Raw genomic sequence first — 57204 nt, 5'->3', positions numbered from 1 at the left:
ACAGATCGTTGATGCCAAGGCCCAGCCAAATCCCGCGCAATATCAGTGACGTAACGCCGTGCGTCACCACGATTGCGGATTCGTCTTGCTCGTCTAAGAACGATTGTACCCTCTCATAGATCTCGTCAAAGCTTTCGCCATCCGGGCTGCGAAAATACCAATGATAGGACTCGTATGGGCAATCGATTTGAGTCCGAATGAATTCCCGCGTCGCGCCTTCCCATTGGCCAAATGCGATTTCCGTTAACCGGTCATCGTTTGCGAAATCAAACTGGGGTGCAATCGCCAGCCTTGCGGTGTGTTGCGCCCGCTCCTGCGGGCTGACGAACACGCGTTTGGGGTGGTTGGGGATACGGCCAAGTATCTCCCGCTGCTGCCGCGCCTGATAGATACCGGTTTCCGTTAGCGGAGAGTTCTTGCGGCCTTGAAACTTGCCCAAGGTATTCCACTCGGTTTCGCCATGTCTTAGGACAAACAGATCGGGGTACTTGGTCAATGCGGTTTCCTGAATTACCCACAAGCTAATTTCTAGTGTAGATTGACAGTGCATGCCGAACACACTTTGTCAGATTTCCTTCCTCGCCCGCAAAGCCGCCGTAATCGTCCCATCATCCAGATAGTCCAACTCGCCCCCAATCGGCACACCTTGTGCCAGGGATGTCAGACGAACCTGCCCCTCCAACTGATCCGCGATGTAGTGGGCGGTGGTCTGACCATCGACGGTGGCGTTCAGGGCGAGGATGATCTCGGTGATACTCTCGGCCACAACCCGGTCCTTCAACCGGGGGATACGCAATTCATCCGGGCCGACCCCGTCCAAAGCCGACAAAGTGCCGCCCAGAACGTGATAGCGACCCTTGAAGACCCCGGCACGCTCCATCGCCCAAAGGTCGGCGACGTCCTCGACCACACACAGCTCTCCGGTTGCGCGAGCCTCGTTGTTACAGATGTCGCAGATATCAGTGGTGCCCACATTGCCGCAGTTCAGACATTCACGGGCAGTTACGGCTACCTGCTGCATCGCGTCTGAAAGCGGCGTCAGCAGCAGGGCGCGTTTGCGGATCAGGTGCAGGACCGCGCGGCGGGCCGAGCGGGGGCCGAGACCGGGCAGCTTGGCCATCAGGTCGATCAGATTGTCGATGTCACTGTTCGAACTCACCGTGAGACCCTCGCAATTGGGCCAGGGAAACACGCCCCGGCCATAGATCCGTCAGGAGGGTGTATCAGAACGGCAGCTTGATGTCTGCGGGCAGGCCCATGCTTTCGGTCAGCTTGGCCATTTCTGCCTGCGAACGTTCCTGCGCCTTGGTTTGGGCGTCCTTGATCGCGGCGAGGATGAGGTCTTCGACTACTTCCTTATCGTCACCGTTAAAGATCGACGGGTCGATGTCCAGACCCTTCAACTCGCCCTTGGCAGTTGCGGTGGCCTTGACCAGCCCGGCACCGGATTCGCCGACAACCATGATGGTGTTCAGCTCTTCCTGCATGTCAGTCATCTTGGTTTGCAGATCCTGCGCGGATTTCATCATCTTGGCCATGTCACCCAGGCCGCCTAAACCTTTTAGCATCGGTAATCTCCTGTCACTCGATTTGTGGCCTAGATACGAAGCGTAACCGTGCGGCACAAGAGGTCAGGATACTCCCGCCCGTCGTCAAGGTCTTTGGCAAGACCTTTCCTCCCGTTAGGCCCGGCAGTGCGCAAGGCGCGCTGCCGGGCCCAAAGCCGCTCAGGGGTATCGGCGCCAGCCGATGGCCCGTGGCGGGTGCGGGAGCATTTGGTTGAGGTGCGCTTATGCTCGAAAGTCAGTCCTCTTCAAACGGGTCCCATTCGTCTTCGACCTCGGGCAGGGCTTCGGTTTCGACTTGAGCGGCGCGTTGTTCTGCGGTTTCGATGCTCTTGATCCGCGCTTTCGGGAAATGAGTCAGCACTGCTTGCACCAGAGGATGCTGTTCAGCCTCGGCCTTCAGTGCCAAGTCTGCAGCGTCCCGTACCTCGGCAATCGTCGGTGCGTTGCCCTCAGCGACAATAGAAACGGCCCACCGGTTGCCTGTCCAACGCTGCAGCGACGCGCCCAATCGTTGTGACAGGTCGGTCGGGGCGTTGTCGGTTGGGGCGAACTCGATCCTGCCCGGTTGGTAGGATACCAGACGCACGCCGTTTTCGACCTCGACCAACAACTTCACGTCCCGGTTGGCTCGGATCAGTTCAACCACATGTTCAAATGTAGGATAGCGTGCCAGCGCTGCCTGCACATCTTGGGCCAGCGCGGCTGTTGGCCCGCCTGCGTTGCCGCCGATTCCCGATGCGGCATAGGCCGGTCGGGCCACAGCCTGTGGCGCGGAAATAGCATGTCCAGGCGCACCGATTCCCTTGCCGGGGCCACCATTGGGCGGCGGAGGCGTATCTTGCAGACGCTTGATCAGCTCCTCCGGGCTAGGCAAGTCGGCCACATGGGTCAGGCGGATCACGGCCATTTCCGCAGCCATCATTGCGTTGGGTGCGGCGGAAACTTCCTCAAGCGCTTTCAGCAGCATTTGCCACATGCGTGTAAGGACTCGCATGGGCAGAGCCTCGGCCATTTGTTGACCTCGGGCGCGTTCGTCGGGGGAAACGGTGGGATCTTCGGCGGCATCCGGGGTGATCTTGACCACCGAAACCCAATGCGTGATTTCAGCCAGATCGCGTAAGACGGCGAGTGGATCAGCCCCTTCGGCATATTGCCCGCTCAGCTCGGTCAACGCGCCTGCAGCATCGCCGCGCAGGATCATATCCATCAGATCCAGCACCCGGCCCCGATCGGCCAGCCCCAGCATCGCGCGCACCTGATCCGCGCTGGTTTCACCGGCCCCGTGCGAGATCGCCTGATCCAGCAGTGAGGTCGCATCGCGCGCCGATCCCTCGGCGGCCCGGGTGATCAACGATAACGCATCCTCGGCAATCTGTGCCCCTTCGGCACCTGCAATTTTGCGCAGCAGTCCGATCATATCCTCCGGCTCGATCCGGCGCAGATCAAAGCGCTGGCAACGGGACAGGACGGTCACCGGGACCTTGCGAATCTCGGTGGTGGCAAAGATGAACTTCACGTGTTCGGGGGGTTCTTCCAGCGTCTTGAGCAGCGCGTTGAAAGCGCTGGTCGACAGCATGTGAACCTCGTCGATGATATAGATCTTGTAGCGCGCGGACGCAGCGCGATAGCGGACGCTGTCGATGATCTCGCGGATGTCATTAACACCGGTGCGGCTGGCGGCGTCCATCTCCATCACATCGACATGGCGGCCCTCCATGATGGCTACGCAGTGTTCACATTGACCGCAGGGTTCGGTGGTAGGGCCGCCGCTGCCATCGGGACCGATGCAGTTCATACCCTTGGCTATGATCCGAGCGGTCGTCGTCTTGCCGGTACCGCGGATGCCGGTCATGATGAAGGCCTGCGCGATCCGGTCCGCCTCGAAGGCGTTTTTCAGAGTGCGCACCATGGCGTCCTGACCGACCAGATCGGCAAAGGTTTCGGGGCGGTATTTGCGGGCAAGAACCTGGTAGGCGGGGCTGGGCGTCTCGGTCATGTCTGCTCTGTCGGATTCGCGTTACGCCGCAGCGTAGAGGCCCTCGCCGCCCGCGTCCACAGCCAGCCGGGACGATTTTCATTTTGGAATGCGTGGGTATGCGGCTAAAATCCACTCTATTCTATTTACTGGACCAGTATGATGTTGGGTGAAGTTTGTTTGGGGGGAGATAATGTCGCAACTGGTGGTTTATGCGTTGCAGGTTGGCGGAGGCACCTTGGCCTTGTCCTCGATGCCTGGGCGTGGAGGAACGTATACAGAAGACCTTGATCTTATCGCAGACTGGAAGCCCGGGCTTGTGATCTCGATGACGACTGAGGTTGAGATGATTCAAGATGGCTCGCGGAATTTTGGCGCTGATATTCAGGGGCGTGCCAGCAGATGGGTGCATTTGCCGATCGAAGATTTTGGCACGCCACCCAAGGAGATTGTGGAGCGCTGGCCCCGCGTTGGCGCGACCGCACGTCAGGCGTTGTCAGGTGGTGGCCGTGTGCTAGTGCATTGCCGTGGTGGCTGTGGCCGATCCGGGATGGTGGTTCTGCGTCTGATGGTTGAATGCGGTGAACGGCCTGAGACGGCATTGAAGCGATTGCGTACGGTGCGTCCTTGCGCAGTCGAGACAAATGCCCAGATGCTTTGGGCCGTTGAACCGGCCCGTGTTCAAGCCGTTTGACGGCTTAGACACCAAAATGTGGCGAGATTTCGCCACCGTTGTGCTGCACCAGAAGCGAAGCCTCAAGCATGGCGCAAGGAGGATTCCTTAGCAGGTCTGCGGGTAGGCTGCTGTACTCGGTTCCGAACATCATGTCTGCGTAGTCATCCAGCCGGCCGGTATCGATTTCAGGATCGGTTCCGCAGAATACGCGTATCTGGTCGCATTGGGCGCGAAAGCGGGCGGTGCATCCTTCCGGGCAGTGCGACAGATCTATGGTGCCTTCAATCTCAAACTCAGTTTTCGTGACCGGTTTTGTGGCGGACATGGCCTGCGTCAGAGCCCGCGCCATCTGTGCCAATGCGGGGCAAGGTGCGCCAGTACGTTGGCACACGGTCGCCGCGAATTCGTGTGTTTTGGTCTTCCAGATCATCAATGCGCCCTCCGCGCGCAAGGCAAGGGCGTGGCACAGGTTGGTCGTTGCGGAGCACGATCAAACCCGTCCCGGACACCCCGCCCGAGTTTCGGTTCTACATCCGATGGCAGGTCTCCTGACTTGCGGGTCATCGCTTTGCCGACCTTCCCAACCTTCAAGGCCAGTGGTATCTCGGCATTGCTCTCCGCTTACAGTTGCGGGGGCAGTCTCGGACTAGGTTCTTTCCGGATTTATCCGGGCAGAACCGCACCGTGTTCCCTTTTCATCCCGGCCCGATTGGGCGCGAGAACCATCGCGACATGGCTATCGGCTGCGCCGTGCCCGAGTCAAGAAGATTGCGTCAGGCAAGTGACGTACGGTCCAGCCACGTCAACCTTGACTTGAGGCGCTTCGGGTGAACTGATCAGTTCAGTCGGTATTGGAGGGCACCATGTTGGACACGCAGCAGGCGGTTGTGACCGAGGATTTTCAGATCCCGTCCGACCCGGCAATGTTGTCGGCGCGGCTTTACCGTCCGGTTGCCGACCCCGAAAAGGTGGTCGTCATAAACGGTGCGACTGGGGTGCCAAGGGATTACTATCAGCACTTCGCCCGGTGGCTCGCCGAAGAACAGGGCATGGCCTGCCTGACTTACGATTACCGGGATTTTGGTCACTCTTTGGTGGGTTCACAAAAGCGGTCAAATGTCACCATGGCCGATTGGGCGTTGATCGACATTCCAGCCGCCCGGGCCGAGATGCGCCGACGGTTTCCGCAGGCCAAGCTATGGAGCATAGGTCATTCCTTGGGCGGAATGTTTGGCCCGATCCAACCCGATATCGATCAGATTGACAGGATGATCTGTGTCTGTTCGGGTCTGGTAACGCTGGCGGATCACCCTTGGCCTTATCGCGCTTTGGCGGCGTTGTTCTGGTTTGGTCACGCGCCGCTGGTGGTCAAGGCGCTTGGCTACCTGCCCGGACGGTTGGTCGGGTTTGGATCGGACCTGCCTGCCCAAGTCTATTGGCAATGGCGCAAATGGTGCACCGCCCCCAAAAGCTATGTGCCAGAGATCGGCACGACACTGCCCGCCGCCCGCTGGGAAGACTTGGGCAAACGTGTCGATCTGTTTACCTTCGCAGATGATGAAATGGTGCCGCCGGATGCTGTCTGGCGTCTTGCCGATCTCTATGGACCCAAAGCCGGGCGCCATCTGCTTGCACCAAGCGAATTCGGAGTATCCAAGATCGGCCATATCGGTGCATTCGCAAGACGGAATGCGGCAGTCTGGCCTAGGCTGATCGCCTGATAGCGCTGGGCACCGGTAGGCCGGTGCCCAGCTTCGTTATAGCCCTTTACGGGATTTTTTCTCGTGCATCACGCTGCGCACCATCTTGCCGAACGCCTTGTCGCGGGCGCGGGCCTGCGCCACCGAAGCGGAATTGTGTTGGTCTTCGCGCCGCAGCTTGCGCCAGCGGTCCAGCCGCGCGGGATCAAGTGTGCCGGCGTCAATTGCAGCCTGTACCGCACATCCGGGCTCAGTCTCGTGCTGACAATCCGAGAAGCGGCAATTCAGGCTGAGGTCTGAGATGTCCGAGAACACCTCATCCAACCCCTCTTGTGCATCTAGCAGACGTAACGCGCGCATGCCGGGCGTATCGATCAGCCAGCCGCCATTGCGCATGCGATGCAAGGCGCGTGCCGTTGTTGTGTGCCTGCCGCGCGCATCGTCTTCGCGAATACCTGCGGTGGCCTGATCCTGCCCCGTCATCCCGTTGGCGAGCGTCGTTTTCCCAACGCCGGATGATCCAAGCAAGGCGCTGGTTTGTCCTTTCGGACACCACGACAGAACTTGTTCGAGACCGCCGTGATCCAGCGCGTTGACCGCAAGTACCGTCAGAAACGGGGCGAGCGATTGGGCCTGATCTACATAAAGGCTCGGATCATCGCACATGTCCGACTTGGTCAGAACGACCACCGGATAGCAGCCTGCCTGATGCGCCAGCGCAAGATACCGCTCCAAACGTGGCAGATTGAAATCGGCGTTGCAGGAACTGACGATGAACAGCACATCAACATTTGCAGCGATCAGCTGCGCTGCTGCCCCTGTACCTGCGGCCCGGCGCTGCAGCAGGCTGCGCCGGGCCAGCACGCGGCGTATGCGTTTGTTTTCATCCGCCAGAACCCAATCCCCAACGGCATATGCGCCGGTTGATTTATCCAGAGATAACAAAGGCGATTCACCTTCAGGGCTCAGCCCGATCAGTCGATCCCGGTGTACGGCCGAGATGCGATACGGAAGAAGTGACGGATCAGCCGTATGCTGAGCCGCGAAATGAGAGGACCATCCGAGGTCCGATAAGGAAAGTAACATTGGTCTGCCTGTGATCAGAAACAGCAATCCCGTCGAATGGCAATCGCGCATCCGCCGGTGACGTGTTCAGGCAGTCAATTGATCGGAAAGGATCAGAACCGGTCTGCCCGAAGGGTTTTTGTTACAATCATAAACGCCCTCCTGCGGCTGATAGGTTCTAAGTGAGAGGTTGGACATCGACCCAAGCGGGGCTCGTTGTGGCTGCTTCCTTCCGGACCTGACCAGGTTGGCGAGGCGCTCGCCCGCGCCAACCTCTCAAAGCCGATATAGGTGCATCCCCTGAAAATGGCAACCCGTCAGAAGGTCAGATGAATACGCATGAAACCATCCGCATCGTCGGGCAGAATGCGTGGATGATACTCAGCAAGCTCTGCAACATGGTGTAGCGCGCGCGGCCCCGTTGTCAGGATCGCGCCCTGCCTTTGGTTTGGTACAAAAGAAAAGGGGCGCGGTGCATGCGCGAGTGGGTCGGCGGGCAATGTGCCCGCGACGTATTTGCATAGAATATCCTGTATGCTGATCTGAGGCAGGTCAATCATACGGGCTTGTCGCGCAATTGGAAAATGACCACCGCCATTGGCGCGGTAGTTATTGGTGGCGACAAGGAAACTCTGGTCAGGCGCAATCGGCTGCCCATCGAATTTCAGGTTGCGAATGCGGGAAAATGCCGGATCAATCACTCGACCGAGCGTATCGAACCGCGCCGGTTGCGAAAGATCGATCTGGTAGGTAACGCCGTGCAGGACATCGAAATTGAAGCCCGTGCGCTGAGGATCGGCAAGATCGATCGGGGCGTCTGAGCCAAGTTGATGGAACAGCCCGGCTGACATCTCAAGCCAGTCCCGAATCTGAGAACCTGAGGCCAGCACCGCGCGCAATTCATTAGGAAAGACACTGAGATCGGCGATATGTCGAACTGAAATCTCGCCTGAGGGGATATCCGTGTAGTACTTGCTTCCTGCGCGCCCGCCGAACTTTGCCGGGGCGGCTGACGATATGATAGGCAAATCTGCCCAGTCGGTATCGACCAAATGCGGGCGTAGGGCAGCGGCCTGAGCCGCCGCAACCAAGGCCAGACCGCGATCCGGTACGCAATATGAGAAGTAGCTATGCAGCGTGTGTGGGATTGCGCCCACTGGCCTGGTCACCCTTTTGCGCGTCGCAGCGTGGCCGGTCGCAAACAGCTCTGTGATCCTTTGGCATTCGGGTATTTCTGTGCCCGATTGAGCGATTGCCCGCGCTTCGACATGGCTGCCTGTAATGCGCCAATCGCCGGTGGTATCTTTTTGCAGTGTCAGATCAATGATCCCAAGATGAGACCCGGCCCAACCCTGCATGACAACCGGCGTTCCATGCACAAGCCCCCGCGTACTGTCGACGAATGGATAACCATCATGCGCCTTTCCGGGCAGTGTCAGATGGGTGTGGCCTGCGACGACGGCATCAATCAGCGGCATCTCGGCCAGCGGGATGATCGCGTTTTCCATATCCGGCTCGGCCATTGCCGATCCCAGTCCGGTATGCGCAAGGGCGACAATCAGGTCGCAACCTTGCACGCTGAGATCTTCAGCAGCGCGCCACGCAGCGGCCAGAATGTCTGTTACCACGACCCGGTCCGTTAGCAGATGTGCTTCCCACTGTGCGGTTTGAGAGGGCAAAACAGAAAGAACCCCGATGCGGATTGCGGTGTCCTGTCCATTTAGTCTGACTACCCGATGCAGAATCGTGTGTGCATCCCAACCTTGTTCGGTCTGAGTGGTTTGCATATTGCTGCAAATCATTGGGCAGGCGGTTTGGCGAGCGATGCGATTGACGAGTTCCAGCCCAAATCCGAAATCGTGATTACCCAATCCGATCGCGTCATAGTTCAACGTGTTGAACGCGCGTGGCAGGGGATGGGCGTCTGGCACGTTTTCAGCTGCCCAGTTGCCAAATGGCGTTCCCTGCAGGCTATCACCATTGTCAAACAACAGCACAAGGGCGTCGTCGCGTTCAGCCTGTCTGCGCGCCTCGTGAATCAGGCTGGCGGTACGGGTCAAACCAATCGCAGGTTCGGGGCGATCCGAATAGTAATCATATGACGTCAGGTGCATGTGTAGATCGGATGTAGCAAGGATTCGAATCCGTGCGCCATCATCTGCATCTCTTGGTTTTCGCATTAAATGCTTTGATTTCAATATCTTCAACTTCTAGCTGTCAGTGTGCCAACGTTTTCACCATGGGGTCGATTTAATGCAATTTCCGGGGCGATGCTGCGGTCATTCCGCGGCAGGGTCGAAAATGTTTGGTCGATACCCGTTGCACGATCAGGTAAGACGTGGCAGCCCTTTGCGCGGCAGTCAGGAACGGCAGGCATGAAACGCGCAGAACAGGTGACATTTGGCGGCTCGGCACTGGATCGGGCGGGTTTGCTGCGCGGCGACGCGGACAAACTGGCACAGGTTTATCGTGACCCTTTGGCAACATGTGTGTTGCTGTGGCGCGGCAAACTGTTGGTTGAGGGTGAGGCACTGGACCGGCTCGTCCGGCTTCCGATGACGCACAAGATTCTCGAACAGGGCCCGGGCGGTGTGATCGAGCAACCGATTTTCCTTGGAAAATCCGAGGATGGATCGCCGCTTTTTGCCATGGACATCTCGGGCTGGGCGGCTGAAGGGCTGGATTTATCCGGTGTCGGAGATTTTGTCGACCGCAGCGAACAGCAGCACCCTGATCTGCCCGAGGGGTGTGTCTTTGCCGAGCTGCGCCGCATCATGACACGCCTCAACCCACGAGACGCAGAGATTGCGGCAACCGCCAAGGCGGTGATCGGCTGGCACGAAACGCATCAATTCTGTGCCCGATGTGGTGCCCGCAGCGAGATGTCTCAGGGTGGATGGCAGCGCAGTTGCCCGGCCTGCGGCGGCCAGCATTTCCCGCGCACCGATCCTGTGGTCATCATGTTGATTACCCATGGCAATTCGGTGCTGATGGGGCGCTCTCCGGGCTGGCCTGAAGGCATGTATTCGCTTTTGGCTGGTTTTGTTGAGCCCGGTGAAACGCTGGAAGCCGCTGTGCGGCGCGAAGTGATGGAAGAGGCGGGCGTGCCCGTGGGTGCGGTGAGCTATCTCGCAAGCCAACCCTGGCCCTTTCCCGCATCCCTGATGTTTGGATGCGCAGGCGAGGCGTTATCGCGCGATATCCAGATCGATCCGGTCGAGATCGAGGATGCGATCTGGGTCACACGGACCGAGATGATGCAGGCCTTCGCTGGGGATCACCCTAAGCTGTTGCCTGCCCGAAAAGGTGCGATTGCGCACTTTTTGTTGCAACACTGGCTTGCAGACACGTTGGACTGACGAGAAACTGAACCCAATCTAGGGCAGAGAAAAGCAATCATGCAGTTTTCAGCGCAGGAAGATATCGATGTCCCAATCGAGACGGTCTTCAACATGGTCTCGGATTTTGAACGCTTCGAACGCAAAGCCTTGCGGCGCGGGGTCGATGTGCGTCGGGTCACGGGGTCGGTTGTGCCGCAGGCCGGAATAACCTGGGAGACCGAATTCAAGATACGTGGCAAGCCACGTCATATCATTATCGAGATGACTGAATGCGACCGCCCGTCCTTGATGCGGTTCCAGTCCAGCAGCAAGGGAATGAACGGCGACACGGTGATCGAGCTTTTGGCGCTTTCCCAACGTCGGACACGGCTGCGCGTTGAAACATCGCTGGGTGCGAAAACGCTGCCCGCCCGCCTATTGCTTCAATCCCTGAAGTTAGGGCAATCCCGATTCAGGCGGCAGTTCCAGACCCGTCTCAGCGAATTCGCGCGCGATATGGAGGAACGACACCTCCATGGTGTCTGACAACCGAGAAGTAGATGAGCACTTTAACGAGACCGATCATACGCGACGCTGTCGAAGCCGATGCGGATGGCTTGTCCGGTGTGCTAACAGCGCTTGTAGCGGCTGGAAAGCGGACCAAGCCCGCCGACAGCGCCTTTGCACTGACGCATTACATCTGCGACCCTGAGCGGATTCAGTGTAGCCTTGCCGTTGCGCCGGACGGACAGATACTGGGTTTCCAGTCGTTGAAGCTTGCCAACCGAAACAACCCGTATGGCGTTGCGGTCGGGTGGGGCATCATTGGGACGCATATCAAACCGTCCGCTGCGCGATGTGGTATCGGTCGGGCGCTGTTCAAACGTTCTCTTCAAGCCGCTCGGCAGCAGGGATTGCCCGCTATCGATGCTACGATCGGGGCCAATAATTCCGACGGCCTTGGCTATTATGAGGCGATGGGATTCAGAGAGTACCGGCAGATGGATGGCGCGATATGCAAGGTCTTTCGCATGGGGACCGGAGTGACCAACCCGTAGTCCGCCGCACTTTCAGTATGTCGCACCGAAGGACTCTAATTACTGTTCTAAGGTGCAAGCGTAGCTGCCCCGCCTATCCAGGCCGTTCCTTTGAAGGGGCGAGCCAATTACCTGCACTATCCACGAGGTTGCGCAGCCGGATAAACGCCGAGGACCTCTACGTTGGTGGTAAAATGCTCAAGCTCATCCATCGCCAGTTGCACATTTCGATCGCCTGGATGACCCACGATATCGGCATAGAACTGGGTCGCGGTGAAGGACCCGTCGACCATATAGCTTTCCAGCTTGGTCATGTTGATTCCGTTGGTTGCAAATCCGCCCATCGCTTTGTACAGCGCCGCCGGGATGTTACGCACCTGAAAGACAAAACTTGTGATCATGCCGTGATCACCACGGCGCGATTCGTCGGCCTCACGAGACATCACCAGAAAACGGGTCGTGTTGTCGCCCTGATCTTCAATGTGACGGGCCAAAACGTTGAGGCCGTAAATCTCACCTGCCAGCTCACTGGCTAACGCTGCGGAGTGTTTGTCGCCGATCTCGGCGACCTCGCGTGCGGCACGAGCATTATCCGGGCTGACCCTGCCACGAATTCCGTGTTGCCTCAGGAAACCTGCGCATTGTGGTAGCAAGACGAGGTGGGAATGCGCCTCAGTGATATCCTCCAGAGTCGCGCCCGGTACGCCCAACAGGTTGATGTGCACGCGCACAAATGCTTCGTCGATGATGTGCAGCCCGCTATGCGGAAGCAGGCGGTGAATATCGGCCACACGACCATAGGTGGTATTTTCCACCGGTAGCATGGCCAGATCAGCCTCACCTGAGCGCACTGATTCGATCACATCTTCGAAAGTGCGGCAGGGCAGGGCGTCCATATCCGGTCGCGCGTTCCGGCAGGCTTCGTGACTGTATGCGCCGGGTTCTCCCTGAAATGCTATGCGATTGGTCATTTGGTCGTTTCCGTGCAACAAGTTCTTGAATTGGGCGTTTAGTCGCGGTGTCTATACCTTGCGTCTTCTCAGGGGAAGCCTTAGACACCCCGCAGACAGCTGAAATGGACACGCGATCAAAATGTTCGACACGATGACAGTTACCAAAGCCGCAGCCGGCTTGTTTGGCACCTTCCTGGTGTTGCTTCTGGCAAAATGGGGGGCGGATGTCCTCTATAGCTCTGACAGCCATCTTGCCGAAGCTGCTTACATTATCGAAACCGAAAGCTCGGGCGAAAGCGCGGACGGCGAAGAAGTAGTCTTTGAAGATATGTTGGCTGCAGCCGATCCGGAAAAAGGCGCGCGCGTATTCCGCAAGTGCACCGCTTGCCACAAACTGGAAGACGGCGCCAATGGTACAGGTCCTTACCTTTACGGTGTCGTAGATCGCCCGGTTGCCTCAGCAAAAGGCTTCACCGGTTATTCGGCCTCGATGCAGGCGCATGGCGGCAACTGGACACCCGAAGCCCTGGACGCGTTCCTGGAACGCCCAAGCGCCTATATCTCGGGCACTTCGATGAGCTTTGCTGGCCTGAAAAAACCACAAGAACGCGCCGATCTGATTGCGTATCTGCAGACCATCGGCAACTGATCTGTTGATCAGATTTGCAGGATTTAAAGCCGCTGCCTTGCGCAGCGGCTTTATTTTTTGTCTGAGAAGAACTTCACAAAGCGTTCACGCATTCTAAACTTGCAACTGACAGTGCTGGACCTTTAGCTGGCGGGCACGACAATGAAGACGACAGAAATTCAGAGGACGAGCCTGATGAAACCCCTTCTGCCCCAGATGCGCTTTACCGGAATTCACGCTTGGGCTGCGGCTTTGGGGATTTCGGCGACACTGGTTCTGGGCAGCAGCGATCCTGCCCGTGCCAATGAAGAGGGCGTCACGCGCAGCCACGGGTATTCCTATTTCGGAAATCTGGATTATCCGGCCGACTATCCGTACTTGAACTACGTCAACCCAGACGCACCAAAGGGCGGAGAGCTGTCTTTGGCGGGCTCAGGTACGTTTGATTCCCTGAACCCTTATTCGCGCAAGGGGCGGGCAGGCGCTTTGACTACGCTTCAATATGACCCGCTGATCGAAAGCACCGCGGATAGTGTCGGGCAGTATTATGGGGTTGTTGCGGAAAGTATGGAATATGACGAAGGGCGCAATTATGTGATCTTCAATCTGCGCCCCGAAGCTATGTTCTGGGATGGCACCCCGGTGACTGCCGAAGACGTCGTCTATAGTCATCGTTTGTTCATTGAGCAGGGTTTGCCGTCTTATGCGCAAGCCGTCGGGCGCATGGTTACAGGGGCTGAAGCTCTGGATGACCACACTGTAAAATTTACTTTTAGTCCGGATGTCACCCGGCGCGGGTTGATCGAAACCGTCGGGTCGACCCCGGTATTTTCAAAAGCCTGGTTCGAGGCCGATGAAAGCCGTCGTCTGGACGAACCGCGGCTGGAGGTCGCCGTTGGTTCAGGTCCTTACAAACTGGACAGCTATGACATCAACCGCCGTATTGTCTACAAGCGTCGCGACGATTATTGGGGCAAGGATCTGCCGATCAACATAGGCCGCAACAATTACGACACTATCCGGATCGAGTATTTCGCGGATCAAACCGCCGCCTTCGAAGGGTTCAAGGCGGGCGAATACACGATGCGTATCGAAAGTGACCCCAAGCTCTGGGCCTCTAGTTACGATTTCCCGAAACTCAGCGAAGGGTTTGTCGTGCAGGACGAGATCGTGGATGGTAGCCCGCCGACGCCGTCGGGTTTCGTTTTCAATCTGGGCAAGCCTCAATTTGCCGACAAGAATGTGCGTAAAGCGCTGGCGCTGGCGTTCAATTTCGAATGGGCAAATGAATCGCTGATGTTCGGTCTGAACGCACCGCGCAGTTCATTCGTGCAGGGGACACATCTTGAAGCGACAGGCGTGCCGGAGGGTGCCGAACTGGCGTTTCTGGAAACGCTGGGTGACGTGGTTCCGGCCGAGGTGTTCAGCGAGCCTGCGCTTGTCGTCCACGAATCCAATCCAGCTCGGTTGAACGACCGTCGCAATTTGCGGCAAGCCTCGAAACTGCTGGACGAGGCTGGTTGGCCCGTCGGCGACGGCAATCTGCGCCGCAATGCCGATGGGCAGACGCTGAAGGTCAATATTCCGTATGCGTCGAGCATTCCAACCTCGACCGCCACCATGATCGAGACCTATGTGCAGAACCTGCAGTCGATCGGTGTGGATGCTTCGGCCGAGAAGGTAGATCCTTCTCAATTCACCCTGCGGCGGCGTGAGCGTGATTATGATATGGTATATTCGAACCGCTATGGCTCGTTCCTGTCGACCGGCGGGGGTCTCAGTCAGATGTACGGATCGGAAGAAGCCGCGTTTAGCTTGTTCAACCCTGCCGGTCTTGCCAGCCCACTTGTTGACGCTGTGATCGAAGCGTCATTCGACACGACAAATCAGGCGGAACAGGATGCTGCGCTGATGGCGTTGGATCGTGTCTTGCGTTATGAGTTCTTCGTCATTCCCGATGGGTATGTGGCGGATTACTGGACGGCTTATTACGACATGTACGAATACCCTGAAAACCTGCCTCCATTCTCGCTTGGGTATCTCGATCTGTGGTGGATCAACCCCGAGAAAGAGGCTGACCTGAAAGCCAAAGGCGCGCTGCGATAACATGGGCGCCTATATCCTAAGACGCCTGTTGCTGGTCATTCCGACCCTTCTGGGCATCATGATCGTCAACTTCACGCTGGTGCAGTTCGTGCCCGGTGGTCCCATTGAACAGATCATCGCGCAGATCGAAGGGCAGGGCGACGTCTTTGCTGGGTTCGCTGGTGGTGGCGATGCCGGAGCCGGGGCCGAGCCCGCAGGTGGTGCCTTTGATGACAAATACGTCGGTGCGCGTGGCCTTCCGCCCGAATTCATTGCTGAACTGGAAAAAGAGTTTGGCTTCGACAAACCGCCACTGGAACGCTTTCTAGGCATGATGGGCAACTACCTGACGCTGGATTTTGGCGAGAGCTATTTCCGCTCGATCAGTGTGATTGATCTGGTGCTGGAAAAGATGCCGGTGTCTATTTCGCTGGGTCTGTGGTCGACGCTGATCGCCTATCTGGTCTCGATCCCGCTAGGTATCCGCAAGGCGATCAAGGACGGGTCGAGCTTTGATACTTGGACCAGCGGTGCGATCATCGTGGCCTATGCGATCCCCGGTTTCCTGTTTGCCATTCTGCTGCTGGTGTTGTTCGCCGGTGGCTCTTACTGGCAGATTTTCCCGCTACGGGGTTTGACCTCGGACAACTGGGACAGCCTCAGCCTGTTTGGGAAGATTACTGACTATTTCTGGCACATCGCTTTGCCGATAATCGCGCTGACCATCTCGGCCTTTGCAACGCTGACGCTGCTGACCAAGAACTCGTTTCTGGATGAGATCAAGAAGCAGTACGTGATGACCGCTCGCGCCAAGGGTTTGAGTGAAAGTAAGGTGCTGTATGGTCATGTCTTCCGCAACGCGATGCTGATCGTGATTGCAGGTTTCCCTGCTGTATTCATTGGTGTGTTCTTCGGTGGATCGATCATCATTGAAACCATTTTCTCGCTCGATGGTCTTGGGCGTCTGGGCTTTGAGGCCGCAGTGGCGCGCGACTATCCGGTAATTTTTGGTACGCTTTTCATATTTGGCCTGATGGGGCTGGTCGTCGGCATTATCAGCGATCTGATGTATGTGCTCGTTGACCCGCGTATCGATTTCGAAAAGCGGGAGGGGTAAATGGCACTCTCCCCTCTCAATCAGCGCCGTTGGCGCAACTTCCGGCGCAATGGCAGGGCGTTCTGGTCGCTGATCATCTTCTCGGTGTTGTTCGGCCTATCGCTGTTTGCCGAGTTCATCGCCAACGACAAACCGATCCTGGTAAAGTACCGGGGTGAAATCTACACGCCTGTCTTCAACTTTTACGCCGAGACTGAGTTCGGCGGTGATTTCCAGACCGAGGCGATCTATCGCGACCCCGAGGTCATGTGCCTGATCGATAGCGGCGGATTGGATCAGTGCTTCGACGACCCCGAAGGTATTATCGACGAAATCAAGGCGGGCACGTTCGAAGCGGATGGGTTTGAGCGAGGCTGGGCCATCTGGCCTCCAATCCCGTATTCCTTCAACACCAGCGTGGACCGCCCGGGCGCTGCACCGCTGCCGCCCAATGGTCAGAATCTGCTCGGCACTGACGACACCAAGCGAGATGTGCTAGCTCGTGTCATCTATGGCTTCCGCCTGTCGATCCTGTTCACTTTACTCGTCACCGGTGTGGCCAGTTTGATCGGCATTTTTGCTGGGGCCATTCAGGGGTTCTTTGGCGGTTGGCTGGATCTGATCTTCCAACGTATTATCGAGATCTGGTCGGCGACACCCTCGCTTTATGTCATTATCATCATGTTCGCGATTCTTGGGCGAAGTTTCTGGCTCTTGGTGATTCTGATGATCCTGTTCAGTTGGACCGGACTGGTGGGCGTCGTGCGCGCTGAATTCCTGCGGGCACGAAATTTGGAGTATGTCCGTGCCGCGCGGGCGCTGGGCGTGGGTAACATGACGATCATGTTTCGCCACATGCTGCCTAATGCGATGGTCGCCACGCTGACCTTCATGCCGTTCATCGTGACTGGAACCATCGGTGGGCTGGCTTCGCTGGATTTCCTTGGCTTCGGTTTGCCGTCTTCAGCACCGTCGCTTGGAGAGTTGACTTTGCAGGCGAAACAGAACCTTCAGGCACCGTGGCTGGCCTTCACTGCCTTCTTCACCTTTGCCATCATGCTGTCGCTGTTGGTCTTCATTTTTGAAGGCGTCCGCGATGCGTTTGATCCCAGAAAGACCTTCTCATGAGCCTTTTGGATGTGAACAACCTCAAGGTCTCGTTTCGGCAGGACGGGCAGGTGAGTGCGGCAGTCAAAGGCGTGTCCTTTACCGTCGACCGGGGTGAAACGGTGGCTTTGGTGGGCGAATCCGGCTCGGGCAAATCCGTGACGGCGTTGAGCACTGTGTCGCTGCTGGGTGATAGCGCAATTGTCGAAGGCTCGGTCACTTATGAAGGGCAAGAGATGATCGGCGCGTCCGAAGACAGGTTGATGGACGTGCGCGGCAACGACATTAGTTTCATCTTTCAGGAGCCGATGACCTCGCTCAACCCGCTGCACACGATCCAGAAACAGATGGCGGAATCGCTGGCTCTGCATCAGGGCGTTACCGGCGATGAGGCGCGGGAACGGATTGTAGAACTGCTGACCAAGGTCGGCATCCGAGACCCCGAGGAACGGCTCGACAGCTATCCGCACCAGTTGTCCGGCGGGCAGCGTCAACGCGTGATGATCGCGATGGCGTTGGCGAACAAGCCGGACATTTTAATCGCGGATGAGCCGACAACGGCGCTGGACGTCACCATCCAGGCGCAGATTCTGGAGTTGCTGGCCGAACTGCAAAAGTCCGAGAACATGGGGATGTTGTTCATCACCCATGACCTTGGCATCGTCCGCCGCATCGCCGACCGGGTTTGCGTGATGAAGGACGGTGAAATCGTCGAAGCCGGAGTGACAACGGAGATTTTCGACAACCCGCAACACCCCTATACTCGCAAGCTTCTGGAGGCCGAGCCGTCCGGGCACCCCGACCCGGTGGCCCCGGATGCCGAAGAGGTAGCCCGCACCGATCACCTGAAAGTCTGGTTCCCGATCCAGCGCGGTTTCCTGAAACGGACCGTAGGCTATGTGAAGGCCGTCAACGACGCGACCCTCAGCGTCCGTGCCGGGGAAACGCTTGGGATCGTGGGGGAGAGCGGCTCGGGCAAGACGACGCTGGCGCTGGCGATCATGCGTCTGATCGCGTCCGAGGGCGGGATCACTTTCCGCGACCAGAATGTGCGCCGCTGGTCAACGCGCGAGTTGCGGCGATTGCGCAAGGACATGCAGATCGTATTTCAGGATCCGTTCGGCAGCCTCAGCCCACGGATGACCTGCATGCAGATCATCGCCGAGGGGCTGGCCATCCATAAGGTCGATCCTCATCGCGCCCCGCGCGATCTGGTGGCCGAAGTGATGAACGAGGTCGGATTGGACCCCTCTGCGATGGACCGTTATCCGCATGAGTTTTCCGGCGGGCAACGCCAGCGGATCGCCATCGCCCGCGCCATGGTGTTGCGGCCCAAGCTGCTGGTTCTGGACGAGCCTACAAGCGCGCTGGATATGACCGTGCAGGTGCAGATCGTTGACCTGCTGCGTGAGCTGCAAAGGAAGTACGGGCTGGCCTACCTGTTTATCAGCCACGACCTGAAGGTCGTGCGCGCGATGTCACATAACGTAATCGTCATGCGAAACGGTGATGTGGTCGAAATGGGCGCTGCTGAAGATTTGTTCGAACACGCTCAGACCGACTATACCCGCGAGCTGATTGCGGCGGCGGGCTGACACGCAGCCCGCGCCTTTGATGTCAGGCTATTTCCTTGTTTTTGGCTGACGCGGGAACGGGGCCGCGTAGCTCTTCATAGTGATCGAATTGTAGTTTGACCCAACCGGTGCCTCGGGTGGCGCTGGCGAGGGTTCGGTGCAGTTCATCCTCGGCAACGGCGGGGAGTGTCGCATTGAAGATTTCCCAGCCTGAAACGTTGGGATTGCCTTCGAAACCTAGCACCTGACCCTGCAAGGAACTGATCGTGGGGACCAGGTCACCGACGAAGGTTGAAGGCAGATGGATCTCGGCATTCAGGATCGGTTGCAAGACGACGGGTTTCGCCTCGGGCAGCGCTTCACGTACTGCGTTCTTGCCAGCGGTGCGGAAGGCATAATCCGAACTGTCCACGTTATGGTGCTTGCCGTCGCTGAGCGTCACCTTGACGTCCACCACAGGGAAACCTTCAGGCCCCTCAACCAGTGCGTCCTTGGCCCCATGTTCAACCGAAGGAATGTAGTTCCGGGGTACGGCCCCGCCTTTGACCACTTCTTCGAACTGAAACCCCGAGCCGCGCGGCAGCGGCGCGATTGAGATCACCACATCAGCGAATTGACCTGCACCGCCGGATTGCTTGCGGTGGCGGTGGCGATGATCGACCTTCGTGCGGATGGTCTCGCGATAGGCGGTTCCGGCGGCTTCGGCCTCAATCTCGATGCCGAAATCTTCGGCGAGTTTGGCGGTCACGCGGCGCATGTGCTGCGGGCCTTGTGAGCCCAGAATAGAATGACCGCTCAGCTCGTCTTGCTCCAGATGCAGGCCGGGGTCGATTTCAACCAGTCGGGTCAACGCATTCGACAGGCGCACGTCGTCTCGCTCATGCGCAGGCGATACGACCTGACGATGCGCGGCAGGATGGGATGAGGCCCATTCCGGCAACGGCGTTGCCGCCGCGCTGTCATAGATGAAGCCAGGATTAAGGTGGTCGGATTTGACAGCAAGGCCAATATGTCCGGCTTCAAGCGCGCTGATCTGGGTCTTGGCGTCCAGGGTTGTCAGATTTCCAACAGTTTCGCCACCAAGGGGTTCATGAGCTTTCACACCGTCGCCCAGACCACGCAATACGGTGATCTTACCGATATGCTTCTTCACATCTGCAAAGCCTGCGATGGCACGTGCGTTTTCTTCGGCCTCATCCCGATCAGCTGCAATGTTGAATTCCGGTGCCTCATGGCGCAGCGCCTTCATCAAGCGGGTCAGACCGTTGCCATGGCTCGCGGCACCCAGACAAGCCGGGATCAGCTGATGGTTCTGCAAGACCTGTGCAGCCAGCTCGTAGACCTCCTCGCTGGGGGGCTGTTTGTCCTCGATCAGTTGCTCCAGCAGATTGTCATCGAAATCCGATAGGGTCTCCAACAACTCAGTGCGTGCTTCCTGTTCGCGGTCTTCCGCTGATTGCGGTAGCTCGATCAGGGCCGAGGGCTGCCCCTCCTGATACTTCCAGGCGCGCTCCGAGATCAGATCGACTGCGCCGATAATGGTGTCTCCGTCGCGGATCGGCACCTGCCGCAGAGCGATGTGGTGGGCGCAATAGGTCTGCAGTGCAGCAACGATGTCGCGGATGCGACCGTTGGGGCTGTCCATGCGGTTGATGAATAAAAAACAGGGAATGCCCGCCTCTTCGACCAACCTCAGATACGGGGCACACAGAACGGCAGCATCGGGGTCAGGTGGAACAACCACAACTGCTGCGTCCGAGATCGCCATGGCCGGGCCGACATAGGCCAGCGCATCGCCGCCTCCGTCTACGTCCACCGCGCACCACGGTTCGTTTAAATAAGAAAAACCGTGCAGATGCACGGTTCCGGCAACATCGAATGTGGTGGGCCGCCCGTCGAGGCGGCTGATCGCTTCGACCAAGGTGGATTTGCCCGATTGGCTGGGGCCGAGGACGGTGAAAACGCGCATGAGTGCTGTCCCTCTTTCAGGTTGCAGTATGGCTGCACGAAAAGGGCTGTCGAACGCATGCGCGTCGGCAAGAACTGTCTGCGTTTGCCTGCCTCAGGCTGTGAAGAGGTGGGTCTCTCCACCCCTTGAGTGTGGAGAAAACCGAAGGCATGCGTCAAGCCCCCGTGCCGGTTTGTAAGGGAAGGTCGCGAAAAACGACCTGCCGAAGAGTGTTCAGATCGCGGAACTATGCCCAGCCTTACTCAGATCATACGTGTCAAAGCTGCGCGCGATCATGCGGGTCAGCGCACGTGCTTCGGGCGGTATGAACAATCCGTTTTCATCCACGCGTAGCAACCCGTCGAAGGCCGCGTTTGCCGTTGCGTACATTTGCTGCAGTTCCGCAGTTGAAATGTCATAATCGCGCAGAATCTCGGCCGAGTTGATCTGAAAATCGCACATCAATGCTTCGATCAGACGAGACCGTAGAACATCCTGATCTTTGAACAAATGCCCGCGCGACGTCGAGAACCGCCCTTCGCGTATGGCCTTCGTATGAGCCGAGGTTGCCGGTGCGTTTTGCGCATATCCTTCCGGAAAGCGTGAGATCGAGCTGGCACCCAAGCCAATCAGAATAGGAGCTTGATCGTCTGTATAACCCTGGAAATTCCGTTTCAATCGACCAGCGCGCAGCGCATGGGTCAGCCCATCGTCCTGCGTTGCAAAGTGGTCGATCCCGATCTCGGCATAATTGTCCCATAGGAACAGTCGCCGGGCGGTTTCAAAAAGTTCCAGTCGCTGTTCCGGTGTGGGCAGGGCATCTGATGGAATCAACTGCTGGCGCTTGGCCATCCACGGCACATGCGCGTAGCCATAGAGTGCGACCCGGTCAGGGTTCAGCGACAACAGCTTTTGCACACTTTCGGTCATGCGTGCCTTGGTCTGGTGGGGCAGGCCATAAAGGATGTCCGCATTCAGGCTGAATATACCACGCGCGCGGATCATCTCGGCAGCTTCGCGGGTGGTGTCATAGCTTTGAATGCGACCGATGGTTTTCTGGATTTCGTCGTCAAAATCCTGAACGCCGATCGATGCGCGGTTCATCCCGGCTTCGGCCAGTGCATCCAGCCGGGCTTCGTCGATCTCATTCGGATCGATCTCGACGGAAAACTCGGCGTCTGGGCCTAGAGGCACAATCTCAAGGATTCGCGCGGCCAGATCCCGCATCAGGTCTGCATTCAACAGCGTCGGCGTGCCGCCGCCCCAGTGCAGCCGCGACAATGTAACACCCTCTGGCAGGCGTGCCGCCAGCAAATCCAGCTCGGCCTTTAGCACGTCGACATAGGCGATGACCGGGTTATCCGTCTGGGTGCCTTGTGTCCGGCAGGCGCAAAACCAGCACAGCCGACGGCAAAAGGGTACGTGGATGTAAAGCGAGATTGAACTGCCCGGAGCAATCCCGGAAATCCAGTCGCTAAACAGATCAGCCCCGACGTCATTGCTGAAGTGGGGTGCGGTGGGATAGCTTGTGTAACGCGGTACTTTCGCGTCAAAAAGTCCAAGCCGTGCCAGTTGAGGTTTCAGTGTCATAAAGATATGACTATAGCTGGAGGGCCCAGGGTACTTTGACCGAAATCAAATGGAAGCGCGAATGACACTCAAGGCCCAATTCGACCACACCAATTGCGCAGAATGCCCGATCCGGCATCGTGCGGTGTGCGCGCATTGCGAAAAGGACGAGCTGGAAGAGCTTGAGAACATCAAGTACTACCGCAGCTTTGAGGCGGGGCAGACGATCATCTGGTCCGGCGATCCGATGAATTTTGTCGGCTCGGTCGTGTCGGGAATCGCGTCTTTGACACAGACGATGGAGGATGGGCGCAGGCAAATGGTCGGCCTGCTGCTGCCCAGCGATTTCGTGGGTCGCCCCGGACGGGACAACGCGCCCTATGACGTGGTTGCAACCACCGATCTGATGATGTGCTGTTTCCGCAAAAAGCCGTTCGAAGACATGATGATCACAACGCCGCACATCTCGCAGCGTCTGCTGGAAATGACGCTGGACGAATTGGATGCGGCCCGTGAGTGGATGCTGGTGCTTGGGCGCAAGACGGCGCGGGAAAAGATTGCCAGCCTGCTTTCGATCATCGCGCGCCGGGACGCATCGATTCATCAAGCCGGAATGGTAGCTCCGATTGTCTTTGACCTGCCACTGACGCGCGAGGCGATGGCCGACTATCTTGGGCTGACCCTGGAAACTGTCAGCCGGCAGATTTCCGCCTTGAAGAAAGATCAGGTCATTACTCTGGAAGGTAAACGCCATGTAACAATCCCCGATATGGGGCGCCTAATGGAAGAGGCGGGCGACGATACCGATGGCGGGTTTCTGGTCTGATGCCTCAGCCTGCCGCCCTCGAACAATTGGGAGTCCCTTATGGAATTTAGCGGTTTACTCGCCATGCTGTTCATCGGCGCGATAGCTGGCTGGCTGTCGGGAAAAATCATGGAAGGGCGTGGGTTCGGCCTGATCGGGAATATTATAGTCGGGATTGTCGGTGCGTTTCTGGCGGGCACGATCTTTCCCGCCCTGGGCTTTGCGGTTGGCGGAGGGCTCATCTCTTCGATCTTCTTTGCCACTATCGGCGCGGTGATCCTGCTGTTCCTGATCGGCCTGATCCGCAAGACATAAAGCCGCACCAGAGTCGGACGGCTTTTGCGTTTGTTGGCGTCGTCAGTGGGCCAGAAACACGGGGATTTCTGATTGCTCCAGCATATTGCGGGTCGCACCGCCCAAAATGGCCTCGCGAAAGCGCGAATGGCCATAGGCCCCCATAACGATCATATCGGCCTCGGTATCGGCAGCGTGGCGATTGAGGATGTCCGAGACGCGCGTCATGGTCTTGCTGAGCACGTCGATTTCGCACTTCACCCCATGTCGCGCCAGCATCTGAGATAGCAGACCGCCCGGGTCCGATCGATCCGGCCCATGACGCGGTGGATCAATCACAACAATCCGTGTGAGTTCGGCCTGCTTCAAGAATGGCAACGCGCGACGGATGGCGCGCATCGCTTCGACGCTTTCGTTCCAGCCCACCATGACGGTTTTAGGGGCCGAAATCGGTTTGTTATCATCGGGCACCAATAGCACCGGCGAATGGCCTTCGAACATGGCGGCCTCGACGATGGGTTCCGCTTCTGCGTCGCGGTCTTTTCCATAAGGTCGGGGCAATACCACGAGATCCGAAAAGCGTGCGCGGCGTGCGACATGTCGCCCGAGATCAGCGATCTGAGCTACCCCGTTTTCAGCGGACCAGCGCACGCCCGACTTACCCAGATAATCCTGAGCGTAGGCGAGTATCTCGTCCGCCTCGGCATTGGCGCGGCTCAGGGTCTCCTGCAGGATCAAAGCGTTTGCACCGGCATAATAATAACCGGTCTGACTGCGATCGACGCCAAGACACAACGCTTCGACATGGGCGTCCTGCCCTTCTGCCAATGCCACCATTTGTGCCAGTGCGTTCTGAGAAAGCTTGGTTTCCGTCATGACCGTAAGAAGAGATTTAAATGCCATGTCGACCTCATGTTTCCGGCGCTGTCCGTTGCCAGCGCGTGTCTGTTTCTGCAAAATACCTCTCACAGAAAACAGGGGCTTGTCTTGATGCAGATCAAAGCGTCAAAGGCGACCTCGCTGCATTACAGCATGCAGTCAAAAAGGTTTCGCGTGACACGAAGAATCGCGCGAGGCATGGCAAAGGGACGCAATATGTCAAATTACATCAAGCTGATCGTGCTTGGGCTGGTGGTGCTGTTCGCAGCCATCGGCTCTAACTACGCACGGGATTTGGCGTATCAGGTGCACGCGATTCTGGTGATGTTGATCGCCGGCGGTCTGTTCATCTGGACGCTTAGAAACACGGAAGAGCCAGATATCCTCGTCGACCGCTCTGGTGAGTATATGGATGACGTGATCCGCTACGGTGTGATCGCAACCGCATTCTGGGGGGTAGTCGGGTTCCTGGCGGGGACTTTTATTGCGTTCCAGCTAGCCTTTCCGGCGCTGAACTTCGAATGGGCGCAGGGCTATCTTAATTTCGGGCGTCTGCGGCCGTTACATACATCGGCGGTTATCTTTGCCTTTGGCGGTAACGCGTTGATCGCAACTTCGTTCTATGTCGTACAGCGCACCAGCGCTGCGCGACTTTGGGGTGGAAACCTGGCATGGTTCGTGTTCTGGGGCTATCAGCTGTTCATCGTGCTTGCGGCAACCGGTTATATACTTGGTGGAACGCAATCGAAAGAATATGCCGAACCTGAATGGTACGTTGACCTGTGGCTGACCGTTGTCTGGGTTGCCTACCTGGCTGTTTATCTGGGCACGATCATCAAGCGGAAAGAGCCGCACATCTACGTGGCAAACTGGTTCTATCTGGCCTTTATCGTGACTGTCGCCATGCTGCACCTGGTCAACAACATGACCATCCCGGTCAGCATCTGGGGATCGAAATCGGTCATCGTCTGGTCTGGTGTTCAGGATGCCATGATCCAGTGGTGGTATGGCCACAACGCCGTGGGCTTCTTCCTGACTGCCGGTTTCCTGGGTATGATGTACTACTTCATCCCGAAACAGGCTGAGCGTCCAGTATTCAGCTACAAGCTGTCGATCATCCACTTCTGGGCGCTGATCTTCCTGTATATCTGGGCCGGTCCGCACCACCTGCACTATACCGCGCTGCCTGATTGGGCCTCGACCCTTGGCATGGTATTCTCGGTGATCCTATGGATGCCTTCGTGGGGTGGTATGATAAACGGTCTGATGACCCTGTCGGGTGCATGGGACAAACTACGCACTGACCCAGTGATCCGGATGATGGTGATTTCGGTCGGCTTCTACGGCATGTCCACGTTCGAGGGTCCGATGATGTCGATCCGCGCTGTGAACAGCCTCAGCCACTATACCGACTGGACTATCGGTCACGTACATTCGGGCGCGCTGGGCTGGAACGGAATGATCACCTTTGGTGCTCTTTACTTCCTGGTCCCTGTTCTGTGGAAGCGTGAGCGTCTTTACTCGCTGCAGCTGGTCAGCTGGCACTTCTGGCTCGCCACCATTGGCATCGTTCTCTACGCGGCGTCGATGTGGGTCACCGGTATCATGGAAGGCCTGATGTGGCGTGAAGTGGATGCCAATGGCTTCCTGGTGAATTCGTTCGCTGACACCGTTGCCGCGAAGTTCCCGATGTATGTGGTGCGTGCGCTAGGTGGCGTGATGTTCGTCGCTGGCTCGCTGATCATGTGCTACAACCTGTGGATGACTGTACGGAAAGCGCCGGCCAAAGAGGCCAGCCTGACCGTCGCGGTCCCGGCTGAATAAGGAGGGCCGGAGCAATGGCAATTCTCGACAAACACAAGATCCTCGAGACTAACGCGACCCTCCTGCTGATCTTCAGCTTTCTGGTCGTGACCATCGGTGGCATCGTACAGATCGCGCCCCTGTTCTATCTTGAGAACACCATCGAGAAGGTGGAGGGCATGCGCCCTTACACCCCTCTCGAACTGGCGGGGCGTGAGGTTTATCTGCGCGAAGGCTGCTATGTTTGCCACAGCCAGATGATCCGCCCGATGCGGGATGAGGTTGAACGCTATGGCCACTACTCGCTGGCGGCTGAATCCATGTATGATCATCCGTTCCAATGGGGGTCCAAACGCACCGGGCCGGATATTGCGCGCGTCGGTGGCCGGTATTCGGATCAATGGCAGGTGGACCACCTGCGCGATCCACAATCGGTGGTGCCGGAATCGGTGATGCCGAAATACGGCTTCCTTGAGGATCGTAAGCTAGACGGCAAGTATATCGGTGACATCATGGCGGCAAATGCCGTGGTCGGCACCCCGTATACCGACGAGATGCTTGAACAGGCGCAGGCCGATTTTCGGGCGCAGGCCGATCCGGACAGCGATTATGATGGATTGTTGGAACGCTATGGCGACAAGGTCAATGTGCGTAACTTTGACGGTCAGCCCGAGCTGACTGAAATGGATGCGTTGGTTGCTTACCTCCAGATGCTGGGCACGCTGGTCGATTTCTCGACCTTCACCCCGGACGCAAGCCGTTAAAGGAGGGTGTGATGGAACTATACACAATTCTAAGGCAGTTCGCGGATAGCTGGATGTTGCTGCTCCTGTTCTCGTTTTTTATTGGCATCATCATCTGGGTTTTCCGCCCTGGTGCCAGCAAGGAATACAAGGACACCGCCAACATCCCGTTCCGGCACGCTGATGCCCCAGCGCCCCGTCGGGGCGACGACAAACCCGCCACATCCAAGGAGGCGCGGCAATGAGTAAGACACCTGAAAAACAGCCGGGCGATCCTAACACCACGGGTCACAGCTGGGACGGAATCGAGGAATTCGATAATCCGATGCCACGCTGGTGGCTTTGGACCTTTTACGCGACCATAATTTGGGGCGTGATCTACACGATCATGTACCCCGCATGGCCCTTGGTTCAATCGGCAACCGCCGGTGTGCTGGGTTGGTCTTCGCGCGAGCTGGTGCAGCAGGAAATGGTCGCGTTCGAAGAAGCGAATGCGCCGTGGAATGCCAAGTTGGTGGAAACACCGCTGGAAGAAATCTCGGCCGACGCGGAGCTGCAACAATACGCAGTTAACTCTGGTGGCGCTGTGTTCCGAACCTGGTGCGCGCAGTGCCACGGATCGGGCGCGCAGGGTGCGCCGGGTTTCCCGAACCTGCTGGATGATGCCTGGCTGTGGGGCGGCTCGCTTGAGGATATCGAGTACACCATCGCCTATGGCATCCGGAACGAGGAAAGCGACGACGCGCGCTATTCCGAGATGCCGGCCTTTGGTGAGATCCTCGAAAAGGATGAGATCACTCAAGTGGTTCAATACGTCATGTCCCTGACCAACGCCCAGACCGATGACGCGGCGGCGCAGGCAGGCAAGGTTGTGTTCGAAGACAACTGCGCGGCTTGCCACGGTGATGACGGCAAAGGCGACGTTTCCCAGGGTGCGCCGAATCTGACCGATGCGATCTGGCTTTACGGCGGCAGCCAAGAGGCCCTGACCGAGACGGTCACCTACAGCCGCTTTGGTGTGATGCCCCCGTGGGAGAATCGCCTGACCGACGCGCAGATTCGCGCTGTCACGGCCTATGTCCACCAGTTGGGTGGCGGTCAGTAAGGGTTAAAAGAACACCTCCGGGCGGTCTCCCGCCCGAAGGTCGAGGCACCGGCTGTTCCATCTGTTCGCGCGTTTCCAGAACAGCCGGTGCCGATTTTCAAACAATAGGGCTGCAATCTCTGCCGGTCCAGATACGGCATTCAACCCAGTATCAAAGATCGTTCAGATTTACATCGCGCGGGTTTTCTCTCCACCAATGATGTTCGGGCAGCCAGCGCCGCTTGCGACGGCCCGGCTTTGGCGCATCGTAGATGTGAGGCGTATTGATGCGTGTCGCGTTCAAAAAAGATCTGGCGAATACGGTCAGCATGGTTTCCCTCCTGTGCAGAGTTGTTTCTGAGCTTTAAGATTGACCTTTCGCACGCCGAATGCGACTCAATTACCATTTCAATGTGTAAGTAGGGTTTACATATGGACTGGCTATCACTGCCACCGTTGGCCTCTCTCAGGGCCTTTGCCGCCTTCGCTGAGAAGCGAAGTGTTGTCGAGGCCGGTGCTGCGCTCAATGTTAGCCACGCTGCAATCAGCCAGCAGCTTCGCGCGCTCGAGAAACATCTGGGCGCGGCTCTGCTGGACCGAACAGGCAAAGCGCTGACACTTACCGCGGAAGGTGAGCATCTGGCCCGTGCCCTGCAGCTTGGATTTGGTGCGATCGAGGCTGCTGTGGGTGATCTGGCTCGCTCGGCTCGGGACCGCCCGGTTCATGTGTCGCTGACGTCTTCCTTCGCTGCATCTTGGCTGATGCCGCGACTGCCGAGTTTCCGCGCGACGCATCCCGACGTAAACCTGATCCTAGATCCAACCTTTGAGGTGGTCGAGCTGCAACCGGGTGGCGTGGATGTAGCGATCCGTTATGGCGCCGGCGGTTGGTCGGGGGTGGAGTGTGAGATGTTGTTGCAGACGCCGATGGTCATCGTCGCCTCACCCACACTATTGGGTAACAAGACCGATTGGTCCCCGGCAGAACTTGCGCAGTTGCCGTGGCTTGAAGAAATTGGCACGACTGAGGGGACAAAATGGCTGACTGAGAGAGGTGTCGGACCCGAACGCGGCGCGGGGCGTACGCAGCTTCCCGGTAACCTGCTGCTGGATGGTTTGCGGTCTGGACAAGGGGTCACCGTCACTGTGCGACAATTCGTCGAAGCGGACATCAAAGCGGGCCGCATCGTCGAACTGTTCGCCGAGCCGGATACACGCGGGTATCATATAGTTACGCAAAAACAAGCTCTTAGGCGATCCGTGAAAATCTTCATCAACTGGCTGAGGCGCGAAGCGCGAAGCCAGCAGTAATTCACGCGTCTAAAGGTGTCTGCACGATGCGCGTTTTGACCCATGTCAAAGTCCCTTGCCTCGTGATCTGGAAGAACACACACTCAGAATAGCCAGTTGCGGAGCCAGCCTGTGAGCGATTCCAATCCCACCCCCAGTCTCTACGCCGCCAGAGAGCCGATTTTCCCGAGACGTGTGTCCGGCCCGTTTCGCAATCTGAAATGGATCATCATGGCGGTGACGCTGGGCATTTACTATGTGACGCCTTGGATCAGGTGGGATCGCGGTCCAAGCCTTCCGGATCAGGCCGTTCTTCTGGATCTGGCGAACCGTCGCTTCTATTTCTTCTGGATCGAGATTTGGCCGCACGAGTTCTATTTTGTCGCTGGGTTGCTGATCATGGCAGGATTGGGTCTGTTCCTGTTCACCTCGGCGCTTGGGCGGGTCTGGTGCGGGTATGCCTGCCCGCAGACGGTTTGGACGGACCTGTATATCCTTGTCGAGCGCTGGATCGAGGGCGACCGTAATGCGCGCCTGCGTCTGCACAGGCAGAAAAAGCTGGATTTCCGCAAGGCGCGGCTGCGCCTGACCAAGTGGGTCGCTTGGTTCTTCATCGGGCTCGCAACCGGTGGCGCCTGGGTTTTCTATTTTGCGGATGCACCAACTCTGGCGCGTGATCTGGTCACCGGAAACGCGCATCCAGTGGCCTATACGACGATGCTGATTCTGACCGGCACCACATTTTTCTTCGGTGGCTTTGCACGCGAACAAATCTGCATCTATGCCTGCCCATGGCCGCGCATACAGGCCGCGATGATGGACGAGGATACCCTGGTCGTCGGATATCGCGAATGGCGGGGTGAACCACGCGGCAAAGGCAAACGTACGGCTGACAGCGAGCTGGGCGATTGCATCGATTGTATGGCTTGCGTCAATGTCTGCCCGGTAGGGATCGACATCCGAGACGGTCAGCAACTGGAATGCATTACCTGTGCACTTTGCATCGACGCCTGCGATGACATGATGGCCAAGATAGGCAAGCCCCGTGGTCTGATCGATTACATGGCGCTGAGTGATGAGGCCCGCGAACGCGAAGGTCAGCCACCCAAAAACGTTTGGAAACACATCCTGCGTCCGCGCACGATCCTGTACACGGCGCTATGGTCACTGGTCGGATTTGCACTGCTCTTTGCGTTGTTCATTCGTTCGGATATCGATTTGACGGTTGCGCCGGTGCGGAATCCGACTTTCGTTACCCTTTCAGATGGCACGATCCGTAACACCTATGATGTACGCCTGCGCAACAAACATGGCGTGGATCGGCCATTCAAACTGACGATTGCGGGCGATCCTTCGCTGCAGATTGAAATCGAAGGTGTTGAAGGCGAGACTGTTAATGTCACTGCAGATACGGCACAATTGACCCGCGTCTATATCACCGCTCCGCAGGGTACTGCCCCTGCGGCGGCTGACAGCACCTCGGTTCGCATCTGGGTCGAAGATCTGGAAAGTGGTGAGCGGGCCTACAAGGATACCAGTTTCAACGGACGAGGAAGCTGAGAATGGCAGAACGTCAATTCACAGGCAAACACGCATTGGCGGTATTTGTCGCGGCCTTTGGCGTGATCATCACGGTGAACCTTGTCTTGGCTTATAGTGCAATCAAGACCTTTCCGGGGCTTGAGGTGAAGAACTCCTATGTAGCCAGCCAGGAGTTCAATGAACGTTTGAAGGAACAGCAGGCCCTGGGTTGGAACATCAAGGCCGAGCTGACCGGAGGGCTGCTGGTGCTATACATAACCGATCAGACCGGTTCCCCTGTTGAAGTGGCAGATCTGCAGGCCGTGGTGGGGCGCGCCACCCATGTGAAGGAAGACTTCTCGCCGGACTTTACTTTTGATGGCATCGCCTATGCCGCTCCGGCTGCCCTGGGCAAAGGGAACTGGAACATTCGCCTTGTGGCCAAAGCAAAAGATGGTGCCGAGTTCGCGCAACGTGTGCCCCTGTATGTGAAAGGTTAGAGATGGTTGCGCAAGCCACTCCATCTCGGGCAGCCTGTCCTGGCTGCATCGCAGCCCCGGCGGAAGCGGCGCGGCCAATCCCAGAGGATGTGCAGATCGCGCTGTCGCTGCCGGGCATCCACTGCTCGGCCTGCATCTCTACGGTCGAGCGTGAGTTGAATGCCCATCCCGGCGTTGAAGACGCGCGGGTCAATCTCACGCTGAAACGTGCGATGATCAAGGCGGCACCGGATACGCGCGCCGCCGATCTGATCCCGGTGCTGGAGCGCGCTGGCTTTGAAGCCCACGAACTGGATCCGGGTGCGCTTTCGGCTACGCAAACCGATAAGGCTGGGCGCGATCTGCTGATGCGGCTGGCAGTGGCTGGTTTTGCTTCGATGAACGTGATGCTGTTATCGGTGTCGGTCTGGTCCGGCGCCACCGATGCGACGCGCGACATGTTCCACTGGATATCGGCGGCGATTGCGCTGCCTGCAATTGCATTCTCGGCCCAGCCTTTCTTTTCCAACGCCTGGAGCGCGCTGCGCGTGCGCCGGTTGAATATGGATGTGCCGATTGTTTTGGCGATACTGCTGGCTCTGGTCACGTCGCTTTGGGAAACTGCACTCAGCGGTGAACATGCTTATTTCGACGCGGCTTTGACCCTGACATTCTTCCTGCTAGCGGGCAGGTATTTGGACTATCGCACCCGTGCCGCGGCACGTTCAGCTGCCGAAGAACTAACCGCGCTGGAGGTCCCGCGCGCCATCCGGCTAGTGGATGGGACCGAAGCCGAAGTGGCGGTGGCGAGCCTTAACGTGGGTGATCTGATTCTGGTTCGCCCCGGAGGGCGCATGCCAGTGGATGGCGAAATCATCTCGGGCCAGTCCGAGTTGGACCGGTCGCTGCTGACCGGGGAAACCCTCCCGGTCTTTGCTGAGGCCGGGCTGAACGTCAGTGCAGGTGAGGTTAACCTGACCGGCCCTCTGACCATCCGTGCGACGGCAGTCGGGGAAGATACCTCGCTGCACCGTATGGCGGATCTGGTAGCCATCGCTGAATCGGGCCGGTCACGGTATACTTCGCTGGCAGACAAGGCGGCCAAGCTTTATGCGCCGGGGGTGCATATACTCTCCGCGCTCAGCTTCTTAGGATGGTATATTTATTCGGGCGATATCCGGACGGCGCTGAATATCGCTGCGGCGGTTTTGATCATCACATGTCCCTGCGCGCTGGGCTTGGCAGTGCCGGCGGTAACCACTGCAGCATCAGGCCGATTGTTCCGCAGTGGCATGCTGATCAAACACGCGACCGCTTTAGAACGGCTGGCCGAAGTGGATACTGTGGTATTTGACAAGACCGGCACCCTAACATCCGGTGCGCCTGAGTTGACCAATCTTGGTGATCATTCGCGTACCGATTTGCAAGTGGCTCTGGCATTGGCCGAAGCGTCTTCGCACCCCTTGTCTCTTGCCCTTGCAAAGGCTGCGCGTGAGGCCGGGATCAAGCCTGCCAAGTTGCACGATGTTGTTGAGGTGCCGGGATATGGCACTGAGGGCGTTTACCGTGATCAGCAGGTCCGGCTGGGTCGAGCGGCCTGGGTCGGCGGCGAAGATGGTGAGCAGACCGCAGCCTGGCTCGCAATTGGATCGCAGACGCCATCGCGCTTTACTTTTACCGACAGTCCGCGCGCAGGCGCTGCCGAGGCGATTGCGGCTTTCCGCGCTGCTGGTAAAGACGTAATCCTGATTTCCGGCGATACGGAAGGCGCGGTTCAGGCCTTGGCGGGCAAGCTAGGCATTGAGAACTGGATCGCCCAGGCCTTGCCTCAAGACAAAGCCGCCAAAGTGCAGGAACTAAGCGATCAGGGTCGGCACGTTCTGATGGTCGGCGATGGGCTGAACGATACGGCGGCATTGGCGGCGGCGCATGTCTCGATTTCTCCGGCCAGCGCCTTGGATGCCGCGCGGGTGGCGTCGGATATCGTGCTACTGGGCAATGATCTGTCCCCGATCGCTGAGGCTTGCGATACAGCCGTCAGGGCGACCCGTCGGATTCGCGAGAATTTCCGGATCGCCACTGTCTATAACATCATCGCGGTCCCGCTGGCCGTTGCCGGGTTGGCGACACCCCTTATTGCGGCATTGGCGATGTCGACCTCGTCGATTACCGTGTCGTTGAACGCCTTGCGGCTGAGGTAACTCTGATGGAAGTGCTTGCCTATCTGATCCCGATTTCCCTGCTTTTGGGCGGGGTTGGCTTGGTTGCGTTTATCTACACGGTCCGCTCGAACCAGTATGAGGATCCGGAAGGCGATGCGCGCCGTATCCTCAGCGACGAATGGGATGACAAGCCCAAGCCCTGACAAGGGCGTCAACAGCCCTTGAAATTGCCGCAATGCCCGGCTATGTCCGGCCCATCCGCTAGAAGAGAGATTGTAGCCTCATGGCAACCTTAAACCCGATCCAGTTCATTCAGCAGGTCCGCGCCGAAGTCGCAAAGGTCGTCTGGCCGACCCGTCGTGAGGTGCTGTTGACCACGGTCATGGTGTTCATCATGGCTGCGCTGACAGCTGTGTTCTTTGCGCTGGTTGATCTGGGCATTCGCGGCGGTCTGCAACTGGTACTCGGCGCGTTTAGCTAAGCCGGTTTGGGCAAGCTGAAACGCGACTGCCCCCTTGCACAGCTTGCGATGTCAGAGTAGGTGACATGACTATTCGGAATGGGCGTGCGGCGAATCGGGCTGCGCGCCGCTTTTTATTCCGGGTGACGCAATAGGATTTCAACGAAGGGCGCGATGCGTCGCAGCCCAAAGGCAAACAAGGACGACAGGTTCATGGCGAAACGGTGGTATTCGGTCAGCGTTCTTTCGAATTTCGAAAAGAAGATCGCAGAGCAGATCCGCACGTCGGTGGCTGAGCAGGGCCTTGAAGACGATATCGACGAGGTTCTGGTGCCCACCGAAGAGGTGATCGAAGTGCGCCGGGGCAAGAAGGTCACCACCGAACGTCGCTTTATGCCAGGTTACGTGCTGGTACACATGGAAATGTCGGATCAGGGCTATCACCTGATCAACTCGATCAATCGCGTTACCGGCTTCCTGGGCCCTCAGGGCCGCCCGATGCCGATGCGCGACGCCGAGGTGAACCAGATCCTCAACCGCGTTCAGGAAGGTGAAGAAGCGCCCAAGCTGATGATCAGCTTCGAGGTCGGCGAGAAGGTCAAGGTCAACGACGGCCCGTTCGAGGATTTCGACGGCATGGTCGAAGGTGTGGACGACGAGAACCAGAAACTGAAAGTTTCGGTTTCGATCTTTGGCCGCGAAACACCGGTCGAGCTGGACTTTACGCAGGTCACCAAGCAGAGCTGATTGGTTTCCATCGTACCATCGTTTGGGGTGCCTTATGGGCACCCTTTTTACGTTTGGGGCGTGCTCATCTGCCAGACAGTTTGATCCTCACCAAAACCTTTAAGTGATACAGTTCCGACCGGTTCGCAGAGTGTCGGGAGAAATGCTGCGGCTGTATCCGAAAGGACATGGTCGCAATCCAAGTCTGTGGCCGCCGCTACAAGTCTAGCCGCCAAATTGACGTCTGGACCGATGGCCGTGAAATCCAGCCGGTCCCCGCCACCTACATTGCCATAATGGAAGCGACCGTGATGAATTGCAGTGCGCACGCCTAGCTTTTGCTGAAAATCGGCCTCGGCCAGCGACGCCACACCCTCGCGCACCGCTGCGATGGCGGCCTGAATCTGCACCTTTGGCGGAAGATTCGTGCTGGTTGGGAAGATGGCAAAAAAGCCGTCGCCCATGAACTTCAGAATCTCTCCGCCGTGGTCCATGACCGACGGGACAAGGCAATCAAACGTGTCATTCAGCAGCCGGACCAGCGTATCGCCGGAAACCGAATTCGAAAGGCGGGTAAATCCCTTGAGATCCGCAAACAGGATAACGGCCTCGATTTTGCTGCCATCACCGCGATGTACTTTACCGTCCAGAATGTGGGCGCCACTGTTACGGCCGACATAGGTCGACAGAAGGTAGGTCGCGTCGAGCCGCAGCATATAGGTCTCGGTCAGGCGGGCGAGCGGACCGCGAACCCGGCTCAGGATCGCTAGATCACTCTCTGAAAACCCACCGGGCGTGGCACTTGACCAAGTGCAGACATGGGTATCGCCGTTGAGATAGATCAGCGGTTGCGCCAGATAATCGGTGAAGCCCTGCTCGCGCAATTCTCCGACAATGATGTAATCCTCGGGGCAGTTGGGATCTTCCAGATGGCGGCGGATGGGTTGCTGACGCTCAATCACATGCGGAAGGGGGTTATCGGTGTAGATCGCCTCGGTGAACAATTGAGACGGCGCGTCGACACGATCAACGCCAGCGCCCGCTTTCCACAGGAAACGTCGACCCATCAGATTGGGATGCAGCGTCCAGATGAACAAACCGAACCGGTCGATGGCGACACCGGCATCCAGCAGACGGGTACAGATACCTTCGATGATATCGACCGCATTTCCAGCTGGGCGGGCACCGTCAACCATCCACTCGATCAAAGCGTCGATCTTGTCCTGTTTTGAGATCGGTTCCGGTGGGGTCGGCATAATGGCACCCTCAATATAGAACGCCGCGATGCAAACTGACACCGCGGCGTTATTAGTATCAGCTTCGCAGAGGCTGAAACGACTGAGTGCGCGACTTACTGCGCTTGAACCATAGCGGCTCGCAACAGTTGCGGGCGGTCGGTCTGGGATGGCAGGAAGACGGCCTGCGAACCGGCATCCAACGCCGAAAGGCTCGCATCGTACCACTGCATCGCAAGATCGCGACGCTGTTGCACACCAAAGCCTTCGCGCAGGTGGTGGCCGATCAACTCTCCATAGGCAGGCTCACCCATCGCGACTAGCATCAATGCGGAACCGACTGCCGTGTCCATGTTGTCCTGACGGTAGCCCATCGACAGACAGACCTTGCTTGTCGCGGCAAGATCAGCGGGGCTGAGGCCCGAGTCCAGCGCAAGCTTGCGTACCTGGGTTTCAGCTTCTGCCTTTGAGCTGATCGACAGCGCATCAACTTGCGGTGCCAACATTTCACCGTACGAGTCGCATTGTGCGCTCACCTGATCCGGCGTCAGCCCCTGGATATCCGCCATCAGATCTTCGCCACGCGCCATTGCATAGCTGCGAGCAAGGCAGAACTGTTCGCTGAGGGCAAAATCGGCATCCGTCATATTTGACAGTGTCGTGTAGCCCCCGTTGGTCGAGGTCTGCAGCATCACCCCGCTACACCGATTGGCCAGCGATGGGCCGCCGGTCCCGCCGGAAAACAGGCTTGGCAGGCTGGCAGAGGCTGTTTCAGTTGTATTGGCCTCGGGCTCTGGTTCCTGAGCTTGAGGAACCACAACCGGAATCGTGGTTGCTGGGGCTTGTGCTGGTGCCTGAGGGGCAGCAGCCAGGGCAGAGCCGGTTTGTATCTGCCGACGGTATTCCATCAAAAGCGGTTGGCCTGCGAGTTGGGTTGTCGTCTGACCGCCGCTTGTCGCCCAGTAATAGGCCTGCATCAGGAAGTCGCGCTGATAGGGCTGGAAGTCATAGCCATTCACAGGGTAGCCCATCGAGACCTGATAGCGTTCGATCGCAGACCGTGTGCCACGACCGACTTGACCATCAACGCGACCCGCATTGTAGCCGAAATAGTTGAGCGCGGTCTGGGTTTGCGCCCCTTGTGTGGTCGACGGAATTCCGGGGCGATAGGTGCGTGTTGTTGTTGACCTCGTCCGGGCTTGCTGTTTTCTCTGCTGATCGCGGCCGATAGCGTAGCCGATGACGCCACCAACCACAGCACCGCCCAGTATCTCGCCAGCATCGGCCCGTGCGGTCTGAGGAGAAGACGCCGCAAATGACAGCGCGATGCCAACTGTTATTAGTAAACGAATGATCATAATTAACCTCCACCAAAAATACTAATTTCGTCGAGTATAGCACAGCTGCGAGTATTGAGGTGAGGGGGGTGGCGGAAACCCGACCATCCCGCAACCACCGCGCGGATTCTGCATTGATATTAATTTCTTAAGAGTTGTCAGTCGCACCTTGTTAGTAACGATCTGTACGCCGTGAGCGTATGAGACCCACTTGGGGGCTTGATTCGATGTGTGAGAGCATGGCAGGCCACTTGCCAACCCCGCCGTTCCGCTGTAAGTGCCGCCCCTATCGTCTTCGGGCGAGATTCTCTCGTGGGAGGTTGCTGGGATCGCGATCCCGGATCGGACCACGCAACATAGTCTGGGTGAAACGCGTTTCACCTAAGTTGAAAGGAAAACCAAATGGCCAAGAAGCTTGCTGGTACAATGAAGCTGCAGGTTCCTGCAGGTCAGGCGAACCCGTCGCCGCCAGTTGGTCCGGCGCTGGGTCAGCGCGGCATCAACATCATGGAATTCTGCAAGGCGTTCAACGCCAAGACCGCAGACATGGAGCCCGGCGCTCCGTGCCCGACCGTGATCACCTACTATCAGGACAAGTCCTTCACCATGGACATCAAGACGCCGCCCGCGTCTTACTACCTGAAAAAAGCGGCTGGTCTGAAGCCGGTTGGCAAGCGTAACCGTCCTCGTGGTGCGGAAAACCCAGGTCGTGAGACCGTGGCAACCGTGACCTCGAAGCAGGTTCGTGAAATCGCCGAAGCCAAAATGAAAGATCTGAACGCCAACGACGTCGAAGGCGCAATGCAGATCATCCTGGGCTCGGCCCGCTCAATGGGCATCGAGGTGAAGTAAAATGGCAAAACTCGGTAAACGTACCCGCGCTGCGCGCGAAGCTGTCGCTGGCAAGGAAAACCTGTCGGTCGAAGAAGCTGTTTCTCTGGTCAAAGGCAACGCGACCTCGAAATTCGACGAGACCATCGAAATCGCTCTGAATCTGGGCGTTGACACCCGTCACGCAGACCAGATGGTTCGCGGCGTTGTTGGCCTGCCGAACGGTACCGGCAAAGCGATGCGCGTTGCTGTATTTGCTCGTGGCCCCAAGGCGGACGAAGCGAAAGAAGCGGGCGCAGATATCGTTGGCGCAGAAGATCTGATGGAAACCATTCAGGGCGGCACCATCGAATTTGATCGCTGCATTGCAACCCCGGACATGATGCCGATCGTCGGTCGTCTGGGTAAAGTGCTCGGCCCCCGCAACCTGATGCCGAACCCCAAAGTTGGCACCGTGACCATGGACGTGAAAGCGGCTGTGGAAGCAGCAAAAGGTGGTGAAGTTCAGTTCAAAGCGGAAAAAGGCGGCGTTGTGCACGCCGGTGTTGGCAAAGCGTCCTTCGACGAAGCCAAGCTGGTTGAAAACGTCCGTGCCTTCATCTCGGCCGTCGCCAAGGCCAAACCGTCGGGTGCCAAAGGCACCTACATGAAGAAAATCGCGCTGAGCTCGACCATGGGCCCCGGCGTGACTCTGGACGTGGCGGCTGCGGCCGGCGAATAAGCCTTAGCGTTTAGCTGTGAGAACTTGATCCCGGGTGGTGCGAACTGCCCGGGATTTTCTTTGCGTATTACATAAAAAACGTACTGTAGTTTTGTGATTGATATCGCAAGCTACATAAGTGGCGCGTGACAGCGTGGTTTCCAGCGCACAAATTGAAATCTTGGGGTGTTGTTAATTTCCAACCCGGTGACAGCTGCGCTGACTCAAAAGCAGTGATGGGGCAAAATCCCAGATTCACCGCCTCAGTGCTGGTGGCTAAAGAAGCGATTGAACTGGAAGTTGAGGTCTGACACAGTTCCGCCAGTGTTGTGTAATAACTGTTCGAGAATGCTAATCAATGAACCAAGACTTTCGTCAGAAATCACTTCCAGAGGATCGGCAAACCTTTTGGGACCAGTTTTATGCCAAATCGGCAGGATCATGGGAGCTGACCTTGCCGTCGCAATTTGCAGCATTTGTGGCAAATGAGATTGATCGGCAGTCACATGTCATTGATGTAGGGTGCGGAAATGCCCGCGACAGTTTTTTCTTTTCGCGCCACGGATTCAAAGTGACCGGGCTGGATGCTTCAGACGCAGCGATTTCATCGGCGCAAAAGCATGCGCAAAAGCAGGGCGGTGATGATCTCGAGTTTGTTCGGACCAATCTCAAAGATGGATTGGTTGAGCAGGTGTTAACCGAACGGCGATCTGAAACCGTTTGCGTTTACGCTCGGTTTTTTTTGCACGCGATCACAGATGATGAAGAAAATGCTCTGATTAGGGCGCTTCAGAATGGATGCAGACCGGGCGATGTCGTGGCGTTCGAGTATCGAACGTTGGCGGATCGAGCCACGACAAAAGTAGCGGCACCGCATTTCCGGCGTTACGTAAGTGCGGCGGATCTGGATGCCAAAATGGAAGCCTCCGAATTCCGAAAATGCTATGGAGTAGAAGGCGGTGGTTTCGCAAAATATAAAACAGAAGATGCGATCGTCGCCCGCGCGATCTATGAAAAAACACCATGACAGAAGAAGAATTAATCAAGGAGCTTGCCTCACTTCGAGAGCATGTTTTTACACATGCTGCGGCGCAAACTGCACTACCACGGCCTCGTAAAACGCGCCTCGCGGTTGAGGCGCTTAAGGATCCCATAATGCGCTTGGAGAACCAAGCAATCTATGATGATTGGGAAGAGACTTTTATTCTTCTGTATTGCCACAGGAGACTAAAGCCTGCCCGGACGCACGGTAGGCTATCGCGTATGGAAACTCGCTATGCGAAACAGGGTAATGAAGCGCGCTTTGCCTCGTTTTTCGATCGCGTGAAGCAGACCCTATACCCTGATTTCATTACATCGGCTGGCTATAACAGAACATTCGGGGAAAAGGCAGGCGACGACATCTTTGCAAAACTTGACGCCGAGCTTGAACCCGTAGTTCGTCTGGGAAAGCCGATCATTCTGTACGCCGGCACCTTGTTGGGCCACGTTCGAGAGGGTGGATTGATCGATCACGACGACGATGTCGATTTCGCAGTATATCTGGGCGAGTCCACGCTTGAAGGCGTCGCTGAAAAATGGATTGAATATCAGCGAGAGTTGCTTGCCAATGATTGCCTGGATACCAAATTGTTGAAGCGAAATATACCAGTCTTCAAAGTCAAAAATAACTTGGGTATTGCTATTGATCTGTTTCCGGCGTGGACGGAAAGCGGGCGCTTTAGCGTTTATCCTTACTCAATGAATGCCTTGCCGGAAAGTGCGATTTTTCCGCTTAAATCGCTTGATGGTGGAGAAATCATGCTCCCGAAGGATGCGCCAGCATTGCTGGCTCAAAGTTACGGTGACAATTGGCGGATACCGGACCCGCTTTTTCATTTCAATTGGGGGGCTGCGCGCCGCAAGTTTGCACCGATGCTTCAACACGATTTCACCGGCGGTTGATAGCGCCGAACGATGAGGTCCCCAAGGGGGAACCGAGTTCGCATAGCCGCGGCAATTTCAGGCGATCTCGGTGTCGTTTTGACGTCTGGAAATCAAGGTGCCTCAGGGCGTTTTCAGCTAGGCAGTATAGCCGCTGTGAAGGAGAGGTGCGTTCTTCCAATTTACCTCTTGGAAACCCGGCCTATCTGTCCTAAGAAGAGCCACGGAATAAAGCGTGCGATTCGTCGTGCGCTTTATTTTGTTTCGTCCAAGACGGTGGGTGGTGCCATGTGGCCCCTTAATTCCCTGCCTGAGACGGGTAAGACCAAAGAATTCTGAGGGGTCCCACCCTCGGGCGAGTTTTGGCCCATCCCGTAACAACGGACCTGAACGCCGGAGCGAAAGCTGCGGCAAATATGAGCCGGGGTGAGATATCGCCCCTAACTTGGAGAGAACTGTGGATAGAGCCCAGAAAGAGAAAGTGGTCGAGGAACTCGGCCAAATCTTCGAAAGCTCTGGCGTCGTAGTGGTTTCGCACTACGCCGGTCTGACAGTTGCCGAGATGCAGGACCTTCGCGCACGTGCTCGTGACGCGGGTGGTGCCGTGCGTGTTGCCAAGAACAGGCTCGCCAAAATCGCCCTTGAGGGTAAGCCGTGTGAAAGCATGGCCGACCTGCTGACAGGGATGACCGTTCTGACCTATTCCGAGGACCCCGTGGCAGCTGCCAAGGTGGCCGAGGACTTCGCCAAGGATAACAAGAATTTTGAGATCCTCGGCGGTGCAATGGGCGAGAACGCTCTGGACCGCAAAGGCGTCGAAACAGTTTCGAAAATGCCGTCTCGCGAGGAGCTTATTGCTTCGATCGTGGGCTGCATTGGCGCACCTGCTTCGAACATCGCCGGCGCGATTGGCGCACCTGCAAGCAACATCGCAAGCATCCTTTCCACCATCGAAGAGAAGGCGGAAGCTGCGTAAGCGGTTGGCACTGAATGATCTGCGTAGGGGGACCACCCTGACGTTGGAACACACACTGTAAAACGGAAAGAGCTAATACAATGGCTGATCTGAAAGCACTCGCAGAAAGCATCGTGGGTCTGACCCTGCTGGAAGCACAAGAACTGAAAACCATCCTCAAAGACGAATACGGCATCGAGCCCGCAGCTGGCGGCGCCGTAATGGTTGCAGCCGGTGGCGACGCCGGTGGCGCAGCTGAGGAAGAAAAAACCGAATTCGACGTCGTTCTGAAGAACGCCGGCGCTTCGAAAATCAACGTGATCAAAGAAGTTCGCGGCATCACTGGTCTGGGCCTGAAAGAAGCCAAAGAGCTGGTCGAAGCTGGCGGCAAGATCAAAGAAGGCGTGTCGAAAGACGAAGCCGAAGAAGTCAAAGGCAAGCTGGAAGCAGCTGGCGCCGAAGTCGAGCTGGCCTGAGCCAACCGACAGGTGCATCGCTGATGCGCCGCAAAATTTGGCTGGGTCCGGAGAAATCCGGGTCCAGCCGAACCTGTCTTAGAAAGGGCCTCATTGTCTGGGGCGTTTTCTAAGACACGGTTTTCGGATCGGGAGGCCACCTTCGGGACGGTGGTCACGAATTGATCCGGACGTGTCGTCTCGATTGTGCAAGATGCCGGGGCCCGACGGTGTCTTTGCCCGCTGAGAACATCGAAAGGTGACATCTGACATGGCTCAAACGTTCCTTGGCCAGAAACGTCTTCGTAAATATTACGGCAAAATCCGCGAAGTGCTGGAGATGCCGAACCTCATTGAGGTGCAGAAATCTTCTTATGATCTTTTCCTGCGCTCCGGCGATGCAGAACAGCCCACAGACGGCGAAGGCATCAAAGGCGTGTTCCAGTCGGTTTTCCCGATCAAGGATTTCAACGAAACCTCCGTTCTGGAGTTCGTGAAATACGATCTGGAAAAACCCAAATACGACGTCGAAGAGTGCATGCAGCGCGACATGACCTACAGCGCGCCGCTGAAGGTCACGCTGCGTCTGATCGTGTTTGATGTCGATGAGGACACCGGCGCCAAGTCGGTCAAGGACATCAAAGAACAGGACGTGTTCATGGGCGATATGCCCCTGATGACACCGAACGGCACCTTCATCGTGAACGGTACCGAGCGTGTGATCGTCAGCCAGATGCACCGTTCGCCCGGTGTGTTCTTTGATCACGACAAGGGCAAGACCCATTCCTCGGGCAAGCTGCTGTTTGCCTGCCGCATCATCCCGTATCGCGGCAGCTGGCTGGACTTTGAGTTCGACGCCAAGGACATCGTGTTCGCCCGTATCGACCGTCGTCGCAAACTGCCTGTGACAACCCTGCTGTACGCGCTGGGTCTGGATCAGGAAGCGATCATGGACGCGTATTACAACACCGTGTCCTACAAGCTGGACAAGAAGAAAGGCTGGGTCACGCCCTTCTTCCCCGAGCGTGTGCGCGGTACCCGTCCGACATATGATCTGATCGACGCGAAATCGGGCGAAGTGATTGCCGAAGCGGGCAAGAAAGTCACCCCGCGCGCGGTCAAGAAGCTGATCGACGAAGGTGCTGTTACCGACCTGCTGGTGCCCTTCGACAACATCGTCGGCAAGTATGTCGCCAAGGACATCATCAACGAAGAAAACGGCGCGATCTATGTCGAAGCCGGTGATGAGCTGACCCTGGAGTATGATAAAGACGGCGACCTGATCGGCGGCACCGTCAAGGACCTGATGGATGCGGGCATCACCGACATCCCGGTTCTGGACATCGACAACGTCAACGTTGGCCCCTACATGCGCAACACCATGGCTCAGGACAAGAACCTGAACCGTGAAAGCGCGCTGATGGACATCTACCGCGTCATGCGTCCGGGCGAGCCTCCCACCGTCGAGGCTGCGTCGGCTCTGTTCGACACCCTGTTCTTCGACAGCGAGCGCTATGACCTGTCCGCCGTTGGTCGTGTGAAGATGAACATGCGTCTGGCTCTGGACGCGCCGGACACCCTGCGCACGCTGCGCCGCGAAGACATCGTGGCCTGCATCAAGGCGCTGGTGGAACTGCGTGACGGCAAAGGCGACGTGGACGATATCGACCACCTCGGCAACCGTCGTGTGCGTTCGGTCGGCGAACTGATGGAAAATCAGTACCGCGTTGGCCTGCTGCGCATGGAGCGCGCGATCAAAGAGCGTATGTCGTCGGTCGAGATCGACACCGTCATGCCGCAGGACCTGATCAACGCGAAACCAGCTGCGGCTGCTGTTCGTGAATTCTTTGGCTCATCGCAGCTGTCGCAGTTCATGGACCAGACCAACCCGCTTTCGGAAGTCACCCACAAACGCCGTCTCTCGGCGCTTGGCCCGGGCGGTCTGACGCGTGAGCGTGCGGGCTTTGAGGTGCGCGATGTACACCCGACCCACTATGGCCGGATGTGCCCGATTGAAACGCCAGAAGGTCCGAACATTGGTCTGATCAACTCGCTGGCCACCTTTGCCCGCGTGAACAAGTATGGTTTCATCGAAACACCCTACCGCGTCGTCAAAGACGCCGAGGTGACCGATGAGGTACACTACATGTCCGCGACCGAAGAAATGCGTCACACCGTGGCGCAGGCGAACGCGACGCTGGATGCCGATGGTAAGTTCATCAACGATCTGGTTTCGACCCGTCAGGCCGGTGACTACACCCTCGCCCCGCGCGAGAATGTGGACCTGATCGACGTGTCGCCGAAACAGCTGGTCTCGGTTGCTGCATCGTTGATCCCGTTCCTTGAAAATGACGACGCCAACCGCGCTCTGATGGGCTCGAACATGCAACGTCAGGCGGTTCCGCTGCTGCGCGCCGAAGCGCCGCTGGTCGGTACCGGGATCGAGGAAAAGGTTGCGATCGACTCGGGCGCTGCGATTCAGGCGAAACGCGCCGGTATCATTGACCAGGTCGATGCCCAGCGTATCGTTATTCGCGCCACCGAGGATTTGGAACTGGGCGACGCTGGCGTTGACATCTATCGTCTGCGCAAATTCCAGCGGTCGAACCAGAACACCTGCATCAACCAGCGTCCGCTGATCAAGGTGGGTGACACCGTCCAAAAGGGCGAAGTCATTGCCGACGGTCCGTCGACCGATATGGGTGAACTGGCGCTTGGTAAGAACGTGGTCGTCGCGTTCATGCCGTGGAACGGTTACAACTACGAAGACTCGATCCTGATCTCGGAACGTATCGCGCGTGATGACGTCTTTACCTCGGTCCATATCGAGGAATTCGAAGTCGCCGCCCGTGACACCAAGCTGGGCCCGGAAGAGATCACCCGCGACATCCCGAACGTCGGTGAAGAAGCGCTGCGCAACCTCGACGAGGCAGGCATCGTTTACATCGGTGCGGATGTTGAGCCGGGCGATATTCTGGTCGGCAAGATCACTCCGAAGGGCGAAAGCCCGATGACCCCGGAAGAAAAGCTGCTGCGCGCCATCTTTGGTGAAAAAGCATCTGACGTGCGCGACACCTCGCTACGCGTGAAGCCGGGTGACTACGGTACGGTCGTTGAGGTCCGCGTCTTCAACCGTCACGGCGTCGAGAAAGACGAGCGTGCGCTGCAGATCGAGCGTGAGGAAGTCGAACGTCTGGCCCGTGACCGGGACGACGAGCTGGCGATTCTTGACCGCAACATCTACGCGCGTCTGCAAGGTCTGATCCTGGGTAAAACCGCTGTCAAAGGCCCGAAAGGCGTCAAGGCAGGGTCGGTGATCACCGAGGATCTGCTGGAAACCCTGACCCGCGGTCAGTGGTGGCAGTTGGCGCTGGAAGGCGAGCAGGATGCACAGATCGTTGAAGCTCTGAACGAGCAATACGAAGTGCAAAAGCGTGCTCTGGACGCCCGTTTCGAGGACAAGGTCGAGAAAGTCCGTCGTGGCGACGACCTGCCGCCGGGTGTGATGAAGATGGTCAAAGTCTTCATCGCCGTGAAGCGTAAGCTGCAGCCGGGTGACAAGATGGCCGGTCGTCACGGGAACAAAGGTGTGATCTCCAAGGTTGTTCCGATGGAAGACATGCCGTTCCTGGCCGATGGTACTCCGGTTGACTTCTGTCTGAACCCGCTGGGTGTGCCTTCGCGTATGAACGTCGGTCAGATCCTTGAAACCCACATGGGTTGGGCCGCACGCGGTCTGGGTCTGAACATTGACGACGCTTTGGGTGAATACCGCCGGTCCGGCGATCTGACCCCGGTACGCGAAGCGATGAAGCTGGCCTATGGTGAAAATGTCTACAAAGAAGGCATCACAGGTCTGGACGAGGATGGCCTGATCGAGGCTGCGGGCAACGTGACCCGCGGTGTTCCGATTGCGACCCCGGTCTTTGACGGGGCCAAAGAGGCTGACGTCAACGACGCGCTGGTGCGTGCAGGCTTCTCGGAAAGCGGTCAGTCGGTTCTGTTCGACGGTCGCACCGGTGAGCAATTCGCGCGCCCGGTCACCGTGGGCATCAAGTACCTGCTGAAATTGCACCACCTGGTGGACGACAAGATCCACGCGCGTTCGACCGGGCCGTACAGCCTGGTTACCCAGCAGCCGCTGGGTGGTAAGGCGCAGTTCGGTGGTCAGCGCTTTGGTGAGATGGAGGTCTGGGCTCTGGAAGCTTACGGCGCCGCCTACACTCTGCAGGAGATGCTCACCGTGAAATCGGATGACGTCGCCGGTCGGACCAAGGTCTATGAGTCGATCGTCAAGGGCGAGGATAACTTTGAAGCGGGCGTACCGGAATCGTTCAACGTTCTGGTGAAAGAAGTCCGTGGCCTCGGCCTGAATATGGAACTCCTGGATGCGGAGGTTGAGGAGTGAGGGCGCAGCCCTTTCTCCCGTCCCCCCTTCCGCAAGATTTGAGGTAACAAATGAACCAGGAAATCACCAACAACCCGTTCAACCCGCTGACGCCCCCGAAGGTCTTTGACGAGATCAAGGTCTCTTTGGCCAGCCCTGAGCGAATTCTGTCTTGGTCCTATGGCGAGATCAAGAAACCCGAAACCATCAACTACCGGACGTTCAAGCCTGAGCGTGACGGCCTGTTCTGCGCGCGTATCTTTGGCCCGATCAAAGATTACGAATGTCTGTGCGGCAAATATAAGCGGATGAAGTATCGCGGCGTTGTCTGCGAAAAGTGTGGCGTGGAAGTCACCCTGCAGAAAGTCCGCCGCGAGCGTATGGGCCATATCGAACTGGCCGCGCCCGTTGCGCATATCTGGTTCCTGAAATCGCTGCCGTCCCGCATCGGTCTGATGCTGGACATGACGCTGCGTGATCTGGAACGCGTTCTGTACTTTGAAAACTATGTCGTCATCGAGCCCGGTCTGACTGACCTGACCTACGGCCAGATGCTGACTGAAGAAGAGTACATGGACGCGCAGGATGCCTATGGCATGGATGCGTTCACCGCGAATATCGGTGCCGAAGCCATCCGCGAGATGCTGGCACAGATCGATCTGGAAGCCGAAGCCGAGCAGCTGCGCGCTGATCTGGCCGAAGCAACCGGCGAGTTGAAGCCCAAAAAGATCATCAAGCGTCTGAAGGTTGTTGAATCCTTCCTCGAGTCGGGCAACCGGCCTGAATGGATGGTGATGACCGTGATCCCGGTCATTCCACCGGAACTGCGTCCGCTGGTCCCGCTGGATGGTGGCCGTTTCGCGACCTCGGATCTGAACGATCTGTATCGCCGCGTCATCAACCGGAACAACCGTCTGAAGCGGCTGATCGAGCTGCGCGCGCCTGACATCATCGTCCGCAACGAAAAGCGGATGCTGCAGGAATCCGTGGACGCTCTGTTCGACAACGGCCGTCGTGGCCGCGTGATCACCGGCGCCAACAAGCGTCCGCTGAAATCGCTGTCGGACATGCTGAAAGGCAAGCAGGGCCGCTTCCGTCAGAACCTTCTGGGTAAGCGCGTCGACTTCTCGGGCCGTTCGGTCATCGTGACCGGTCCGGAGCTGAAGCTGCACCAGTGTGGTCTGCCCAAGAAGATGGCGTTGGAGCTGTTCAAGCCGTTCATCTACTCGCGCCTTGAAGCCAAGGGTCTGTCTTCGACTGTTAAGCAAGCGAAGAAACTGGTCGAGAAAGAACGTCCCGAAGTGTGGGATATCCTCGACGAGGTGATCCGCGAACATCCTGTCATGCTGAACCGTGCGCCGACGCTGCACCGTCTTGGCATTCAGGCGTTCGAGCCGGTTCTCATCGAAGGTAAAGCCATCCAGCTGCACCCGCTGGTCTGCTCGGCCTTTAACGCCGACTTCGACGGGGACCAGATGGCCGTTCACGTCCCGCTAAGCCTTGAGGCGCAGCTGGAAGCGCGTGTTCTGATGATGTCGACGAACAACGTTCTGTCGCCTGCAAACGGTGCACCGATCATCGTTCCGTCGCAGGATATGATCCTGGGTCTGTACTATGTGACCCTCGAACGCGAAGGCATGCCGGGCGAAGGCAAGGTCTTCGGTTCGATCGAAGAAGTTCAGCACGCGCTGGACGCGGGTGAGGTGCATCTGCACTCGAAAATCACCGCGCGGATCACGCAGATCGACGACGAAGGCAACGAAGTTCAGAAGCGCTATGAAACCACTCCGGGCCGTCTGCGTCTGGGTGCATTGCTGCCGATGAACAACAAAGCCCCGTTCGAGCTGGTCAACCGCCTGCTGCGGAAGAAAGAAGTGCAGCAGGTGATCGACACCGTCTACCGTTACTGCGGTCAGAAAGAGTCGGTTATCTTCTGTGACCAGATCATGTCGATGGGCTTCAAAGAAGCCTTCAAGGCGGGCATCTCGTTCGGTAAGGACGACATGGTCATCCCGGATGACAAGTGGGGCATCGTTGATGACACCCGCGGTCAGGTGAAGGACTTTGAACAGCAGTACATGGACGGCCTGATCACTCAGGGCGAAAAGTACAACAAAGTTGTTGATGCCTGGTCGAAGTGTAACGACCGCGTCACCGAAGCGATGATGAGCACCATCTCGGACGTTGCCAAGGCCGAAGACGGGTCAGATCAAGAGCCGAACTCGGTCTACATGATGGCCCACTCGGGTGCGCGTGGCTCGGTCACTCAGATGAAACAGCTGGGCGGTATGCGTGGCCTGATGGCCAAGCCGAACGGTGACATCATCGAGACGCCGATTATCTCGAACTTTAAAGAAGGTCTGACCGTTCTCGAGTACTTCAACTCGACCCACGGTGCCCGTAAGGGTCTGTCGGATACCGCTCTGAAGACGGCGAACTCGGGTTACCTGACCCGTCGTCTGGTGGACGTCGCACAGGACTGCATCGTTCGCGAGATCGACTGTGGTACTGAGCGTGCGATCACAGCCGAAGCCGCCGTGAATGACGGTGAGGTTGTTGCCTCGCTGGCCGAACGTGTGCTGGGTCGTGTGGCGGCTGACGATGTTCTGCGTCCGGGCACGGATGAGGTGATCGTGGCCGCTGGTCAGTTGATCGACGAACGCATGGCGGACACCATTGACGAAGCTGGTGTTGCGTCGATGCGCATCCGCTCGCCTCTGACCTGTGAGTCCGAGGAAGGCGTCTGCGCCACCTGCTACGGTCGTGACCTTGCACGCGGCACGATGGTGAACACAGGTGAGGCTGTCGGCATCATCGCCGCGCAGTCCATTGGTGAACCCGGTACGCAGCTGACGATGCGTACTTTCCACATCGGTGGTGTTGCGCAAGGTGGTCAGCAGTCGTTCCAGGAAGCCAGCCAGGAAGGCGTCGTTTCCTTCGAGAACCCGCAGATTCTGGTCAATGCCGCAGGCGAAAGCCTCGTTATGGGCCGGAACATGAAGCTGGTGATCAGCGACGAACACGGCGAAGAGCGTGCCAGCCACAAGCTGGGCTATGGCTCCAAGCTGTTTGTCAAGGACGGCACCAAGGTTGCTCGTGGTGACAAGCTGTTCGAATGGGATCCCTACACCCTGCCGATCATCGCCGAGAAAGCCGGTACCGCGAAATATGTCGACCTTGTTTCGGGCCTTGCGGTCCGGGATGAGACCGACGACGCAACCGGTATGACCCAGAAGATCGTGATCGACTGGCGCGCGGCCCCCAAAGGCAGCGACCTCAAGCCCGAGATTATTCTGGTCGGTGAAGATGGCGAGCCGGTCCGCAACGATGCGGGCAACCCGGTTCACTATCCGATGTCGGTGGATGCGATCCTGTCCGTCGAAGATGGTCAGACCATCGAAGCCGGTGACGTTGTTGCGCGTATCCCGCGTGAAGGCGCCAAGACCAAGGACATCACCGGTGGTCTGCCACGTGTGGCCGAACTGTTCGAAGCCCGTCGTCCGAAAGATCACGCGATCATCGCAGAGGCCGATGGTTACGTGCGCTTTGGCCGCGACTACAAGAACAAGCGCCGCATCAGCATCGAACCGGCTGACGAGTCCATGGAGACCATCGAATACATGGTACCCAAGGGCAAGCACATCCCGGTCGCCGAAGGGGACTTCATCCAGAAGGGTGAATACCTGATGGACGGTAACCCGGCTCCGCATGACATCCTGTCCATCATGGGTGTCGAAGCGCTGGCGGATTACATGATCGACGAAGTGCAGGACGTTTATCGTCTGCAGGGCGTTAAGATCAACGACAAGCACATCGAGGTCATCGTGCGCCAGATGCTGCAGAAGTGGGAGATCCTGGATTCAGGTGACACCACCCTGCTGAAAGGCGAACATGTCGACAAGCAAGAGTTCGACGCAGCCAACGAGAAGACTATCTCGCGTGGCGGTCGTCCGGCTCAGGGTGAGCCGATCCTTCTGGGGATCACCAAAGCTTCGCTGCAGACGCGTTCGTTCATCTCGGCGGCGTCGTTCCAGGAAACCACCCGCGTGCTGACCGAAGCCTCGGTTCAGGGCAAGAAAGACAAGCTGGTTGGCCTGAAAGAGAACGTAATCGTTGGTCGTCTGATCCCCGCCGGGACCGGTGGGGCCACTCAGGCCGTCCGCCACATCGCGCAGTCGCGCGACAACGTGGTTATCGAAGCGCGCAGGGAAGAGGCCGAAGCAGCCGCTGCTCTGGCCGCTCCGACCTTCGACGACGACATGGTCGGTGATGAGCTGGACGTTCTGGTGGAAACACCGGAAAGCCGCGAATAGGCACCCTCAATAACTAAGAAAGGCCCCGCGATTTCGCGGGGCCTTTCTTGTTGTGAGCGCTCCGAGGCGAACTCTCACAAAGATAGTTACTAATGTGATCCGGTTTGTGGCATGCTTTCGTCAACAGAGGAGGGGGCCGCAATGACAACTCGTCAAACGCATGGGCGAAAGCGACTGTATGACAGTATTTTGGACACCGTCGGAGACACGCCAAGCATACGAATAAACAGGATCGCGCCCTCAAACGTGACGGTTTACGTAAAATTCGAAGCGTTTAACCCGGCCAGTTCTGTCAAAGATCGCCTTGCCCTCAACATCATCGAAGCGGCAGAACGCGACGGTAGCTTAAAACCCGGTCAGACAGTGGTTGAGGCGACCTCGGGGAATACCGGTATCGGGCTGGCGATGGTCTGCGCGGCCAAAGGCTATCCCTTAGTTGTGACGATGGCCGACAGTTTCTCGGTCGAGCGGCGCAAGCTGATGAGGTTTTTGGGGGCAAAAGTTGTCCTGACACCGCGCGCGCAAAAGGGGTTCGGCATGTATACAAAAGCTAAAGAACTGGCCGAGCAGAACGGTTGGTTCCTGGCCAGCCAGTTTGAAACCGCAGCCAACGCCGATATTCACGAAAATACCACCGCGCAGGAAATCTTGGGTGACTTTGATGGGCAGAATCTCGACTATTGGGTTACGGGCTATGGCACTGGCGGGACCGTCTCGGGCGTGGCCCGGGCTCTTAGAAAAGCGCGCCCTGAGACCAAGATCATCCTGACAGAGCCTGCCAACGCAGCCATTGTGTCGTCAGGATATGTGAACACGCGCAATGAAATACACCAGCCGACCGAGAGCCATCCGAACTTCGAGCCGCATCCGATCCAAGGCTGGACGCCTGATTTTATTCCGTGGGTTCTGCAGGAGGCCATTGATAACTCGTACTTTGATGAGTTGATTCCCGTTCCCGGTAGCGACGGTATTGCATGGTCGCGCCGTTTGGCCGCGGAAGAGGGGATTTTTACCGGTATTTCTGGTGGCTCGACCTTTGCGGTCGCGATGAAACTGGCGGAGACTGCTCCGGAAGGTTCCGTCATGTTGGTAATGTTGCCAGATACGGGCGAGCGTTACCTTTCGACGCCATTGTTTGATGGCGTAGAAGAGGAGATGACGGATGATGAGATCGAGATCTCGAAATCTACGCCTTCCGCCCAGATGACAGATTGAAACGACTGAAAAGTCGACAGTTTGTGTAGCTCGTCGGAACTATTACTGTAGGATTGTCAGGCGCAAATTGAATTCGTGATCAATTGAACAGTGAATACGACAATATATTGAAGACCGGGTGTTGATTAAATGAGTCCTAACGTTAAAGGCGCGCTGCTGATGATGGGCAGTATGGCGGCCTTTACCGTCAATGATGCGTTGGTGAAAGTGGTGGGGCAAGATCTGCCTCTGTTCCAACTTGTGGCCATGCGCGGAGTTTTGGCGACAGTTCTTGTGTTGATAATGGCCCGTTATCTTGGGGCGCTCCACCTGAATTTTCCCCTCCATGACAAATGGCTTATCGCATTACGTTGCCTGGCAGAGTTGGCGGCGACCATCTTCTTTTTGACGGCTCTGATGCACATGCCGCTTGCCAACGTTACGGCAGTTCTACAGGCGTTGCCGCTGACCGTGACTTTGGGTGCTGCCTTATTCTTCGGTGAAGTAATTGGATGGAGACGTATTGCTGCAATTGCGCTTGGGTTCGTCGGTATGTTGTTGATCGTTCGGCCCGGTCCTGAAGGGTTCAGCATCTATGCGATTTACGCATTGATTGCGGTTGCTTCCGTTACAGTTCGCGATTTGATCACCCGCCGAATGTCAGCTGAAGTACCTTCTGTGGTGGTAACACTGGCGACATCCCTCACTATCACATTGGCAGCGATCATCGTCTCCACGTTTGAAGGATGGGTGCCGGTCTCGACCGCATCTGGAGCGATGATCGCCAGCGCTGCGGTCTTTGTTCTGATAGGCTATCTGTTCAGTGTCATGGTGATGCGCGTGGGCGAGGTCGGTTTTGTTGCGCCATTTCGCTATTCCAGCCTGCTTTGGGCACTGGGACTGGGGTGGGCTGTGTTTGGTGACTGGCCGGACGCGATCACAATGCTGGGTGGTGCATTGGTAGTTGGGGCAGGGATGTTCACTCTGTTTCGCGAACGGTCGCGTCAGGCGGAGAAGTGAGGCAAACGTACGAAACCGGGGTTTAGCGCGAAACGCGTGGCAAAATCGGTCTCGATTTCGGGCGTGATCGGCGCAAGCTGCGCCTTCTGCTTTTCAGCGCGCGGCGAGTCGTTGGAGTTGTTCAATGTCCTGATCCACATCGGGCGATCAGGATAACTGACCACTGGCATGAAACGCCCGATCCGGTTGTGGGTAAAACTTATGATCGTGTGGGCGCACCCGCCCGCGATAAGCATGCCCAAGCCCACCCCAAGCAGAGATTTGTAGACTTGTGCCGCCCGAACCCCATTCGGCCCAAAGCAGGCCTGGTATCCGTTGTTGAAATCGAGGCCTATGGCCTGATTTTTTCCAATCAGCCCGGCAACATCATCGGCGGACTCGCGCAGTCTTTCGATGAAATCAATCGAAATGCTGTCGTCGTCATCATGGCGAAATTGAAGACAGGGCCGGTCCGGATTTGAACGCGCTTCCTGAAGGATTCGTTTCATGACCTGCCGGTGTTTCTGGCTTGGTTCGACGGGTCTTTGGACAATTCGTACCTGCTTGATGTCAGCGGTGAGGTCCTTAAGCCGGCCGAGCGCCTTTCGCGGCAGACAGTCCCCAACAACGACCAGAAGCTGATAGTCCCCATCTGTCTGCGCGCGAAAGCTGGGCAACGTCACAGATTCGAACAGGCGGAACCGCTCTTCCAGACGAGCAGGGTTGTAGAGATGGGCGCGCCGATCTGCGACCGTGTCATGTTCGATCTGGAAATCGCCCAGAGCAGGGAATGAAAATCGGCACAGGCCAAAGACTTGCATGGGGCATCCAATGGTTTGCAGGGCATGCTCACTATGCATCCGGTGCCGAAGTGCTGCAATGCGTCGGTGCAGTGGGAATCTCCATTAGTTCCTGATAGACGGCCGGAGCTCTTATGCACAACACGCCTTTCCCGCTGGGCTGTTGACACTCGGGCCGACTCCCCTTAATACGCGCGACATCTCGGTACCGGGGGCCGCCCCATAACCGATTTCAGTAATGAACTGGTCAAGGCCCGAACACTTTTATCGTTCGCGCCCTCTGATAACAAACCGCGACGTTCACCTCGGAATGGGAACGCTCGCGGGTTTTGCGCTTGTGGACGCATGAGTGCAGCGAATTTAACCGCACGCAACGCGCGTGCATGTCATGTGTGTTGCAAAACGGGGAAGAAACCGGAATGCCAACTATTCAACAGCTGATCCGCAAACCGCGGCAGCCCAAAGTAAAACGCTCGAAGTCCATGCACTTGGAACAGTGCCCGCAGAAACGCGGCGTCTGCACCCGCGTGTACACCACCACACCTAAGAAGCCGAACTCGGCTATGCGTAAGGTTGCCAAGGTGCGCTTGACCAACGGGTTCGAGGTCATCTCGTACATCCCGGGTGAAAGCCACAACCTGCAGGAACACTCGGTTGTTCTGATCCGTGGCGGTCGTGTAAAAGACCTTCCCGGTGTGCGTTACCACATCCTGCGCGGTGTTCTGGATACTCAGGGCGTCAAAGATCGTAAGCAACGTCGTTCGAAATACGGCGCGAAGCGTCCCAAGTAAGAAGGAGAGGCTGATATGTCACGTCGTCACGCCGCCGAAAAACGCGAAGTACTGCCTGACGCCAAATTTGGCGACAAGGTACTGACCAAATTCATGAACAACCTGATGATCGACGGCAAGAAGTCGGTCGCAGAGCGCATCGTTTACAACGCGTTTGACCGCGTTGAAAACAAGGTAAAGCGCGCTCCTGTCGAAGTGTTCCACGAAGCGCTCGACAACATCAAACCGTCGGTCGAGGTTCGCTCGCGCCGGGTTGGTGGTGCAACCTATCAGGTTCCGGTCGAAGTGCGCCCTGAGCGCCGCGAAGCGCTGGCCATCCGCTGGCTGATCACCGCTGCGCGCGGCCGCAACGAAAACACCATGGAAGAACGCCTCGCCGGTGAGCTGCTGGACGCTGTACAGTCCCGCGGTACTGCCGTGAAGAAGCGCGAAGACACCCACAAGATGGCCGAGGCGAACAAAGCCTTCAGTCACTACCGTTGGTAATTCAGAGGCTTATCAAAAATGGCACGCGAATATCCGCTCGAACTATACCGTAACTTCGGTATCATGGCGCACATCGACGCAGGTAAGACCACCTGCTCGGAGCGTATCCTGTATTACACTGGTAAATCCCACAACATCGGTGAGGTGCACGATGGTGCAGCCACCATGGACTGGATGGAGCAGGAGCAGGAACGCGGCATCACCATCACTTCGGCTGCGACCACCACTTTCTGGGAACGCACCGAGGACGGTCAGACCGCAGAAACTCCTAAGCACCGCCTGAACATCATCGACACCCCCGGCCACGTTGACTTCACCATCGAAGTTGAGCGTTCGCTTGCGGTTCTCGACGGTGCTGTCTGCGTTCTGGACGCAAACGCCGGTGTTGAGCCCCAGACCGAAACCGTGTGGCGTCAGGCTGACCGCTACAAGGTTCCGCGTATGGTTTTCGTCAACAAAATGGACAAGATCGGCGCTGACTTCTTCAACTGCGTCAACATGATCGAAGACCGCACCGGCGCACGCGCTGTTCCGGTTGGCATTCCGATCGGCGCCGAGTCCGAGCTGGAAGGTCTGATCGACCTGGTCACCATGGAAGAGTGGCTGTGGCAGGGCGAAGATCTGGGCGCAAGCTGGATCAAAGCTCCGATCCGCGACAGCCTGAAAGACATGGCTGACGAATGGCGCGGCAAGATGATCGAAGCGGCCGTCGAAATGGACGACGACGCGATGATGGAATACCTGGAAGGCAATGAGCCCGACGTTCCGACCCTGCGCGCCCTGCTGCGCAAAGGTACTCTGGAGATCGCGTTCGTTCCGGTTCTGGGTGGGTCTGCGTTCAAGAACAAAGGCGTTCAGCCGCTGCTCAACGCTGTGATCGACTATCTGCCCAGCCCGCTGGACGTTGTTGATTACATGGGCTTCAAACCCGGCGACGAGGAAGAAGTTCGTGACATCGCACGTCGTGCAGACGACGACATGGCCTTCTCGGGTCTGGCGTTCAAAATCATGAACGACCCCTTCGTTGGCTCGCTGACTTTCACCCGGATCTACTCGGGCACCATGAACAAGGGTGACTCGATCCTGAACTCGACCAAAGGTAAAAAAGAGCGCATCGGTCGTATGATGATGATGCACTCGAACAACCGGGAAGAGATCGAAGAAGCGTTTGCAGGCGACATCATCGCGCTGGCGGGTCTGAAAGACACCACCACCGGTGACACCCTGTGTGACGCGAAGGATCCGGTGGTTCTGGAAACCATGACCTTCCCCGATCCGGTTATCGAGATCGCGGTTGAGCCCAAAACCAAGGGCGACCAAGAGAAGATGTCCCAGGGTCTGGCCCGTCTGGCCGCCGAAGACCCGTCCTTCCGTGTGGAAACTGATCTGGAATCCGGTCAGACCATCATGAAGGGCATGGGCGAACTTCACCTGGACATCCTGGTTGACCGTCTGAAGCGCGAGTTCAAGGTCGAGGCGAACATCGGTGCACCTCAGGTGGCCTACCGTGAAACCATCTCGATGCCGGTTGAGCACACCTACACCCACAAGAAACAGTCGGGTGGTTCAGGTCAGTTCGCGGAAGTCAAGCTGGAGATCCAGCCGACCGAAGCAGGCGAAGGTTACTCGTTCGAAAGCCGCATCGTTGGTGGTGCCGTTCCGAAGGAATACATCCCGGGTGTTGAAAAAGGCATCAACTCGGTCATGGATAGCGGCCCGCTGGCTGGCTTCCCCGTGATCGACTTCAAGGTTGCCCTGCTGGACGGTAAGTTCCACGACGTTGACTCGAGCGTTCTGGCGTTCGAAATCGCATCGCGGATGTGTATGCGTGAAGGCATGCGCAAAGCTGGCGCGAAGCTGCTGGAACCGATCATGAAGGTCGAAGTGATCACCCCGGAAGAATACACCGGCGGTATCATCGGCGACCTGACCTCGCGTCGTGGCCAGGTGTCTGGTCAGGAACCGCGCGGCAACGCGATCGCGATCGATGCGTTCGTTCCGCTGGCCAACATGTTCGGCTACATCAACACTCTGCGTTCGATGTCGTCGGGCCGTGCCCAGTTCACCATGCAGTTCGACCACTACGATCCGGTTCCGCAGAACATCTCGGACGAGATTCAGGCGAAATACGCATAAGCGAAGATTTGAGGGAGCTCCGGCCAGGGGCTCCCTTCATTACCGAAAAAGGAGGCCATCATGGCAAAGGAAAAGTTTGAGCGTAATAAGCCGCACGTCAACATCGGCACGATTG

General features: G+C 57.5%; 51 protein-coding genes, 1 other RNA gene and 1 riboswitch (1 of these 53 only partly in view). Of the genes, 36 read left to right on the top strand and 16 right to left on the bottom strand.

Features of this window, described 5'->3' with window-relative positions; all coding sequences use genetic code 11:
• From AC2TEM_RS18140 to AC2TEM_RS18125, 4 genes are all read right to left on the bottom strand, one after another.
• Positions 1-496, bottom strand: the 5' portion of a protein-coding gene (locus AC2TEM_RS18140; protein WP_170398699.1) for a histidine phosphatase family protein. Its footprint begins 86 nt before the window's first position; only the first 496 of its 582 coding nucleotides appear in the window; the start codon lies at positions 494-496; its stop codon lies off the left edge, out of view.
• 69 nt (positions 497-565) lie between these two features.
• Positions 566-1159: a recombination mediator RecR gene (recR, locus tag AC2TEM_RS18135; RefSeq protein ID WP_170425779.1), complete on the bottom strand. Its 594-nt coding sequence runs from the start codon at positions 1157-1159 to the stop codon at positions 566-568.
• A 64-nt stretch (positions 1160-1223) separates the two neighbouring features.
• On the bottom strand, positions 1224-1568 hold the full coding sequence (locus AC2TEM_RS18130) for a YbaB/EbfC family nucleoid-associated protein (RefSeq protein ID WP_170398693.1): 345 nt from the start codon (positions 1566-1568) through the stop codon (positions 1224-1226).
• Between the two features lie 235 nt (positions 1569-1803).
• The gene (locus AC2TEM_RS18125; protein ID WP_480856345.1) at positions 1804-3564 is read right to left on the bottom strand and encodes a DNA polymerase III subunit gamma/tau; all 1761 of its coding nucleotides are present in this window, start codon (positions 3562-3564) and stop codon (positions 1804-1806) included.
• A 172-nt stretch (positions 3565-3736) separates the two neighbouring features.
• Between AC2TEM_RS18125 and AC2TEM_RS18120 the strand changes: the two genes are divergently transcribed.
• The gene (locus AC2TEM_RS18120) at positions 3737-4237 is read left to right on the top strand and encodes a phosphatase domain-containing protein (protein ID WP_170425775.1); all 501 of its coding nucleotides are present in this window, start codon (positions 3737-3739) and stop codon (positions 4235-4237) included.
• Between the two features lie 4 nt (positions 4238-4241).
• Here AC2TEM_RS18120 and AC2TEM_RS18115 read toward each other — a convergent pair whose 3' ends face one another.
• Positions 4242-4649 (bottom strand): hypothetical protein, encoded by a 408-nt coding sequence (locus AC2TEM_RS18115; RefSeq protein WP_170425773.1) that lies wholly within the window; start codon positions 4647-4649, stop codon positions 4242-4244.
• Between the two features lie 91 nt (positions 4650-4740).
• Positions 4741-4961, bottom strand: a riboswitch (cobalamin riboswitch).
• A gap of 121 nt (positions 4962-5082) precedes the next feature.
• Here AC2TEM_RS18115 and AC2TEM_RS18110 point away from each other — a divergent pair.
• The gene (locus tag AC2TEM_RS18110) at positions 5083-5940 is read left to right on the top strand and encodes an alpha/beta fold hydrolase (protein ID WP_170425771.1); all 858 of its coding nucleotides are present in this window, start codon (positions 5083-5085) and stop codon (positions 5938-5940) included.
• 36 nt (positions 5941-5976) lie between these two features.
• Here AC2TEM_RS18110 and rsgA read toward each other — a convergent pair whose 3' ends face one another.
• From rsgA to AC2TEM_RS18095, 3 genes are all read right to left on the bottom strand, one after another.
• The gene (rsgA, locus tag AC2TEM_RS18105; protein ID WP_170425769.1) at positions 5977-7005 is read right to left on the bottom strand and encodes a ribosome small subunit-dependent GTPase A; all 1029 of its coding nucleotides are present in this window, start codon (positions 7003-7005) and stop codon (positions 5977-5979) included.
• Positions 7006-7164: 159 nt separating this feature from the next.
• Positions 7165-7263, bottom strand: an RNA gene (gene ffs, locus AC2TEM_RS18100) — signal recognition particle sRNA small type.
• Between the two features lie 38 nt (positions 7264-7301).
• Positions 7302-9164 carry a bifunctional 2',3'-cyclic-nucleotide 2'-phosphodiesterase/3'-nucleotidase gene (locus AC2TEM_RS18095; protein WP_170425767.1) on the bottom strand — a complete coding sequence of 621 codons (1863 nt, stop codon included), beginning with the start codon at positions 9162-9164 and terminating at the stop codon, positions 7302-7304.
• A gap of 195 nt (positions 9165-9359) precedes the next feature.
• Here AC2TEM_RS18095 and nudC point away from each other — a divergent pair, with 195 nt between their 5' ends.
• From nudC to AC2TEM_RS18080, 3 genes are read left to right on the top strand one after another with little or no spacing between them, the layout of a single operon-like run.
• Complete coding sequence (nudC, locus tag AC2TEM_RS18090) at positions 9360-10343, top strand: NAD(+) diphosphatase (RefSeq protein WP_170425765.1); 984 nt, start codon at positions 9360-9362, stop codon at positions 10341-10343.
• Between the two features lie 39 nt (positions 10344-10382).
• The gene (locus tag AC2TEM_RS18085) at positions 10383-10850 is read left to right on the top strand and encodes an SRPBCC family protein (protein ID WP_170406543.1); all 468 of its coding nucleotides are present in this window, start codon (positions 10383-10385) and stop codon (positions 10848-10850) included.
• 14 nt (positions 10851-10864) lie between these two features.
• Positions 10865-11362 (top strand): GNAT family N-acetyltransferase, encoded by a 498-nt coding sequence (locus AC2TEM_RS18080; protein WP_170425763.1) that lies wholly within the window; start codon positions 10865-10867, stop codon positions 11360-11362.
• A gap of 116 nt (positions 11363-11478) precedes the next feature.
• On the opposite strand, the gene AC2TEM_RS18075 is transcribed toward AC2TEM_RS18080, so the two are convergent.
• Positions 11479-12312 carry a prephenate dehydratase gene (locus AC2TEM_RS18075; RefSeq protein WP_170425761.1) on the bottom strand — a complete coding sequence of 278 codons (834 nt, stop codon included), beginning with the start codon at positions 12310-12312 and terminating at the stop codon, positions 11479-11481.
• A gap of 121 nt (positions 12313-12433) precedes the next feature.
• Between AC2TEM_RS18075 and AC2TEM_RS18070 the strand changes: the two genes are divergently transcribed.
• The 5 genes from AC2TEM_RS18070 to AC2TEM_RS18050 all read left to right on the top strand — a co-directional run bounded on the left by AC2TEM_RS18070 (position 12434) and on the right by AC2TEM_RS18050 (position 18805).
• Positions 12434-12943, top strand: coding sequence for a c-type cytochrome (locus AC2TEM_RS18070; RefSeq protein ID WP_170398660.1), 510 nt, complete (start codon positions 12434-12436; stop codon positions 12941-12943).
• A gap of 174 nt (positions 12944-13117) precedes the next feature.
• Complete coding sequence (locus AC2TEM_RS18065) at positions 13118-15028, top strand: extracellular solute-binding protein (protein ID WP_170398657.1); 1911 nt, start codon at positions 13118-13120, stop codon at positions 15026-15028.
• Position 15029: 1 nt separating this feature from the next.
• Entirely contained in the window at positions 15030-16124 is a 1095-nt protein-coding gene (locus tag AC2TEM_RS18060; protein WP_170398655.1) for a microcin C ABC transporter permease YejB, read from the top strand.
• Positions 16125-17231, top strand: a complete 1107-nt coding sequence (locus AC2TEM_RS18055) for an ABC transporter permease (protein WP_170398652.1) — start codon at positions 16125-16127, stop codon at positions 17229-17231.
• Positions 17228-18805: an ABC transporter ATP-binding protein gene (locus AC2TEM_RS18050; protein WP_170425759.1), complete on the top strand. Its 1578-nt coding sequence runs from the start codon at positions 17228-17230 to the stop codon at positions 18803-18805. Before AC2TEM_RS18055 ends, AC2TEM_RS18050 begins: the two co-directional genes overlap by 4 nt.
• Before the next feature lie 22 nt (positions 18806-18827).
• Here AC2TEM_RS18050 and AC2TEM_RS18045 read toward each other — a convergent pair whose 3' ends face one another.
• Positions 18828-20753 (bottom strand): elongation factor G, encoded by a 1926-nt coding sequence (locus AC2TEM_RS18045; RefSeq protein ID WP_170425757.1) that lies wholly within the window; start codon positions 20751-20753, stop codon positions 18828-18830.
• A 213-nt stretch (positions 20754-20966) separates the two neighbouring features.
• A complete protein-coding gene (gene hemN, locus AC2TEM_RS18040; RefSeq protein WP_170425755.1) occupies positions 20967-22322 on the bottom strand; it encodes an oxygen-independent coproporphyrinogen III oxidase in 1356 nt (451 codons plus the stop codon).
• Positions 22323-22383: 61 nt separating this feature from the next.
• On the opposite strand from hemN, the gene fnrL reads away from it, so the two are divergent.
• Positions 22384-23127: a transcriptional regulator FnrL gene (gene fnrL / locus AC2TEM_RS18035; protein WP_170406526.1), complete on the top strand. Its 744-nt coding sequence runs from the start codon at positions 22384-22386 to the stop codon at positions 23125-23127.
• Positions 23128-23166: 39 nt separating this feature from the next.
• On the top strand, positions 23167-23421 hold the full coding sequence (locus AC2TEM_RS18030) for a GlsB/YeaQ/YmgE family stress response membrane protein (RefSeq protein WP_170398637.1): 255 nt from the start codon (positions 23167-23169) through the stop codon (positions 23419-23421).
• A gap of 42 nt (positions 23422-23463) precedes the next feature.
• On the opposite strand, the gene AC2TEM_RS18025 is transcribed toward AC2TEM_RS18030, so the two are convergent.
• Positions 23464-24303, bottom strand: a complete 840-nt coding sequence (locus AC2TEM_RS18025; protein ID WP_170398633.1) for a universal stress protein — start codon at positions 24301-24303, stop codon at positions 23464-23466.
• Between the two features lie 192 nt (positions 24304-24495).
• Between AC2TEM_RS18025 and ccoN the strand changes: the two genes are divergently transcribed.
• The 4 genes from ccoN to ccoP are packed head-to-tail and all read left to right on the top strand — an operon-like array spanning position 24496 to position 27930.
• Positions 24496-26103: a cytochrome-c oxidase, cbb3-type subunit I gene (gene ccoN, locus AC2TEM_RS18020; protein WP_170398630.1), complete on the top strand. Its 1608-nt coding sequence runs from the start codon at positions 24496-24498 to the stop codon at positions 26101-26103.
• A gap of 14 nt (positions 26104-26117) precedes the next feature.
• On the top strand, positions 26118-26846 hold the full coding sequence (ccoO, locus tag AC2TEM_RS18015; RefSeq protein ID WP_170398627.1) for a cytochrome-c oxidase, cbb3-type subunit II: 729 nt from the start codon (positions 26118-26120) through the stop codon (positions 26844-26846).
• Between the two features lie 11 nt (positions 26847-26857).
• Positions 26858-27070, top strand: coding sequence for a cbb3-type cytochrome c oxidase subunit 3 (locus AC2TEM_RS18010; RefSeq protein ID WP_170398624.1), 213 nt, complete (start codon positions 26858-26860; stop codon positions 27068-27070).
• Entirely contained in the window at positions 27067-27930 is an 864-nt protein-coding gene (ccoP, locus tag AC2TEM_RS18005) for a cytochrome-c oxidase, cbb3-type subunit III (protein WP_170398621.1), read from the top strand. The genes AC2TEM_RS18010 and ccoP overlap by 4 nt, the downstream gene beginning before the upstream one ends.
• Before the next feature lie 151 nt (positions 27931-28081).
• On the opposite strand, the gene AC2TEM_RS18000 is transcribed toward ccoP, so the two are convergent.
• Entirely contained in the window at positions 28082-28240 is a 159-nt protein-coding gene (locus tag AC2TEM_RS18000) for a hypothetical protein (RefSeq protein ID WP_170398617.1), read from the bottom strand.
• 101 nt (positions 28241-28341) lie between these two features.
• Between AC2TEM_RS18000 and AC2TEM_RS17995 the strand changes: the two genes are divergently transcribed.
• From AC2TEM_RS17995 to nusG, 7 genes are all read left to right on the top strand, one after another.
• Positions 28342-29220, top strand: a complete 879-nt coding sequence (locus tag AC2TEM_RS17995) for a LysR family transcriptional regulator (RefSeq protein WP_170425753.1) — start codon at positions 28342-28344, stop codon at positions 29218-29220.
• Between the two features lie 111 nt (positions 29221-29331).
• Positions 29332-30759, top strand: coding sequence for a cytochrome c oxidase accessory protein CcoG (gene ccoG / locus AC2TEM_RS17990; RefSeq protein WP_170425751.1), 1428 nt, complete (start codon positions 29332-29334; stop codon positions 30757-30759).
• Between the two features lie 2 nt (positions 30760-30761).
• Positions 30762-31220 (top strand): FixH family protein, encoded by a 459-nt coding sequence (locus AC2TEM_RS17985; protein ID WP_170398607.1) that lies wholly within the window; start codon positions 30762-30764, stop codon positions 31218-31220.
• Between the two features lie 2 nt (positions 31221-31222).
• Positions 31223-33400, top strand: a complete 2178-nt coding sequence (locus AC2TEM_RS17980) for a heavy metal translocating P-type ATPase (protein WP_170425749.1) — start codon at positions 31223-31225, stop codon at positions 33398-33400.
• Positions 33401-33405: 5 nt separating this feature from the next.
• Entirely contained in the window at positions 33406-33564 is a 159-nt protein-coding gene (gene ccoS, locus AC2TEM_RS17975) for a cbb3-type cytochrome oxidase assembly protein CcoS (RefSeq protein ID WP_074737762.1), read from the top strand.
• An 80-nt stretch (positions 33565-33644) separates the two neighbouring features.
• On the top strand, positions 33645-33842 hold the full coding sequence (secE, locus tag AC2TEM_RS17970) for a preprotein translocase subunit SecE (protein ID WP_170398600.1): 198 nt from the start codon (positions 33645-33647) through the stop codon (positions 33840-33842).
• A gap of 192 nt (positions 33843-34034) precedes the next feature.
• Positions 34035-34568, top strand: a complete 534-nt coding sequence (gene nusG / locus AC2TEM_RS17965) for a transcription termination/antitermination protein NusG (RefSeq protein WP_152459924.1) — start codon at positions 34035-34037, stop codon at positions 34566-34568.
• 47 nt (positions 34569-34615) lie between these two features.
• Here the strand turns inward: nusG and AC2TEM_RS17960 are convergent, their stop codons facing one another.
• Both AC2TEM_RS17960 and AC2TEM_RS17955 read right to left on the bottom strand, forming a co-directional pair.
• On the bottom strand, positions 34616-35803 hold the full coding sequence (locus tag AC2TEM_RS17960) for an adenylate/guanylate cyclase domain-containing protein (RefSeq protein WP_170425747.1): 1188 nt from the start codon (positions 35801-35803) through the stop codon (positions 34616-34618).
• Positions 35804-35898: 95 nt separating this feature from the next.
• Positions 35899-37140, bottom strand: a complete 1242-nt coding sequence (locus tag AC2TEM_RS17955) for a peptidoglycan-binding domain-containing protein (RefSeq protein WP_170398593.1) — start codon at positions 37138-37140, stop codon at positions 35899-35901.
• 381 nt (positions 37141-37521) lie between these two features.
• Here AC2TEM_RS17955 and rplK point away from each other — a divergent pair, with 381 nt between their 5' ends.
• From rplK to AC2TEM_RS17905, 10 genes are all read left to right on the top strand, one after another.
• Positions 37522-37971: a 50S ribosomal protein L11 gene (gene rplK / locus AC2TEM_RS17950; RefSeq protein WP_010440985.1), complete on the top strand. Its 450-nt coding sequence runs from the start codon at positions 37522-37524 to the stop codon at positions 37969-37971.
• A 1-nt stretch (position 37972) separates the two neighbouring features.
• Complete coding sequence (rplA, locus tag AC2TEM_RS17945) at positions 37973-38671, top strand: 50S ribosomal protein L1 (protein WP_010440987.1); 699 nt, start codon at positions 37973-37975, stop codon at positions 38669-38671.
• Positions 38672-39008: 337 nt separating this feature from the next.
• Positions 39009-39677, top strand: coding sequence for a class I SAM-dependent methyltransferase (locus AC2TEM_RS17940; RefSeq protein WP_170425745.1), 669 nt, complete (start codon positions 39009-39011; stop codon positions 39675-39677).
• Positions 39674-40594, top strand: a complete 921-nt coding sequence (locus AC2TEM_RS17935; RefSeq protein WP_170425743.1) for a LicD family protein — start codon at positions 39674-39676, stop codon at positions 40592-40594. The genes AC2TEM_RS17940 and AC2TEM_RS17935 overlap by 4 nt, the downstream gene beginning before the upstream one ends.
• A 436-nt stretch (positions 40595-41030) precedes the next feature.
• A complete protein-coding gene (gene rplJ, locus AC2TEM_RS17930; protein ID WP_010441181.1) occupies positions 41031-41549 on the top strand; it encodes a 50S ribosomal protein L10 in 519 nt (172 codons plus the stop codon).
• 80 nt (positions 41550-41629) lie between these two features.
• Complete coding sequence (rplL, locus tag AC2TEM_RS17925; protein WP_010441182.1) at positions 41630-42004, top strand: 50S ribosomal protein L7/L12; 375 nt, start codon at positions 41630-41632, stop codon at positions 42002-42004.
• Positions 42005-42254: 250 nt separating this feature from the next.
• Positions 42255-46391 (top strand): DNA-directed RNA polymerase subunit beta, encoded by a 4137-nt coding sequence (gene rpoB, locus AC2TEM_RS17920; protein ID WP_170425741.1) that lies wholly within the window; start codon positions 42255-42257, stop codon positions 46389-46391.
• 50 nt (positions 46392-46441) lie between these two features.
• Entirely contained in the window at positions 46442-50683 is a 4242-nt protein-coding gene (gene rpoC / locus AC2TEM_RS17915) for a DNA-directed RNA polymerase subunit beta' (RefSeq protein ID WP_170406489.1), read from the top strand.
• A 141-nt stretch (positions 50684-50824) separates the two neighbouring features.
• A complete protein-coding gene (locus tag AC2TEM_RS17910; RefSeq protein ID WP_170425739.1) occupies positions 50825-51898 on the top strand; it encodes a pyridoxal-phosphate dependent enzyme in 1074 nt (357 codons plus the stop codon).
• A 129-nt stretch (positions 51899-52027) separates the two neighbouring features.
• Complete coding sequence (locus tag AC2TEM_RS17905) at positions 52028-52897, top strand: DMT family transporter (protein WP_170406483.1); 870 nt, start codon at positions 52028-52030, stop codon at positions 52895-52897.
• Here the strand turns inward: AC2TEM_RS17905 and AC2TEM_RS17900 are convergent.
• On the bottom strand, positions 52882-53736 hold the full coding sequence (locus tag AC2TEM_RS17900) for a glycosyltransferase (protein ID WP_480856344.1): 855 nt from the start codon (positions 53734-53736) through the stop codon (positions 52882-52884). The genes AC2TEM_RS17905 and AC2TEM_RS17900 overlap by 16 nt on opposite strands.
• A 359-nt stretch (positions 53737-54095) precedes the next feature.
• Here AC2TEM_RS17900 and rpsL point away from each other — a divergent pair, with 359 nt between their 5' ends.
• Genes rpsL through fusA form a run of 3 tightly spaced genes read left to right on the top strand, consistent with a single transcriptional unit; the run spans position 54096 to position 57089 of the window.
• The gene (gene rpsL / locus AC2TEM_RS17895; protein ID WP_005621086.1) at positions 54096-54467 is read left to right on the top strand and encodes a 30S ribosomal protein S12; all 372 of its coding nucleotides are present in this window, start codon (positions 54096-54098) and stop codon (positions 54465-54467) included.
• A gap of 15 nt (positions 54468-54482) precedes the next feature.
• Positions 54483-54953, top strand: a complete 471-nt coding sequence (gene rpsG, locus AC2TEM_RS17890) for a 30S ribosomal protein S7 (RefSeq protein ID WP_010441203.1) — start codon at positions 54483-54485, stop codon at positions 54951-54953.
• Between the two features lie 18 nt (positions 54954-54971).
• On the top strand, positions 54972-57089 hold the full coding sequence (gene fusA / locus AC2TEM_RS17885; protein ID WP_170328783.1) for an elongation factor G: 2118 nt from the start codon (positions 54972-54974) through the stop codon (positions 57087-57089).
• Positions 57090-57204: the final 115 nt, after the last annotated feature.

This window comes from Ruegeria sp. HKCCD3925 (genome assembly GCF_057221175.1).
Note: the sequence above shows the minus strand (reverse complement) of the source record. Positions and strands in the feature narration are given on the sequence as shown.

Excerpts from the sequence above, each read along its gene's own strand:
- AC2TEM_RS18130 (WP_170398693.1), bottom strand. The coding sequence starts at position 1,568 with ATGCTAAAAGGTTTAGGCGGCCTGGGTGACATGGCCAAGATGATGAAA.
- AC2TEM_RS18125 (WP_480856345.1), bottom strand. The coding sequence starts at position 3,564 with ATGACCGAGACGCCCAGCCCCGCCTACCAGGTTCTTGCCCGCAAATAC.
- AC2TEM_RS18120 (WP_170425775.1), top strand. The coding sequence starts at position 3,737 with ATGTCGCAACTGGTGGTTTATGCGTTGCAGGTTGGCGGAGGCACCTTG.
- AC2TEM_RS18115 (WP_170425773.1), bottom strand. The coding sequence starts at position 4,649 with ATGATCTGGAAGACCAAAACACACGAATTCGCGGCGACCGTGTGCCAA.
- AC2TEM_RS18110 (WP_170425771.1), top strand. The coding sequence starts at position 5,083 with ATGTTGGACACGCAGCAGGCGGTTGTGACCGAGGATTTTCAGATCCCG.
- rsgA (WP_170425769.1), bottom strand. The coding sequence starts at position 7,005 with ATGTTACTTTCCTTATCGGACCTCGGATGGTCCTCTCATTTCGCGGCT.
- AC2TEM_RS18095 (WP_170425767.1), bottom strand. The coding sequence starts at position 9,164 with ATGCGAAAACCAAGAGATGCAGATGATGGCGCACGGATTCGAATCCTT.
- nudC (WP_170425765.1), top strand. The coding sequence starts at position 9,360 with ATGAAACGCGCAGAACAGGTGACATTTGGCGGCTCGGCACTGGATCGG.
- AC2TEM_RS18085 (WP_170406543.1), top strand. The coding sequence starts at position 10,383 with ATGCAGTTTTCAGCGCAGGAAGATATCGATGTCCCAATCGAGACGGTC.
- AC2TEM_RS18080 (WP_170425763.1), top strand. The coding sequence starts at position 10,865 with ATGAGCACTTTAACGAGACCGATCATACGCGACGCTGTCGAAGCCGAT.
- AC2TEM_RS18075 (WP_170425761.1), bottom strand. The coding sequence starts at position 12,312 with ATGACCAATCGCATAGCATTTCAGGGAGAACCCGGCGCATACAGTCAC.
- AC2TEM_RS18070 (WP_170398660.1), top strand. The coding sequence starts at position 12,434 with ATGTTCGACACGATGACAGTTACCAAAGCCGCAGCCGGCTTGTTTGGC.
- AC2TEM_RS18065 (WP_170398657.1), top strand. The coding sequence starts at position 13,118 with ATGAAACCCCTTCTGCCCCAGATGCGCTTTACCGGAATTCACGCTTGG.
- AC2TEM_RS18060 (WP_170398655.1), top strand. The coding sequence starts at position 15,030 with ATGGGCGCCTATATCCTAAGACGCCTGTTGCTGGTCATTCCGACCCTT.
- AC2TEM_RS18055 (WP_170398652.1), top strand. The coding sequence starts at position 16,125 with ATGGCACTCTCCCCTCTCAATCAGCGCCGTTGGCGCAACTTCCGGCGC.
- AC2TEM_RS18050 (WP_170425759.1), top strand. The coding sequence starts at position 17,228 with ATGAGCCTTTTGGATGTGAACAACCTCAAGGTCTCGTTTCGGCAGGAC.
- AC2TEM_RS18045 (WP_170425757.1), bottom strand. The coding sequence starts at position 20,753 with ATGCGCGTTTTCACCGTCCTCGGCCCCAGCCAATCGGGCAAATCCACC.
- hemN (WP_170425755.1), bottom strand. The coding sequence starts at position 22,322 with ATGACACTGAAACCTCAACTGGCACGGCTTGGACTTTTTGACGCGAAA.
- fnrL (WP_170406526.1), top strand. The coding sequence starts at position 22,384 with ATGACACTCAAGGCCCAATTCGACCACACCAATTGCGCAGAATGCCCG.
- AC2TEM_RS18030 (WP_170398637.1), top strand. The coding sequence starts at position 23,167 with ATGGAATTTAGCGGTTTACTCGCCATGCTGTTCATCGGCGCGATAGCT.
- AC2TEM_RS18025 (WP_170398633.1), bottom strand. The coding sequence starts at position 24,303 with ATGGCATTTAAATCTCTTCTTACGGTCATGACGGAAACCAAGCTTTCT.
- ccoN (WP_170398630.1), top strand. The coding sequence starts at position 24,496 with ATGTCAAATTACATCAAGCTGATCGTGCTTGGGCTGGTGGTGCTGTTC.
- ccoO (WP_170398627.1), top strand. The coding sequence starts at position 26,118 with ATGGCAATTCTCGACAAACACAAGATCCTCGAGACTAACGCGACCCTC.
- AC2TEM_RS18010 (WP_170398624.1), top strand. The coding sequence starts at position 26,858 with ATGGAACTATACACAATTCTAAGGCAGTTCGCGGATAGCTGGATGTTG.
- ccoP (WP_170398621.1), top strand. The coding sequence starts at position 27,067 with ATGAGTAAGACACCTGAAAAACAGCCGGGCGATCCTAACACCACGGGT.
- AC2TEM_RS18000 (WP_170398617.1), bottom strand. The coding sequence starts at position 28,240 with ATGCTGACCGTATTCGCCAGATCTTTTTTGAACGCGACACGCATCAAT.
- AC2TEM_RS17995 (WP_170425753.1), top strand. The coding sequence starts at position 28,342 with ATGGACTGGCTATCACTGCCACCGTTGGCCTCTCTCAGGGCCTTTGCC.
- AC2TEM_RS17985 (WP_170398607.1), top strand. The coding sequence starts at position 30,762 with ATGGCAGAACGTCAATTCACAGGCAAACACGCATTGGCGGTATTTGTC.
- AC2TEM_RS17980 (WP_170425749.1), top strand. The coding sequence starts at position 31,223 with ATGGTTGCGCAAGCCACTCCATCTCGGGCAGCCTGTCCTGGCTGCATC.
- ccoS (WP_074737762.1), top strand. The coding sequence starts at position 33,406 with ATGGAAGTGCTTGCCTATCTGATCCCGATTTCCCTGCTTTTGGGCGGG.
- secE (WP_170398600.1), top strand. The coding sequence starts at position 33,645 with ATGGCAACCTTAAACCCGATCCAGTTCATTCAGCAGGTCCGCGCCGAA.
- nusG (WP_152459924.1), top strand. The coding sequence starts at position 34,035 with ATGGCGAAACGGTGGTATTCGGTCAGCGTTCTTTCGAATTTCGAAAAG.
- AC2TEM_RS17960 (WP_170425747.1), bottom strand. The coding sequence starts at position 35,803 with ATGCCGACCCCACCGGAACCGATCTCAAAACAGGACAAGATCGACGCT.
- AC2TEM_RS17955 (WP_170398593.1), bottom strand. The coding sequence starts at position 37,140 with ATGATCATTCGTTTACTAATAACAGTTGGCATCGCGCTGTCATTTGCG.
- rplK (WP_010440985.1), top strand. The coding sequence starts at position 37,522 with ATGGCCAAGAAGCTTGCTGGTACAATGAAGCTGCAGGTTCCTGCAGGT.
- rplA (WP_010440987.1), top strand. The coding sequence starts at position 37,973 with ATGGCAAAACTCGGTAAACGTACCCGCGCTGCGCGCGAAGCTGTCGCT.
- AC2TEM_RS17940 (WP_170425745.1), top strand. The coding sequence starts at position 39,009 with ATGAACCAAGACTTTCGTCAGAAATCACTTCCAGAGGATCGGCAAACC.
- AC2TEM_RS17935 (WP_170425743.1), top strand. The coding sequence starts at position 39,674 with ATGACAGAAGAAGAATTAATCAAGGAGCTTGCCTCACTTCGAGAGCAT.
- rplL (WP_010441182.1), top strand. The coding sequence starts at position 41,630 with ATGGCTGATCTGAAAGCACTCGCAGAAAGCATCGTGGGTCTGACCCTG.
- rpoB (WP_170425741.1), top strand. The coding sequence starts at position 42,255 with ATGGCTCAAACGTTCCTTGGCCAGAAACGTCTTCGTAAATATTACGGC.
- rpoC (WP_170406489.1), top strand. The coding sequence starts at position 46,442 with ATGAACCAGGAAATCACCAACAACCCGTTCAACCCGCTGACGCCCCCG.
- AC2TEM_RS17910 (WP_170425739.1), top strand. The coding sequence starts at position 50,825 with ATGACAACTCGTCAAACGCATGGGCGAAAGCGACTGTATGACAGTATT.
- AC2TEM_RS17905 (WP_170406483.1), top strand. The coding sequence starts at position 52,028 with ATGAGTCCTAACGTTAAAGGCGCGCTGCTGATGATGGGCAGTATGGCG.
- AC2TEM_RS17900 (WP_480856344.1), bottom strand. The coding sequence starts at position 53,736 with ATGCATAGTGAGCATGCCCTGCAAACCATTGGATGCCCCATGCAAGTC.
- rpsL (WP_005621086.1), top strand. The coding sequence starts at position 54,096 with ATGCCAACTATTCAACAGCTGATCCGCAAACCGCGGCAGCCCAAAGTA.
- rpsG (WP_010441203.1), top strand. The coding sequence starts at position 54,483 with ATGTCACGTCGTCACGCCGCCGAAAAACGCGAAGTACTGCCTGACGCC.
- fusA (WP_170328783.1), top strand. The coding sequence starts at position 54,972 with ATGGCACGCGAATATCCGCTCGAACTATACCGTAACTTCGGTATCATG.